This is a genomic window from Thalassolituus marinus, from assembly GCF_020320395.1.
Classification (GTDB): domain Bacteria; phylum Pseudomonadota; class Gammaproteobacteria; order Pseudomonadales; family Oceanobacteraceae; genus Venatoribacter; species Venatoribacter marinus.
The window spans coordinates 1-46,297 of record NZ_JAEDAH010000049.1 but is presented as its reverse complement, the minus strand read 5'-3'; the positions used below and the strand labels follow the sequence as shown (position 1 = coordinate 46,297).

The 46,297-nt window shown below is 53.2% G+C and carries 42 protein-coding genes; 25 read left to right on the top strand and 17 right to left on the bottom strand.

Going from position 1 to position 46,297, the window contains the following annotated elements:
- Positions 1–144 precede the first annotated feature (144 nt).
- Together I9W95_RS10220 and acs are read right to left on the bottom strand one after the other, a co-directional pair.
- Positions 145–819, bottom strand: a complete 675-nt coding sequence (locus I9W95_RS10220; protein ID WP_225674500.1) for a response regulator transcription factor — start codon at positions 817–819, stop codon at positions 145–147.
- A gap of 136 nt (positions 820–955) precedes the next feature.
- Positions 956–2,905 carry an acetate--CoA ligase gene (acs, locus tag I9W95_RS10215; RefSeq protein WP_225674496.1) on the bottom strand — a complete coding sequence of 650 codons (1,950 nt, stop codon included), beginning with the start codon at positions 2,903–2,905 and terminating at the stop codon, positions 956–958.
- A 533-nt stretch (positions 2,906–3,438) separates the two neighbouring features.
- Between acs and I9W95_RS10210 the strand changes: the two genes are divergently transcribed.
- From I9W95_RS10210 to I9W95_RS10170, 9 genes are all read left to right on the top strand, one after another.
- A complete protein-coding gene (locus I9W95_RS10210) occupies positions 3,439–4,542 on the top strand; it encodes a DcaP family trimeric outer membrane transporter (protein WP_225674494.1) in 1,104 nt (367 codons plus the stop codon).
- Between the two features lie 881 nt (positions 4,543–5,423).
- Positions 5,424–6,593 carry a DUF11 domain-containing protein gene (locus I9W95_RS10205; RefSeq protein WP_225674492.1) on the top strand — a complete coding sequence of 390 codons (1,170 nt, stop codon included), beginning with the start codon at positions 5,424–5,426 and terminating at the stop codon, positions 6,591–6,593.
- Positions 6,590–7,603: a hypothetical protein gene (locus tag I9W95_RS10200; RefSeq protein WP_225674490.1), complete on the top strand. Its 1,014-nt coding sequence runs from the start codon at positions 6,590–6,592 to the stop codon at positions 7,601–7,603. The genes I9W95_RS10205 and I9W95_RS10200 overlap by 4 nt, the downstream gene beginning before the upstream one ends.
- 10 nt (positions 7,604–7,613) lie before the next feature.
- Positions 7,614–8,630, top strand: a complete 1,017-nt coding sequence (locus tag I9W95_RS10195) for a COG1361 family protein (protein WP_225674488.1) — start codon at positions 7,614–7,616, stop codon at positions 8,628–8,630.
- A 14-nt stretch (positions 8,631–8,644) separates the two neighbouring features.
- Positions 8,645–9,106, top strand: coding sequence for a DUF11 domain-containing protein (locus tag I9W95_RS10190; protein ID WP_225674486.1), 462 nt, complete (start codon positions 8,645–8,647; stop codon positions 9,104–9,106).
- A gap of 14 nt (positions 9,107–9,120) precedes the next feature.
- Positions 9,121–10,269 (top strand): DUF11 domain-containing protein, encoded by a 1,149-nt coding sequence (locus I9W95_RS10185; protein WP_225674484.1) that lies wholly within the window; start codon positions 9,121–9,123, stop codon positions 10,267–10,269.
- The gene (locus I9W95_RS10180; RefSeq protein ID WP_225674482.1) at positions 10,269–16,136 is read left to right on the top strand and encodes an OmpA family protein; all 5,868 of its coding nucleotides are present in this window, start codon (positions 10,269–10,271) and stop codon (positions 16,134–16,136) included. The genes I9W95_RS10185 and I9W95_RS10180 overlap by 1 nt, the downstream gene beginning before the upstream one ends.
- A 130-nt stretch (positions 16,137–16,266) precedes the next feature.
- Positions 16,267–17,289 carry a DUF2804 domain-containing protein gene (locus tag I9W95_RS10175; protein ID WP_225674480.1) on the top strand — a complete coding sequence of 341 codons (1,023 nt, stop codon included), beginning with the start codon at positions 16,267–16,269 and terminating at the stop codon, positions 17,287–17,289.
- Positions 17,290–17,372: 83 nt separating this feature from the next.
- Entirely contained in the window at positions 17,373–18,398 is a 1,026-nt protein-coding gene (locus I9W95_RS10170; protein ID WP_225674478.1) for a hypothetical protein, read from the top strand.
- A gap of 55 nt (positions 18,399–18,453) precedes the next feature.
- Here the strand turns inward: I9W95_RS10170 and ccmI are convergent, their stop codons facing one another.
- Genes ccmI through ccmA form a run of 9 tightly spaced genes read right to left on the bottom strand, consistent with a single transcriptional unit; the run spans position 18,454 to position 25,320 of the window.
- Complete coding sequence (ccmI, locus tag I9W95_RS10165; RefSeq protein WP_225674476.1) at positions 18,454–19,671, bottom strand: c-type cytochrome biogenesis protein CcmI; 1,218 nt, start codon at positions 19,669–19,671, stop codon at positions 18,454–18,456.
- Entirely contained in the window at positions 19,671–20,126 is a 456-nt protein-coding gene (locus I9W95_RS10160; RefSeq protein WP_225674474.1) for a cytochrome c-type biogenesis protein, read from the bottom strand. Before I9W95_RS10160 ends, ccmI begins: the two co-directional genes overlap by 1 nt.
- Entirely contained in the window at positions 20,123–20,638 is a 516-nt protein-coding gene (locus I9W95_RS10155; protein WP_225674472.1) for a DsbE family thiol:disulfide interchange protein, read from the bottom strand. The genes I9W95_RS10160 and I9W95_RS10155 overlap by 4 nt, the downstream gene beginning before the upstream one ends.
- Complete coding sequence (locus I9W95_RS10150; protein ID WP_225674498.1) at positions 20,635–22,581, bottom strand: heme lyase CcmF/NrfE family subunit; 1,947 nt, start codon at positions 22,579–22,581, stop codon at positions 20,635–20,637. Before I9W95_RS10150 ends, I9W95_RS10155 begins: the two co-directional genes overlap by 4 nt.
- Before the next feature lie 19 nt (positions 22,582–22,600).
- Positions 22,601–23,062, bottom strand: coding sequence for a cytochrome c maturation protein CcmE (ccmE, locus tag I9W95_RS10145; RefSeq protein ID WP_225674471.1), 462 nt, complete (start codon positions 23,060–23,062; stop codon positions 22,601–22,603).
- Complete coding sequence (ccmD, locus tag I9W95_RS10140; protein WP_225674469.1) at positions 23,046–23,234, bottom strand: heme exporter protein CcmD; 189 nt, start codon at positions 23,232–23,234, stop codon at positions 23,046–23,048. The genes ccmE and ccmD overlap by 17 nt, the downstream gene beginning before the upstream one ends.
- Positions 23,234–23,980 (bottom strand): heme ABC transporter permease, encoded by a 747-nt coding sequence (locus I9W95_RS10135; RefSeq protein WP_225674467.1) that lies wholly within the window; start codon positions 23,978–23,980, stop codon positions 23,234–23,236. The genes ccmD and I9W95_RS10135 overlap by 1 nt, the downstream gene beginning before the upstream one ends.
- A 12-nt stretch (positions 23,981–23,992) precedes the next feature.
- Positions 23,993–24,661, bottom strand: coding sequence for a heme exporter protein CcmB (gene ccmB / locus I9W95_RS10130; RefSeq protein WP_225674465.1), 669 nt, complete (start codon positions 24,659–24,661; stop codon positions 23,993–23,995).
- Positions 24,658–25,320: a cytochrome c biogenesis heme-transporting ATPase CcmA gene (gene ccmA, locus I9W95_RS10125; protein ID WP_225674463.1), complete on the bottom strand. Its 663-nt coding sequence runs from the start codon at positions 25,318–25,320 to the stop codon at positions 24,658–24,660. The genes ccmB and ccmA overlap by 4 nt, the downstream gene beginning before the upstream one ends.
- Before the next feature lie 95 nt (positions 25,321–25,415).
- Between ccmA and I9W95_RS10120 the strand changes: the two genes are divergently transcribed.
- The gene (locus I9W95_RS10120; RefSeq protein ID WP_225674461.1) at positions 25,416–27,182 is read left to right on the top strand and encodes a flagellar hook-length control protein FliK; all 1,767 of its coding nucleotides are present in this window, start codon (positions 25,416–25,418) and stop codon (positions 27,180–27,182) included.
- Between the two features lie 13 nt (positions 27,183–27,195).
- Positions 27,196–27,489, top strand: coding sequence for an EscU/YscU/HrcU family type III secretion system export apparatus switch protein (locus I9W95_RS10115; RefSeq protein WP_225674459.1), 294 nt, complete (start codon positions 27,196–27,198; stop codon positions 27,487–27,489).
- A gap of 44 nt (positions 27,490–27,533) precedes the next feature.
- On the opposite strand, the gene I9W95_RS10110 is transcribed toward I9W95_RS10115, so the two are convergent.
- Positions 27,534–28,196: a TetR/AcrR family transcriptional regulator gene (locus I9W95_RS10110; protein WP_225674457.1), complete on the bottom strand. Its 663-nt coding sequence runs from the start codon at positions 28,194–28,196 to the stop codon at positions 27,534–27,536.
- A 284-nt stretch (positions 28,197–28,480) separates the two neighbouring features.
- Here I9W95_RS10110 and hemN point away from each other — a divergent pair, with 284 nt between their 5' ends.
- Positions 28,481–29,860, top strand: coding sequence for an oxygen-independent coproporphyrinogen III oxidase (gene hemN, locus I9W95_RS10105; protein WP_225674455.1), 1,380 nt, complete (start codon positions 28,481–28,483; stop codon positions 29,858–29,860).
- Entirely contained in the window at positions 29,829–30,359 is a 531-nt protein-coding gene (locus I9W95_RS10100; RefSeq protein WP_225674453.1) for a TlpA family protein disulfide reductase, read from the top strand. Before hemN ends, I9W95_RS10100 begins: the two co-directional genes overlap by 32 nt.
- A 5-nt stretch (positions 30,360–30,364) precedes the next feature.
- Here the strand turns inward: I9W95_RS10100 and I9W95_RS10095 are convergent, their stop codons facing one another.
- On the bottom strand, positions 30,365–30,964 hold the full coding sequence (locus tag I9W95_RS10095) for a hypothetical protein (protein ID WP_225674451.1): 600 nt from the start codon (positions 30,962–30,964) through the stop codon (positions 30,365–30,367).
- Between the two features lie 125 nt (positions 30,965–31,089).
- On the opposite strand from I9W95_RS10095, the gene I9W95_RS10090 reads away from it, so the two are divergent.
- The 3 genes from I9W95_RS10090 (at position 31,090) to I9W95_RS10080 (ending at position 32,815) form a co-directional block, all read left to right on the top strand.
- On the top strand, positions 31,090–31,851 hold the full coding sequence (locus I9W95_RS10090) for a GNAT family N-acetyltransferase (protein ID WP_225674449.1): 762 nt from the start codon (positions 31,090–31,092) through the stop codon (positions 31,849–31,851).
- Positions 31,852–31,946: 95 nt separating this feature from the next.
- Positions 31,947–32,426, top strand: coding sequence for a DUF4442 domain-containing protein (locus I9W95_RS10085; protein WP_225674447.1), 480 nt, complete (start codon positions 31,947–31,949; stop codon positions 32,424–32,426).
- Positions 32,427–32,482: 56 nt separating this feature from the next.
- Complete coding sequence (locus tag I9W95_RS10080) at positions 32,483–32,815, top strand: hypothetical protein (RefSeq protein ID WP_225674445.1); 333 nt, start codon at positions 32,483–32,485, stop codon at positions 32,813–32,815.
- Between the two features lie 6 nt (positions 32,816–32,821).
- Here the strand turns inward: I9W95_RS10080 and I9W95_RS10075 are convergent, their stop codons facing one another.
- Positions 32,822–33,763 carry a diguanylate cyclase domain-containing protein gene (locus tag I9W95_RS10075; protein WP_225674444.1) on the bottom strand — a complete coding sequence of 314 codons (942 nt, stop codon included), beginning with the start codon at positions 33,761–33,763 and terminating at the stop codon, positions 32,822–32,824.
- Between the two features lie 261 nt (positions 33,764–34,024).
- On the opposite strand from I9W95_RS10075, the gene I9W95_RS10070 reads away from it, so the two are divergent.
- The 5 genes from I9W95_RS10070 to I9W95_RS10050 are packed head-to-tail and all read left to right on the top strand — an operon-like array spanning position 34,025 to position 39,421.
- Positions 34,025–34,813, top strand: a complete 789-nt coding sequence (locus I9W95_RS10070) for a glucosaminidase domain-containing protein (RefSeq protein ID WP_225674441.1) — start codon at positions 34,025–34,027, stop codon at positions 34,811–34,813.
- Positions 34,814–35,188 (top strand): PilZ domain-containing protein, encoded by a 375-nt coding sequence (locus I9W95_RS10065; RefSeq protein WP_225674440.1) that lies wholly within the window; start codon positions 34,814–34,816, stop codon positions 35,186–35,188.
- A 20-nt stretch (positions 35,189–35,208) separates the two neighbouring features.
- Positions 35,209–36,393 carry an acetate/propionate family kinase gene (locus tag I9W95_RS10060; RefSeq protein WP_225674438.1) on the top strand — a complete coding sequence of 395 codons (1,185 nt, stop codon included), beginning with the start codon at positions 35,209–35,211 and terminating at the stop codon, positions 36,391–36,393.
- 17 nt (positions 36,394–36,410) lie between these two features.
- Entirely contained in the window at positions 36,411–38,537 is a 2,127-nt protein-coding gene (gene pta, locus I9W95_RS10055) for a phosphate acetyltransferase (protein WP_225674436.1), read from the top strand.
- The gene (locus tag I9W95_RS10050) at positions 38,537–39,421 is read left to right on the top strand and encodes an acyltransferase (RefSeq protein WP_225674434.1); all 885 of its coding nucleotides are present in this window, start codon (positions 38,537–38,539) and stop codon (positions 39,419–39,421) included. The genes pta and I9W95_RS10050 overlap by 1 nt, the downstream gene beginning before the upstream one ends.
- A 1-nt stretch (position 39,422) precedes the next feature.
- Here the strand turns inward: I9W95_RS10050 and I9W95_RS18515 are convergent, their stop codons facing one another.
- The gene (locus I9W95_RS18515) at positions 39,423–40,670 is read right to left on the bottom strand and encodes a GGDEF domain-containing protein (RefSeq protein WP_225674432.1); all 1,248 of its coding nucleotides are present in this window, start codon (positions 40,668–40,670) and stop codon (positions 39,423–39,425) included.
- Between the two features lie 136 nt (positions 40,671–40,806).
- Between I9W95_RS18515 and cysK the strand changes: the two genes are divergently transcribed.
- Positions 40,807–41,754 carry a cysteine synthase A gene (gene cysK / locus I9W95_RS10040; RefSeq protein WP_225674430.1) on the top strand — a complete coding sequence of 316 codons (948 nt, stop codon included), beginning with the start codon at positions 40,807–40,809 and terminating at the stop codon, positions 41,752–41,754.
- Positions 41,744–42,355, top strand: a complete 612-nt coding sequence (locus tag I9W95_RS10035; RefSeq protein ID WP_225674428.1) for an alpha-ketoglutarate-dependent dioxygenase AlkB family protein — start codon at positions 41,744–41,746, stop codon at positions 42,353–42,355. Before cysK ends, I9W95_RS10035 begins: the two co-directional genes overlap by 11 nt.
- 4 nt (positions 42,356–42,359) lie before the next feature.
- On the opposite strand, the gene I9W95_RS10030 is transcribed toward I9W95_RS10035, so the two are convergent.
- A complete protein-coding gene (locus I9W95_RS10030) occupies positions 42,360–43,358 on the bottom strand; it encodes a hypothetical protein (protein WP_225674426.1) in 999 nt (332 codons plus the stop codon).
- Positions 43,359–43,361: 3 nt separating this feature from the next.
- On the bottom strand, positions 43,362–44,228 hold the full coding sequence (locus tag I9W95_RS10025) for a cation diffusion facilitator family transporter (RefSeq protein WP_225674424.1): 867 nt from the start codon (positions 44,226–44,228) through the stop codon (positions 43,362–43,364).
- A gap of 168 nt (positions 44,229–44,396) precedes the next feature.
- On the opposite strand from I9W95_RS10025, the gene I9W95_RS10020 reads away from it, so the two are divergent.
- Positions 44,397–45,266, top strand: coding sequence for a response regulator (locus tag I9W95_RS10020; RefSeq protein WP_225674422.1), 870 nt, complete (start codon positions 44,397–44,399; stop codon positions 45,264–45,266).
- Positions 45,267–45,394: 128 nt separating this feature from the next.
- On the top strand, positions 45,395–46,189 hold the full coding sequence (locus tag I9W95_RS10015; RefSeq protein ID WP_225674420.1) for a tetratricopeptide repeat protein: 795 nt from the start codon (positions 45,395–45,397) through the stop codon (positions 46,187–46,189).
- The last annotated feature ends 108 nt before the right edge of the window (positions 46,190–46,297 follow it).

The following is a 46,297-nucleotide window of genomic DNA, read 5'->3' as shown; positions in this document are numbered from 1 at the left end:
GCTGGGGTCGGCCCTGCCGGCCAGGGGATAAGTTCCCCTGGGAGGCAGAAGGCATTGCGGATTTAAAAGTCGTTTATAGAAAACAGATAGTTTTAAAACTGTGGGACAGCAGTGGGCGGTGGCCAGCTTTTTTATGCTCTCAGATTATCCCTGGCCGCTCATAGCCGCTTCGGGTTTTTCAATATCCAGGCTCTGTACAGCAATAACGGCCTGTGTGCGAGTACGTACGCCAAGCTTACGGAAAATGGCCGTAACGTGAGCTTTAATGGTCGCTTCACTGACATCCAGATCGTAGGCAATCTGTTTATTCAGCATACCCTCCGCCATCATGGTCAGAACACGGAATTGCTGCGGCGTAAGACTCGCCAGACGCTCCGCCAGATCCAGTGCATTCTGGTTTGGCTGATGCTGATGACGGCGAGCAACATCCGGTAAATAAATATCGCCCTGAAGCACTTGTTCAATGGCTTTTGCAATATGATCCAGCGGTGAAGATTTCGGAATGTAGCCCGAAGCTTCATGGTCGATGGCCTGACACATAATTGCAGGGTCTTCACAGGCCGAAACAACAATCACAGGAATTTCCGGATAATGCGAACGCAGAAAGACCAGACCGGAATAACCGTGAGCACCCGGCATCTGCAAATCAAGCAATACCAGATCGGCATCCTTATGCTGTTCAACAACCTGCTGTAGTTCAGGCAACGACTCGGCCTGTTCAATTGTGACATCAGGAACCAACTGTTTTACGGCCTGCTGCATAGCAGTACGAAACAATGGATGGTCATCAGCAATGATAATTTTCTGAGCGAGCTGCATCATCCCCTCCGGAGATCTGTCACCGTTCCAATGACATGATTATTGTTATTTCTGAAGTATACCCGGTTTAAAGCAGAAAACTGCCCAGAGAAAAATCCCGGGGCAGTTTTCGTGACAGATACTACATATCCGGCAATCAGCGATTTAGACGTTCGTCTACCAGGGTATCGACAACAGACGGATCCGCCAGCGTTGAGATATCTCCCAGAGAGTCATGTTCGTTCGCTGCAATCTTACGCAGAATACGACGCATGATCTTGCCGGAACGGGTTTTAGGCAGCCCAGGCGTGATCTGAATCAGGTCTGGTGTAGCCACCGGACCAATATCCGTACGTACCCAGTTGCGCAGCTCTTTCACCAGTTCATCACTGGCCTGCTCTCCCGAGTTCAGGGTCACATAGACATAAATGCCCTGACCTTTGATGTCATGCGGATAGCCAACCACTGCAGCCTCCGCCACTTTCGGATGCGCAACCAGTGAGCTTTCTACCTCGGCAGTACCCATGCGGTGACCCGAAACGTTAATAACATCGTCCACACGACCGGTAATCCAGTAGTAACCATCCTCATCACGACGGGCACCGTCGCCAGTGAAGTACATTCCACGGAAGGTAGAGAAGTATGTCTGAACAAAGCGGTCATGATCGCCGTACACCGTACGTGCCTGACCTGGCCAGCTATCCACAATCACCAGATTACCGTCAGTCGCACCATCCAGCATCATGCCGGCGTTATCCACCAGTGCTGGCTGTACACCAAAGAATGGACGGGTCGCAGAACCAGGTTTCATGTCAGTTGCACCCGGCAGCGGAGTAATCATGATGCCGCCGGTTTCGGTTTGCCACCAGGTATCCACAATCGGACAATTCTGTTCGCCGATCACATCGTAATACCACTGCCAGGCTTCCGGGTTAATTGGCTCACCCACTGAGCCCAGCAGGCGCAGTGACTCACGATGGGTTCCTTCAACTGCTTTACGGCCTTCGGCCATCAGAGAACGGATTGCCGTTGGTGCGGTGTACAGAATGTTAACCTGATGCTTATCGACAATTTGCGAGAAACGGTTGATATCCGGATAGTTCGGAACACCTTCACACATCAGTGTGATGCCGCCATTCGCCAGCGGTCCATACAACAGGTAGGTATGACCGGTAATCCAGCCCACGTCTGCTGTACACCAGTAAATATCACCATCGTGGTAATCAAAAACATACTGATGAGTAATCGACGCCCACACCATGTAGCCACCACTGGTGTGAACAACACCCTTCGGCTTACCGGTTGAACCCGAGGTATAAAGAATAAACAGCGGGTCCTCCGCATTCATCTCTTCAGGTGGGCAGTGCGGGGACGCAATTGATACCAGGTCGTGGTACCAGACATCCCGCGCAGGGTGCCAGGCAACGTCAGAACCGGTGCGCTTAACCACAATAACCTTTTCCAGAGTACGAATGGTCGGATGTGTCAGAGCCTCATCGACGTTAGCTTTCAGCGGCACGTGCTTACCGCCACGAACGCCTTCATCAGAAGTGATAACCACTTTAGCGTTACTGTCTTCGATACGACCGGCCAGCGCGTCCGGTGAGAAACCACCAAATACAACAGAGTGAATGGCACCGATACGTGTACAGGCCAGCATAGCCACGGCCGCTTCCGGGATCATTGGCATGTAAATGCACACCACGTCACCTTTGCGCACACCCTGACCACGCAGAGCGTTGGCGAAGCGGGAGACCTCTTCATGCAACTCTTTATAGGTAATATGACGATCCTGATCCGGCTCATCACCTTCCCAGATAATCGCCGTCTGATCGCCACGGGTTTCCAGATGACGATCCAGACAGTTGGCAGACACGTTCAGCGTACCGTCTTCAAACCAGCGAATGCTAACGTTGTGATCGTCGAACGATACGTTACGTACTTTGGTAAATGGCTTAATCCAGTCGATGCGCTGCTCAGCCTGTTCACGCCAGAAACCTTCTGGGTTAATAACAGACTGCTGGTACATCTGCAGATATTTCTCGTTGTTAATCCAGCTGGAATCCGCAAATTCCTGTTTAACCGGATAAACCTTCTGATCGCTCATAGCGTTCTCCCGAATGATTATTTTTAGCTCGCTAAATGCGTCTGCGCACTTGTCTATATCCTGTCATCCATATTGGTTGCAGGCTGACTGTGTCAAAATTAGACAATGGTCTATTCATGCCGGAATGCACTGTAATCGGGCATTCCAGCGATTACTCCGTCCTGATATTCAACAACCACAGTTTGCTGAGAAAAGGGCTACCCAGCCGTACTAACAGCAAACACCGTTCTCATGTTGCCAGGCAAAATCATATCCCCTTGAAATATATGGAAAAAGCGATCATTCGTGTATACCACGAACACAACAGAGTGTGATTTTTTCCTCTGAGGACACAGACTAAATCGACGTGATTGCCCCCTCCCTGAACACGTATCAATAGCTGGCCTCAGCCCCGAAACCACCGCGTATAAGCACTTGGAAGTTAGTAGGTACTATTACTTAGTCGGCACAGGCTTCGACCTTTGGCTAATTTCTAAGCACTGAAAGCGTGCACCATAGTGAGCAGGCACAACTACGATAATAAGGAGAGCGACATGCGCAAAACCTCATTAGTCCTGCTGGCGAGCGCACTGCCACTGGCGGTACAGGCAGCAAACACCGAATTCACATTTGGTGGCTACGTTAAACTTGACGCCATGATGAGTACGTACTCGGACGGCCCGCTGACTGTCGGTCTTGGTGAAGACTTTTACGTCCCTGCTGCCATCCCGACTGGCGGCGACGAAACCACCAGCTTTGATATGAATGCTAAATCCTCGCGATTCAACCTCAAATCAGTTTCAACACTGGACAATGGTGAGAAAGTTACAGCATTTTTCGAAATGGATTTTCTGGCTTCCGGCCAAGGTACTGAGCGTATCACCAACGCCTACGCCCCACGTCTACGCCATGCTTTCTTCAACTATGGTAACCTGACCTTTGGTCAGACTTGGACAACCTTCATGAACACTGGCGCCTTGCCAGAAACAGTTGACTTTCTTGGTGTCAGTGACGGCACTGTGTTTGCCCGTCAACCACAGATTCGTTACACCATGGGGGACTTCCAGTTCGCATTGGAAAATGCCAATACGACACTGGACGGATCAGGTGATACAGCGTTAACTGATGACAACACCCTTCCAGATATCGTTGCCCGCTATAACATGAAAATGGGAGACCATGCATTTACTGTTTCCGCCATTGCACGCCAGTTCGCTACCCAGGATGGTGCAGGTGTTGATGAATCCGCTAACGGCTTCGGTATTAACGTGTCCGGCAAGATTATGGTCGGCGGCGATGATCTGAAATTCAGCTATACCACAGGTAACGTTTCACGCTACGTTGGCTTATCTCAACTTCCTGATGCCATCACATCCGGAAGCTCCATAGAGCCAACGGATGTAACTGGTGCTTTCGTAGCTTATCGTCACCATTGGAACAGCCAGATGCGAAGTACCCTGGCTTACTCCATGTATGATGCAGAACAAGATGATGGCGTTGAACGTTCCTCAAATAGCACTCGTCTTAACCTGATGTATTCTCCAACCAAGGCAGTAACCTATGGCGTGGGCGTGGAATACACAATGGCCAACATCGACAAAGATGGCGTTGAGGGAGACATGAGTCGCATCCACTTCACTGCCAAATACTCTTTCTGATCTCAGAAAGTGGGAAAAACCGGCTTCGGCCGGTTTTTTTGTGCCTGACGAACGAGCGGTGCCTGTACCTACACCCATCCACCCTTTCAGCCCATCTTCTATCGCTTTAGCAGGCAGACAGAATACGCCATCGTCATTATCTGCAATGTACGCACCGGTAGCCGCTCTTAATAGCTTTTGATAATAAGAATGAGTCCGATACAGGACTAATGAATTACCACTATTTCTGCCATTTATTTGTCGTACGAACGTACCTTGTTACAAAAATACACAAATATTTTACACATCACACGGTGTGACACTTTTTGTCACTATGTCCCCTAGAACGCCGATTTGCTGGCGTCAAAAATGACGAAAGGCAGAAAAAAAGGACCTAAATGGCTGAAATAACTAGCGATTAGCAGCTGAATGGAAATTATTACTAAAAAACAGCAACTTACCTCACTCAAGCCCAGTATCTACGCGGGCTGTCGGCAAATTGACTAGCCTTCCCCCTCTCCCCTAAAAACCCCCTTGTTGCGCAAAATGACCAAAATCTTAGTACTAAAGTGCCAATACCTAATCTGGTATTCCGACGTTTGCTGTGGAATACGTCTGTCAGATCGTCTCTTACCGCCCTGCTTCAGGGGTGTGTGCCTCTTATTGCCTTCATTCTGGTCACAAGCAATTCCTACGCAAAAGACATAACCCTGACAGAAAGTTTTGCTGGCAACCTGTCCTTTGAGCTAACCGGGGGTGGTATTCGCAGAGGCTCCGACGGCTGCTCACAACCTTTCGCCAGTTCAACAGCTCAGTTATCAACTCCAGTATCCTCACGTATCGAGGCAGCGTTTCTTTACTGGTCTGGCTCGGGGTCATCGACGTCCTACAACAGCATCAGTATGAACGGATCGACCATCTACGCCAGTGAGTTTTACACGGTTGCTGATTCAGATGGGCTGCAGTTCTACAGCGCTAAAGCCGATGTAACCTCGCGAATCAGCAGTGGTAGCTCAAACGTCACCATCACTAACCTTAAATTTGATCGCAGTGGCGAGCACTGTAGTTTTTCTACCGCCTACGGTGGCTGGGCTCTGGTGGTTATCTATGAAGAAGCCAGCGAACCTCTGCGCGTTATTAACGTGTTCGATGGTTTACAGGTGTTCTGGGGAAGTGAGATCCAGCTGACACCAAGCAACTTCGTTGTTGCCGATAATCCGGGCTCGCTGGGTGGTAAACATGCGCACATTACCTGGGAGGGTGACTCAGGTAACTCGCAATCTAAAAACAACGTAAACGAAACGCTGCGTTTTAAGAACAATTCGCTTTACGATGCAAGCAATCCGATCAACAACCAGTTTAACTCCTATTCAAACAGTCGTAGCGCCACAACAAATGGTGCTGATATCGATGTCTACGACATTGGCAACTATCTGACAGCAGGCGAAACGTCCGTTACCACCCGTTATTCCAGTGGGCAGGATCAGGTTCTCTTGTCAGCCGAAGTAATCAGTGTTCCAAACCGTGCAGTCAGCGATCTCTCACTGCAGGTTGCAGGGCCCGCCGATATCTACCGCGGACAAACCGTCGCCTATACGTTTACTGTTGCTAACAATGGTCCCGGCCAGGAACCTTCCGGAGCCACCGTTAGTTTTCCTTTGCAAGACATGGGTTTCCTGGGCGCCAGCGGCACTAACTGGAATTGTGCTGTCGTATCAGCATCCGTGGAATGTGCTTATACCAGCGCTATAACAGAAAATACCAGTGCTGCAACACTGACAATTACCCTTAGCAGCCATAACTCGACCACTTCCAGCTACACATTAGCGGCGGAAGTCATTGCAGATAACTTCGACCACCGCAGTGCGAACAACAAATCATCTGTAGTTACCCAGATTAATGCGCCCGTGTATGACTTAACCAAAACAGGTGTCGGTCTCAATAGCAGCGTAATACGAGCCGGCGATACACTGCGCTATACCTTCAACATAACCAACAATTCAGGTTCAGCAATATTTCATTACACCGTGTGCGGGCAGGAAATAGCATTGTGCTGGCGAGCACGAATGTGAGCGTTAATGTAAGTGGCCGTGAACCAACTCTGATTGAAGCTTCCCTGACAACGACTGAAGGTGACTTTAATGCAGGTGACGAACTAAGACTCGACATACGACAAAGCCACCAGAACAATCGTGATCGCACTATCACGCTGTATACCCTGTATAACAGTCTGCCAGCGCAATTAGCATTAACCTCAAAAACCGTCATCGACGTAAATTCTGTCTACATAGCGGATGCGGCTTATCCGACGGGAAATACACAAGCTTCCATTGAGAGAGGAAAAACCGCCTATATTCGTGCCCAGGTCTCTGATCCTTTCGGTGCCTATGACATTTCCTCAGCAACGATCAGCATTAAAGATTCCGAGAATTCAATCATTGCAGCGGATGCAGGTATGACTGAAGTTGCTGCCGATGCAGCAGTTAAAACCTACGAATACAGTGTTGCGGTACCTAGTAATGCTCCGGCAGGCAACTGGTTAGCCTCAGTCACAGCGACCGAAGGCAGCGAAGGTATCGTTAGCAGCGAACGTAGCCTGATATTCCCGCTGGTACTCTATCCTGATCTGACCATCGAGCGGTCAACCAGCATTGTTTTTGATCCCATAAATAATACTGTTCAGCCTAAAGCTATTCCTGGTGCTGTTGTCGCAATGGCTTTAATTGCGCGAAATTACGGCGAAGGCGTTAACGATAGCGACACACTGGTTATTCAGGAATCAATTGCAGCAGGTACATCATTATTTGTCGGCGATTTAAGTAATGGCAGCCCGGTTGAATTTGTCGACGGCACAATCAATAGCGGACTGACATTCAGTTTTACCGATCTGGCAAGCAGCAGCGATGACCTTGCCTTTTCAGATGACGGCGGCGCCACCTTTGACTACATCCCGACAGCGGATGCAGAAGGCTACGACCATGCCGTCACTCATATTCAGTTTTCGCCGAAAGGCACCGTTCGTCCCGGTTCAGGCAGCAGCCAGCCGGAATTCCGTTTTCACTATCAAGTAAAGGTCCAATAAGGAGATTCCTATGAAGACCATCAAGCAAGCCGCCCTGCTTTTCGCAGGCGTACTGGCATCGACGGCTACTCTGGCAGCAACGCCAGTAGGTACCCCGATCCAGAACACCGCAACAGCGACGTATTACTCGCCGTCTGATGCGGCTACACAACTGTCTGTAAGCGATTCCACATCGTTTATCGTTCAGGAAAAAATTGATGTCAGCGTAACCAACAATGACTCAACTTCTATCGACGTTCAGGCAGGTTCGACTCAGGTAATCGAGTACACCATTACCAACACTGGTAACGGTAACGAAACCTTTGACCTGACAGTTACTAACCAGGCCGGTGACGTCTTCGACGTAACCAATGTCAAAATTTACCTGGATGACGGCGTTGACGGCTTCCAGGGCACTGAGACTGAAGTTGATCTGATCAACCTGGATCCTGACGAATTTGAAACCATTTTCGTTGTGGTAAACATTCCGGTTGGCCAGAACATTGGTGACGACTCCGTTATCAATTCCAACGTTACCTCTGCCACTACTGGCGCCGCCAGCGGCAGCGTAGGTGACATCCTCAGTGGTCAGGGCGATGGTGGCACTGATGCCGTACTGGCAGCCAATGCCGGTGGCTCAATTGACGCCGTGACCTTCGACGTTACTGCAACTGCTGGTCTGGTCGTTGTTACCAAAACCGTACTGTCTACCGTCCACCCAACCCTGGGTGCGGTTAAAGTGCCGGGTTCTGTTGTGACCTACCAGATTCTGGTTGAAGTAACAGACGCAGTTAATGGTCTGAACATCGTCGATAACCTGCCAGCCAACCTGACCTACGTAGACGGCTCTCTGCTGATTGCCAACAGTGATCTGGCCGGTGTCGAACTGACCACCAGCAACGCAGTCGCTAACACTGACTCTGCAGCAGATTCTGATGCAGGTCGTTACGACCCGAATGCAGGTACAAACGGTCGCGTGACCTTCGTAATGGGTGATCAGGCTGCGGCTGGCGATTTCACCATTCAGTTCCAGGCAACCATCGACTGATAACGGGGTAAGTTATGCGCACTCTTCTGTTCACGCTTGCACTTCTTCCTTCACTGGTTTTTGCGGAGGTATCGCTGACCACTGAGGCCTTCAAAATCGTGCCTGTTCCACAGGCTGATGGCACCGTGATGGAAGAGTGGCAGGCACCCGAAAAAGTCGTTCCGGGCGACAAAGTAGGTTATCGGATTACCTACTCGAATAACGGTAAGGACGCTGCGGAGTCGATTGTGATCAACAATCCGGTTCCTGATGCAACAAGCTATATCGCTAACAGTGCCACTGGTGCTGGCAGCGTTATTACCTATTCCGTGAATGGCGGTCAGAGCTTTGCGAAAGCATCTGAACTGACCGTAACCGAGCAGGGTAAAACCCGCGCGGCAAAAGCGGAAGAGTACAGCCACATCCGCTGGCAGCTGACGAATCCGGTTGAGGCCGGTGCCAGCGGCAAAGTGGAATTTAAAGTTCGTGTGAACTAATTGGGAGAATGTTTATGAAAACATTTCAGAAAGTAGTACTTCCTGCAGCCCTGTCCCTGGCCGGCCTCGTTTCTCAGCAAGCGATGGCTGCAGGTACGGATGCAGGTAAAAGCATCGAGAATACCGCGACAATGAGCTATGCAGTTAATGGTTCAACCTCCAACAGCGTTGAAGCTAAGACTGCATTTCTCGTCGATGTAAAAATCGACTTCGGTTGGACTGCGCAAACTGCACTGAACACCACCACAGCTGAAACCCTGGACGCTGTGTCTTACTACAAATCAGGTCCTGTTCAGTTAAGCAACTCATCCAACACCAAAGCATTCTACAGCATTGGTGTAACCATGATTGCGAAGGATGGCAAGTTCACTGTCAACTCAACTGAATACACTGCAACTGCTTCTTCGAACTCCACCGAAATTAAGTATGTTGTCGACACTGATGGCGATGGTGATTTAACCGATGAAACTGTTAAATCAACCGGTTCAACGGGCGGACTGCTCGACCTCACCGCAGATACTACGTCTCAGAACCTGTATGTTCTGATTCCGTCAGCAAGCGTTACGGGTGCAGATAACAATATCCTCGGGATGTCTGTCACGGCAGTCGCCGAAGAAGTGTTGATTACTGGTGAAACCGTTAATCGCAGCGTTTCCGATGATTCAGGGAATGCAGATGCACAGCAAACGATTCAGTTTGTATATGCAGATGCTGGCAACGATAACTCAGAGCTGACCTACGTGGGTTCTACACTGAGCGGCATCCCTGATTTCTCAGTGATCCCCGATAGCGATCCTAACAACGATGGTTTTGTGAAAACCAGTGTAGTTCTGTCTGATCCGATTTCATTGGTTGCAGGCACACGGCCGAAAGCCATTCCGGGAGCCATTGTGCGTTACACCATCACCCTTAAAAACAAAGGTACTGGCAACGCTCTGGACGTGAATATCAGTGATCCTCTCGATACAATCACAGAGATTGAGTTCTGTGATAACACAGCCGATACCAACTGCGAAAACATCACTGTAACAACGGACGATGGTTCCAGCGGTACCTTCACTTACGACACGAGCTCATCCACCGCAACTCAGGTGTACGTGCATTACGACACCTTCCCTGCCGGTGGTTCCAGCACCATCACTTTCACCGCCAAAGTGAAATAATGATGCTGAACATCGCAAATCACATTCGCCAGGTTCTGCAGCACGGGCTTTCCGCCCGGGTTGCTGCCTGCCTGTGTGTTTTTGCGATGGCTTCGCCGTGGGCGGCTGCTGCAGTCACCCCGGCGAATACCAGCATTACCAATACCGTCTCAGCCAGTTGGACGCTTCCACTGAGCAACAGCTCAGAGCAAACGTCTGCGGATGTGACCTTTGTAACTGAAGAAATCAGTGCAGCCGGCACGGCTCCAACGCCTTCTGAACTGACCCTGGCGCACTTCCTGCCTGGCAGCAGTGATCGCCCTACTCTCGTAGAACCAACAGAATCTGCTGACAACAGCGGCAACTTCTCTGTGGTTAATCAGATTTCCGACCTCGGCAACAACGCCTACGCCACACCGGGCAGTTATGTGCTGAGCTCTAATGAATACGGCTACAAGATTGGTGAGCCGTTGATGATCCAGCTGACGGATCTGGATAAAAACCTCAACTCTGTTCGTCCCGATCAGATTGAAGTCGTTGTATCCAACAGTCAGAACAGCGATACCGAAAAACTGCGCCTCACCGAAAGTGGCGATAACACAGGTATCTTCATTGGCTTTATCGCTACCGCTGCGGTGGATAGCAGCAGCGCGCCGTACGACTGTACCCTGTCTCTGAAGCAAAGCCAGAGCATTACCGTTTCCTATGAAGACAGTATCGACAGCACCGACGTTTCCTCGGCATCGACACGCTTCGATCCGTACAGCCGTATTTTTGATGCACAGACCGGCGAGCCTATTAACGGCGTTAAAGTCACCTTAATCGATGTTGCTACTGACGAAGCTGCCACCGTTTATGACGATGACGGTGTCACGCCGTGGCCATCCACTGTTACCACCGGTCCGGTGAGCAGTGCAGAGAAAAGTATTCAGGCTACCGATCTGGGATATTTCCCGGATGGCAGCTTCCGCTTCCCGTACGTTCCTGCCGGTGAATACCGCCTGCAGTTCGAAGCCCCCGATAATTATCGTGTACCGTCAGATAGCAGTGATGACGACTTATCGGCAGTACCGAACGGTCCTTATGAAATATCGGGTATTTCCAAAGGTGAGAGTTTTACTTTGTCATCTGGCCGGGTGTTCTATGCAGACATCGCTGCCGACCGTCTGGATGGCAACCTGTTGCTGAGCAAAGTAGCCGGCAAGCAGGAAGCCGGTATCGGTGACTTCATCGAATTTACCCTGTACATCAACAATGGCGACGTGAATCTGACCGATGCCATTCTGCATGATCAGCTGCCAGCGGGTATGCGCTACCGTTCAGGCTCGGCACATGTTAACGATGAAAAAGTCGCTGATCCTGCCATCGATAACACTGGCCGCAAACTCGAATTCGCACTGCCGGATATTGCCGCCGATGCGCGGGCGAAGCTGACCTACGTGGTGCAGATCACCAACAACGCTCACGACACCCTGACCAACACCGCATGGATCAGCGACGACCTGATCAGCAGTAACACCGCTCAGGCCAGCGTTAAAATCATCGATGAATTTATGAAAGACTCGGCCCGCCTGTTTGGTCGCGTTTACCTGGACGACTGTAACGGCAACCTGGAAGCCGATGCGGTATCCAATATTCGTCTGTATATGGAAGACGGCACCTATGTCGTTACCGATGCTAACGGCGAATGGCATATCGAAAACGTACGTCCTGGTACCCACGTAGTTCAGCTGGATACCGCCACTGTTCCGCCATACATGGAAGTGATGACCTGTGACCAGCGTGGTTTCCATGCTGGCCGCTCATTCAGCCAGTTTGTTGATGTTCAGCCTGGTAGTTTCTGGCGTGTCGATTTCGCCCTGAAGATGAAGCAACCGGAAAACGGCGAAGTGACACAAAAGCTGAGTCACGAGCTGATTCCGCTGAATGAACTGGATAACGGCCGTCTGCCATACGGTTCGCCGGTACCGCAAAAGCTGCGTTACACGTTGCAACTGTCCGGTAAAGGCGTGGAAATCAATAACTTCATGCAGATGATTTCTCTGCCGGAAGGTGTTGTCTATGAAGCAGGCAGCACCGTACTGGACGGTGAGCCATGGCCTGACCCTCAGATTTCATACAGCACGCTGATTTATAAACTGGGCGACAAGCCGAAAGTATGGGAACACGAGCTGGTATTTACTGCCGTTGTGTCCAATAAAGCACGCAGTGGTGAGCTGGTCGCTCGTGCCGTTGCCCGATTCCAGGCCGACAATCAGGCAGCGCAGAGCATGAAGCCGGTGGCTACATCTGCGGTACTGCAACTGCCTCCGGAAGATGGTCTGGTTAAGCCGATCAATCCACCGAAGTTCGCTAACTTTGCTGATCAGCTGACCGAAGAAGACAAGATTAACCTGAAGAACGTAATCGACAGTCTGACGGGGCTGCGCAATCTGAAAGTTGAAGTGGTCGGTCATACTGACAGCACGCCGATTGCCCGCCGTAACAAACATATTTACGCCGATAACCAGGCGCTGTCTGAAGCCCGCGCCAATTCCGTTGCGCAATACATCGCCGAACAACTGGGTGTGGATCGCAGTCAGATTCTGTCTGCCGGTAAAGGTGCCAGCCAACCGGTTGCATCCAACGGCAGTGCACTGGGTCGGGCGAAAAACCGTCGCGTGGAAGTCAAAGTTCTGAATGGTGAACCGGATATCCGCCTGGCCACAATTGCCAGTGATATTCAGATCGCCAGCATTCAGTCTGCCCTGCCAGGCTTTATTAATACCTTACCAGCTACCGCAGCGGGTGGTGACACCGGTCTGGTCGAAGAAGAACCGATGCCTGAGTTCAATGCGCGCTGGTTCACCACGGCGGCAGATGAAGCTCAGTGGCTGTGGCCACCGGTTGATCGCAGTCCGGCAATTTCGTCGGTGAAAATTGCCATTTCTCACGCCCGCAATGAGCGCGTGCGTCTGCTGCTGGGAGATAAACCGGTCAGCCCGCTGAACTACGACGGCCTGATTGATAACAGCCAGCGCGATCTGGTGGTCAGTGTCTGGCGCGGTATCGACCTGCAACCAGGCCCTAACCGCTTCACCGTGATGGTGATTGATGATCAGGGCAACATCAGCGAAGAATTTGAGCGCAACGTCCAGTTTGCGCAGATACCAGCCAAAGCCGAAATCATAGCTGAGAAAAGCCAGCTGATTGCTGATGGTATTACCGCTCCGGTCATTGCCGTGCGCCTGACCGATAAAGACGGTTTCCCGATTCGTCCGAATGCGCAGGGTGAAGTCGACATTGCCGACCCTTACATGCTGCTGTCGGATGCCGTACAAATCGAAGGCAACCCATTAGGTGAAGTGAGCAACCCGGGCTACCGAGTCGGTAAAGACGGCATCGCTCTGATCCGTCTGGCACCGACCAATCAGGCCGGTGAAGCACTGCTGAAATTCCGCTATGCCAACGGCCAGAAAGATGAACTGCGCGTATGGCTGAAGCCGGCGCCACGCGACTGGATTCTGGTTGGTCTCGGTGATCTGACTGTCGGTTATAACGCCTCGTCCGGTAACAGCAGCAGTCGCTCAGCTGCTGGTGTTGACGATAACCTGTACCACGATGGCCGCCTCGCCTTCTTCGCTCAGGGTCAGGTACTGGGTGAATGGTTGCTGACTGCAGCCTACGATTCCGGCAAGCCCGCCGGTGATGCATTCGCCCAGATTATTGAACCGGATCGCTACTACACCCTGTATGGTGATGCCAGTCAGCAACAGCTGGACGCCAGCTCCGCACGTAAACTGTATGTGCGTCTTGAGCGCGAGCGCTTCTACGCCATGTTCGGTGACATCAACACCGACCTGAATGTCACCACCCTTGGTCGCTACAACCGCAAACTGACCGGTGCACAGGCGGTATACCAGGGTGACATGATTGAGTTCTCTGGCTTTATCAGTCAGGCAGACACCGGCTTTGTGCGTGATGAAATTCAGGGCGACGGCACTTCGGGTCTGTACCGTCTGAGCAATGCCGGGATTGTTACCGGTTCAGAAAGCATCAGTATTGAAGTACGTGACCGCTACCGTAATGAAATCATTGTCGAGTCGAAAGAACTGGTACGTGATACCGACTACGTTATCGACTACGAAGATGGCACCATTTACTTCAAAGGTCCGGTAAGCAGCACTGATAGCAGTTTTAACCCACGTTACATCGTTGCCGAGTACGAAGTGGATGGTAACGGTGAAATGGGTTACATCAGCGGTGGCCGTGCGGGTATCAAACTGCTGGATGACCGTATCAAAGCCGGCATCACCAATATCAACCAGAACCAGAGTGGCAATGATCGTCGTCTGACCGCTGCCGATACTTCCATTTCCCTTGGTGACACTGAAATTCGTGCTGAACTGGCGCAGTCGCAGGAAGTGGTATCCGGTACCGTCGATCCGGCGTCTGCCCAGCTGGTCGAAGTTACCCACCGCTCAGAAAGCCTGGAAGCCAAAGCCTATGTTCGTCGTCAGGAAGATGGTTTTGGTCTTGATCAGACCTCCTCTGCCGACAATGACTACCGCAAGGAAGGTATCGAAGGCAGCCTGTATCTGGGTGCCCGCGACAAGCTGGATGTGGAAACCTTCCACCACCAGCAACTGTCCAGTGGTGACGACAGCTATCAGGCCGAAGTGGAATGGACCCGCCAGCTGAACAACTCTCAGCAGGTTAGTCTGGGTGTACTGGGTGCTCAGGAAGAAGACGATGAAAGCACCCTGTATACAGAACAGGCAACGGCTGGTTTCTCGACCCGTGTACTCAATGATCGTCTGACCCTGACCAGCAAGATTCTGGCAAACCTCAGCGAACGCAGTGACGCTGAAGACCAGTTACGCCTCGGCGCCGACTACCGCCTGACACAGGACGTCAGCCTGTACGCAGAACACGAACGCGGTTTCAGTAACGACGCACCGGAACGCACAGTCTTCGGTGTGCGCGCCACACCGTGGCAGGGTGCCAGTGCGGAGCAAAGCATTGAGCAGGTGGAAGAAGACGATGCTTACCGCCTGTTCGCAGTGTCCGGCCTGAACCAGGACATCATTCTCAGCGACAGCTGGAGTGCCAGCCTGGGCTTTGATCAGGCACGTAATCTGGAAGCCAATGCGCCGGGTGAGACATCCGACAGCACGGAAGACTTCTATGCCCTGTACACCGGCATGGCCTACCGTACCAGCCTGTGGCAGTGGAACGGACGTGTGGAATACCGCGAAGGTTCACAAACCGATAAGTGGGTAGCGCGCACTTCCATCTACCACCCATTGACCGATGCGCTGGCCATTGGTGGCAGCCTGGATTACTTCACTGAAAATGCCAACGATGGCTTCAGCAATCAGCTGGACAGCACGTTCGACCTGGCGCTGCGCCCGCGTAAAACACCGGTTGCCCTGCTGTGGCAGACCCGCTGGGTGCAGCAAAATGAAGGCATCGATGGTGAGACTCCGTCCCGCAGCCGTAAGCTGATCAATAACCTGCACGCCAACTGGCTGATCACGCCATCCGACCAGCTGGCTGGCCAATATGGCGTTAAGCGTGTTCTCGATCAGTACAACAGCGACAACTACGCCTCTACCACCGACTTTATGGCCGCAGAGTGGCGTCATCATCTTAATGAGCGCTGGGATGTCGGTGCTCATGGTCGTCGACTGCACAGCTACGAAGCTGGCCAGAGCCAGCATGGCACAGGTGTTTCTGTTGGCTGGATTCCAAAGACTAACGTCTGGCTGGGTCTGGGTTACAACTTCAGTGGCTTTATCGACACCGACTTCTCAGCGGCCAACTACACCGCCAAAGGCGTGTTCCTGAAAATGCGCTTCAAGGCCGATCAGGAGACCCTCGCCAGCCTGCGCGCTGCCTTCCGCTAAACAAAATATGGCCTGATCGTCACTGGACTCAGGCCATATCAGCCCCGACAATAGCTGCGCCTGGGCACATTTGCTTATTCCGTGCCCCATTTTCACCCGGAAGTACGGCTTCCAATAATAAGGACAAACTATGCCGGCCCGCGATCAGCTGATTAATTCACAGGGACAACCCGCCTACGGCCTTTTTCCCGAAGGCGTCAGAGAAATCAACTATCTCGACTATGACCTGCGCTCAGTTATGGACAGAAAACGCTCCAGCCTGGCGAAAAAACTCGGTTTTAATCAGTTTGAATTCGTCAGCTTTCTCAGCAAAGAGCTGATAGTCGGGCTGGCGGTGGTTGACCTGAAACTGGTCAGTAATGCATTTCTCTATCTGTATGAGCCGGAAACCGGCAAGTTCGAGGAATTCAGCTTCCTGCAGCCGCTGGGCATGGGTACACAGATTGAGCCACGTCCGAACGACGGATCGGCCAGCTTCATTAAAGGTGGCAACCGCTTCCTGATCCACGCAAGCACCACTCCTGGGGTGCGTCGTGTACAGGTGAGTCTGGCACGCGGTGTTGAAATCGATGCCACCATTGATGAGAGCACAGCCTACGACCCTCTGTTGATCTGCACCCGTGCTGGCTATCAGGGCTGGGTGTTCACACAGAAAAGCGCCGCGCGCATCTGCAACGGCAGTATTCGCTGGCACGAGCGCGAGTTTGACCTGCAATCCATCGGCGCACTGGCAGCCGTGGACTGGACCGGTGGCTACATGCGCCGTGAGACATTCTGGAACTGGGGCAGCCTTTCCTGCCGTCTGCGTGACGGTCGTCGTCTGGGTTTTAACCTGGCTGCCGGGGTGAATGAAACCGGTCACAGCGAAAACGCTCTGTGGCTCGACGATAAACTGATCAAAATTGATATGGTCGACTTTATGTTCGACCGCTATCACCCGACGCACTCCTGGGCGATGCGTTCTTCGGATGGCATTATCGACCTGCATTTCGAGCCCAGCGGCCGTCGTCAGGATAAAACCAACGCGTTGTTTATCGCCTCAAACTTCAGCCAGTACTTCGGTCGCTATCATGGTGAAATCCGCCTGCCGGATGAAACCATCACCCTGGAAGGCGAATGGGGCCTGTCAGAGGATCATTTCGCCCGCTGGTAATGATCTGAGTGGCGGCATTGCACGGTGTTCATCTGCTAACCTGTTTTATATAGTCATGCTAACGAATGAACAGGATGATCAAGATGAAACTGAGCCGCCTCCCCCTCGCACTGATTCTGGCCTCGCCTCTGGCGCAGGCCGAATTCTCCAATACGTCCTACAGCTTTTTCTCTGCCGGTGCTGAATCCGTTCACTACTCGGAGAAAATCGACAATTTTGGCGGCATTGATGTTGAGTCAGATTTTTCTGCTCTTAACATTGTCCAGCGTTCCGGTGGCTATACCGCCATTGATGACAGGTTTGGCTTCTTTATTAAAACCGCCTCAACCCTGATTGCCAGCGAAGAAAGCGAAGACTGGGATGCCGACGGCTTTTCCGGCTCGGTGCAGCAGGATACCGCTGCTATGAACTTTCAGATGCTCGACATCAACCTGGCTTACCATTTGGGCAACGGTGGTTACTGGTTAGCCGGCGTTCACTACCAGAAAGTGTCCTTTTCTCGTTTTGGCTGGGAGAACACCGACAGCACTGATGCATTCGCTGATGCAGTTGAAACCAATATGCGTGCAGACACCGTCCTGGTCAGCTCAGTGCAAAGTATCCTTGATGGAGAGGTGCTTGATAGCAATGGCGCTCCGCTTCAGTTAATCGATAGTGCTGGTAACCCGATTACAACGCTGGATGAATACTTTGAAGCTGTCCGTTATAACCCGGAAGATACCCTCGACGTAGTATTCGAAGACGCCAGTGTATTCAGCATCAGTGGTGGCTTTGAATACGACAGCTACTTTGCCAACCAGGGACAGGGACTGCGTTTTATAGCGGGTTCAAAAGTCAGCGTTAATATTTATGAAAACCTGCTGAACTCAACGACCGGGCGCTCGTTAACCCGCAGTTTTGGTGGAGGCATGAACCTGAACCTGACAGCCGGTGCAGGATACCAGTTCACGCCGGAAATCGGTGTAATGGCTATGTTTGAAGCCAATGCCAGCTGGCGTAAAAAGATTCGGGAAGATCTGAATTCCCTCGAAGACAACCGCACAGTTGAACTCCCCGACAACACCTTCTACGCCTACGCACTAACTGGCACTGTGTTCTGGAACTTCTGAAGCGACATCATTTGCACATAAAAAAACCGGCCTGCTGGCCGGTTTTTTTTATGCCTTACTCAACCTGCTCACTGATAAGCAGCTGAATCATCTTTTCTTCACGATTACTGACCGGTGATTTCTGAATCTGCCAGTCACCGCTCTGCGCCACCGGCTGACCGGAACGGGATACCCGGGCAATAACCGTCACCTGCTCATGGTTGCTGAGGTTCAGACCCGGTGCCATCGCCTGTGCATCACTAAGCACTACCTGCGCCGGCAACTGCGCCACACTCAGGCGCTGCACCGCCAGCGGCATAGGCGGTCCGGATACTGCGCGGGCCAGCACGAATACGGTGTCCGTATCCTGTACTGCGGCACGAGCCTCAGCTGAGATATCCACATTCACCATCAGCTGCGCCCGCTTCAGCCAACCCAGGTCCATGTCCTCACCCTGGTCCTGCAAGCGCTCCGCAGCACGGCGAATACCCTGTGCCAGCATTTGCGTTTCAGGAGAGTCAGGCAGGCTCAGCCATACTGTTTTCCAGTGCTCCACCGCTGCGCGGTAGTCCTCCAGTTCGAATGCCAGCATGCCCGCCAGCCCCTGAGTCTGGCGATTATCAGGCACCAGCTCTAAAGATTCTTTCAGTAATGCGTAAATTTCAGGATCGGCTTTCTGATCGGCAGCAAAGAAACGTGCCTGTGCCAGCAGCGTCAGTGTAGCGGCGCGATCTTCGGTTGCTTCCTGTGGCAGTTGCACCAGAATATCGGCAAACACGTCAGCGGCTTTGGCAAAGTCACCGCTCATAGTCAGCATACGACCGTAAAGATAAATCCACTCCGTATTATCCGGATCATGCGCTGCAGCCTGTGCCAGACGTTCAGTCAGCTCCGCTTGCTCAGCTTTGGTCAACTCAACCTGAGAAGATTTTTCCAACAGCTCAGTCGTGCGCAATTCGTTTGACGCACCCCAGAACTGATACAGGGCCAGCGTACCAGAAATAACCACCACCAACAGTGCCAGCGCCAGTGGCCAGCGACGGGCCGGGCCGGTGTTACGGCTTCGTTCGCTGGCATCCGCTGACGCCAGAAATTCACGGTCCAGCTCCAGCTGCAGTGCCGCCTTTTCGTCGTCGCTGAGATCCGTTGTGGCCGCCAGCTCTTCGCAGCGCTCACTGTACAAGCGCAGGTTTTCTTCCGACTGGCCAATGCTTTCGTCAGTCATTTTGCGCGTCGCCGGAACCAGCAGAAACGCAAACAGGATCAGACTCAGTAAAATTAATACCCACAACATCAGGAGCCTGCCTTTTTCTTCAGTTCATCAAGCTTTGCTTTTTCCGCTGCAGACAACGGCTGCACCACGGGTTTCTGTGACCGCTTCAGCCACATCAGTACAAGCAGGCCCAGTACAAATACAATCAGTGGACCAAACCAGAGTAAAAATGTCTGACTGCGCATCGGCGGAATGTAATGCACAAAGTCGCCGTAGCGATCGACCATGTAATCAACAATTTCCTGATCCGATTTGCCATCAACCATCAGATCATACATTTTGGCGCGCATATCGCTGGCCACCGGCGCGTTGGAATCGGCCAGATTCTGGTTCTGACATTTAGGGCAGCGCAGTTCTTCCGCAAGATGGGTAAAACGTTCCTGATCGCGCTGATTATCAAACTGGTATTTATGCCCTTCGACCACGGCCAGTGCCGGCAGGCAAACCAGCGCCAGAACCCAGATAATATGCTTCATTTCAGCGCCTCAAATTGTGGCTGCAGTTTTTCCCAGACGCGTGCGTTCAGGTCACCCACATGCTTGCCCCGGATAATTCCCTGACTGTCGACCAGAAAGGTTTCCGGTGCTCCGTACACACCCAATTCCAGCCCCAGCTGACCATCAGGATCGGCAATATTAAAGAGGTAAGGATTGCCGTAGGCTTTCAGCCACTGACGCGCTTTGAAGTCGTCATCCTTGTAGTTGATGCCAACAATTTTTACGCCCTGCTGTGCCAGCGCATTGAGGAATTCATGCTCAGCTTTACAGGTCGGACACCAGGTCGCCCAGACATTCACCAGTACCGCTTCCTGCGGCAGATGGTTCAGACTTTCACCGGATTCCACGGTATTCAGAATAAACTGTGGGAACGGCTTGCCGATTAATGGTGATGGCAGAACGCTTTTATCTTCCTGTCCCAGACCAACCCAGAACAGCACACCCATACCAAAAAATACCACCAGTGGAATAAACAGCATCAAACGTTTCATGCATTTGCCTCCTGCAGCGTTTTACGGCGGCGGTAACGCTTATCGGCCATCGCCAGAGCACCACCAAGCGACATGAAAATAGCGCCCAGCCATACCCAGCGCATAAATGGTTTCACCTGCAGGCGCATACCCCAGGCACCGTTATCCAGCGGCTCACCCATGGAGATATACACATCACGGAACAGGGATACGTCGATAGCGGCCTCAGTCATGATCTGACCGCGGGCGTTATAGCGACGTTTTTCCGGGGTCAGCAGGGAAATTTCCTTGCCATCTTTAGTAACGCGGAAACGCGCAGCATCGGATACGAAGTTCGGCCCTTCAATATGACCCGCCTGTACAAACTCGAACTGATAAGCACCCAGCGTTTCAATATCGCCCGGTGCCATACGTGCGGCTTTTTCTTCACTGTAATTGGCCACCATCGCCACACCGATAATGGTAATAGCCACACCAATATGTGCCAGCACCATGCCCTGGAAACTCAGGCCCAGCGAGGGAATACGCGACAACTGGCCACGACATTTTTTCCACACGTCGGTCAGAGTTACCGTGATAAGCCACAGCGCAACGGCTATGCCGAGGAATACCTGCCAGTTCATATCACCGCCGTGCAGCAATGGCACGGCAAAGGCCAGCAGCAGCGAAATAATGGCTGCGGCTACAGTTTGTCCGCCAATGCGTTTCAGCTCGTCAGCTTTCCAGCGCGACAAGGCCCCAGGGCCAATAATTAATGCCAGCAGCACGCTCAACGGCACAAACATGGTGTTAAACCAGGAAGCGCCGACTGAAATCTTGCCCATGCCAAAGAAGTCGATAACCAGCGGATACAGGGTACCCAGCAGAATGGCAAACGCAGCCACCACCAACAGCAGGTTATTGAGCAGCATAAAGCTTTCACGGGATACCCACTCATAACGGCCAACTGAGGCCACCGTCGGTGCTTTCAGTGCGTACAGCAGTAACGAGCCGCCTACACAGATACCGAGCAATGCCAGAATAAAGATGCCGCGTTCAGGGTCAGAGGCAAACGCATGTACCGAGGTCAGCACACCGGAGCGCACCAGGAAGGTACCCAGCAAGCTCAGCGAGAAGGCAAAAATGGCCAGCAGTACCGTCCAGCTTTTAAACAGTCCTCGTTTTTCCGTTACTGCCAGCGAGTGCAGCAGCGCGGTAGCCACCAACCATGGCATCAGTGATGCGTTTTCCACCGGGTCCCAGAACCACCAGCCACCCCAGCCGAGTTCGTAGTATGCCCACCAGCTTCCCAGCGCAATACCGACGGTCAGGAAAATCCATGCAGCAGTTGTCCACGGACGTGACCAGCGCGCCCAGGCGGCATCCAGACGGCCTCCCATTAATGCCGCCAGTGCAAACGCAAAGGCAACGGACAAGCCCACGTAGCCCATATATAAGGTTGGTGGATGCACAATCAGACCGAAATCCTGCAGCAGTGGATTCAGGTCCGCACCTTCAGATGGTACAGAAGGCAGACTACGTTCAAACGGGTTAGAGGTTTCCAGCGTGAACAGAATAAAGCCAACGCTGACCATGCCCATGATCGACAGCACGCGCGCCACCATATCCAGCGGCAGGCTACGACTGAACAGGCTGACGGCCAGTCCCCAGCAACCCAGCAGAGTCACCCACAGCAGTAATGACCCCTCGTGAGCCCCCCAAACGGCACTGACTTTAAACGGCGTTGGTAATGCTGTGTTGGAGTTTTTCGCCACATAGGCGACAGAAAAATCGTCCACGACAAAGCAGTAGGTCAGAATCGCCAGACTGATTAACAGAAACACCGCCTGAGCGCTGGCCAACGGGCGTGCATAAGCCATCAGCCAGTCCTGACTGTTGCGCACACCCAGCAGCGGAATCACCACCTGCAGAACAGAAACCAGCAAGGCAAAAATCAGCGCCAGCTGACCAAACTCCGGCACCATGCCGTACCACTCAGTCATGTCAGTACCTCGCCGACTCTAGCGCCTGTTTACCCTCGGTATGCGCTTTTTCCAGCGCATCTTTTACTTCCGGCGGCATGTAATTTTCATCGTGTTTGGCCAGCACTTCAGAGGCGATGAACACGCCGTCGGCGCTCATTTGTCCCAGCGCTACAATGCCCTGCCCCTCGCGGAACAGATCCGGCAGGATACCGTCATAGCTGATGGTTACTTCGGCGGCACCATCGGTTACGCGGAAGGTTGCACCCAACCCCTGATCAGAGCGCTCGACACTGCCCGCCACCACAAGACCACCAGCTCGTACGGTACGACCAACCGGTACTTCACCATTGGCCATCTGGGTTGGCGTCATAAACAGGTTAATGTTCTGACTGAGCGAGTACATCATCAGACCAACAGCGGTACCGACACCGGCCACCAGAAACAGAATCAGAATCAGGCGCTTCTTACGCTTGGGATGCATGCTTTTTCTCCCGACGCAGACGCTGGGCCTGCTCTTTAATTAAACGACGACGACGCAGAACAGGCTGCACAACGTTCCAGGCAATCACCACGGCACTGAGCCCGTATGACAGCCAGACATAAAAGCCGTGATTACCCATGGCGAGGAATTCGGCGAAGCTGTTAAATTCCATCAGTTCTCCAGAATTTCTTTAACCCACTGGCGCTTGCGTTCGTGCCAGAGAATTTCGTTTCGGGTACGCAGAATGACCAGCAGAGCAAAAAACAGGTAAGTGGTCACTATCATAATCAGCAGCGGAATCAGCATATCCGGATGCATGCTGGGTTTTTCTGTCAGTTTCAGCGTGGCTGGCTGGTGCAGGGTGTTCCACCACTCCACCGAGTACTTGATGATCGGAATGTTCACCAGCCCAACCAGCGCCAGAATGGCACCAGCCTTATAACCGCTTTCTTCCGAGTCCATCGCCTGCTGCAGCGCAATCACGCCAAAATACAGAAACAGCAACAGCAACATGGAGGTCAACCGGGCATCCCACACCCACCAGGTGCCCCAGGTTGGTTTGCCCCAGATAGCGCCGGTAAACAGCGCAATGAGGCAGAAACTGGCGCCAATCGGAGCTACCACTTTGGCCACCCAGGCGGCCATTTTCATTTTCCAGATCAGATACACAGCGCCGGCAACCGCCATCATCATAAAGGCGCTCTGGGCCAGGATTGCCGCCGGCACATGAATATAAATAATGCGAAAGCTGTTGCCCTGCAGATAGTCGGCCGGCGCATAGGCTAAGCCAAGTACCAGACCCGCCACACAACCCAGGGCTGATAAAACCGCCAGCCACGGAATCCACTTTTCCGTAATCTCATAAAACCACTTGGGCGAACCGAGTCGATGATAGAGCTGTTTCAGCCACTGCCACATAAAAGATACCAATTACCGTGAGAGGTTCAGTTTTAACGCCGCAGCCGACGCAAATGGCGTCAGGCAGGCAGCCAGTGCCAGCAAGGCACCCAGAAAGCCGATCTGGCCGTTGTAGTCCATACCAATGCCGGCGTGATACACAGCACTGGCTGCAAAAATCAGTACCGGAATATACAGCGGCAGAATCAGCAGGCTCAGCAACAGTCCACCGCTGCGTACACCGGCAGTCAGCGCAGCCCCTACCGCACCCAGCAGACTGAGTACCGGAGTACCGACCAGCAGAGACAGCAGTAAGGCAGCGTAGGCATCCTGCGGCAAGGACAACATAAGCCCAAGTACAGGTGCCATAATGGTTAATGGCAGACCACTGATACACCAGTGCACCAGTGCCTTACCCAATGACATGGCATACAGGGATTCACCAGAGGCTAGCCACTGTTCCAGCGAGCCGTCTTCAACGTCGGCTTTATACAGAGCATCCAGTGACAGCAAGGTCGACAGCAGAGCCGCCACCCAGATCACACCACCGGCAATTTTACTGAGAAATTTAGGATCAGGATCGACCGCCAACGGGAACAGTGCAGCGACCATCAGGAAAAACATTAACGGGTTCAGCCACTCGCCCGGATTACGCGCTGCCAGCAGCAGATCGCGCTTAACCGTTGCCGTTACCAGACTCATGCCTGCCCCCTGTTCATCGCAAGTTGCCCCAGATCCAACTGTTTCAGACTGGCGATATTTTCCAGCGCGTGGTGACTGGTGATGATCACCGCGCCACCGGCTTCGACATGCTTCTGGATACGCTTCTCCAGCCAGGCAACACCGGATTTATCCAGTGCGGTGAAGGGTTCATCGAGAATCCACAGAGCAGCAGGGGCAATGCACAAACGCGCCAACGCCACGCGCCGCTGCTGACCGGCTGACAACTGCTGACATGGAGTCTCTTCGTATCCCGCCAGTTCAACCTCGTCCAGCGCCTGCCACAGCCGGGCGTCATCAACCGACCACTGACTGACCAGCCAGCGCAGATTCTCAATCGGCGTCAGTGCCTTTTTAACCGCCGCCAGATGCCCCTGATACAGGCGCTGAGCCGCGTAGGAAGAAAAATCGTCGTACAGAGGCTGGCCGTGCCACAGCAGCTCGCCGTCGTAATCACGATTGAGCCCGGCGAGCAGACGTAACAACGTCGTCTTACCTGCGCCATTAGGCCCGGCCAACTGCAACAGATCACCATTTTCCACGCGCAGATCGAGCTGATCAAACAGGATACGGTCATCCCGCTCGCAGCAAAGCTGACGCGCTTCCAGGTCGATCTTTATCTGATCCGGTGCAAAGGACATGGCAAACCTTTATACGAAAAACCGCGGCATTATATACAAAAACGGCCTACCAGCACTGACGCCCGGGAACTAAGATGGGTAAAGATGAGTAAACCTTGGCCGATATCAAATTTATGCTGCCTGATTCACTTCCCCTTATTCCCGCACAGTTAGTGCGTACTTCGGCGCCACAAAGCACCGCAGGGGGATCTTCTGCGCCCGCAGCCGCAACATTTCAGGCCCAGGTGATCAGTCAGAGCCAGACACCAGCAGGCTACGTCACCGAGGTCCGGGCTGAACAACAAATGCTGAAACTGATCAGCCAGTTACCATTGCCACAAGGTACTCAGCTGACCCTGCAGAGCAGCAACGGCACGCCGCCAGTACTCAACGTTACCGCTGTGCAACTCCCGGGCAGTGCACCGGCCTCACAGCCACTGCCCGCCAGTGTGGCGCAGTTGCTGGCAGCCCGCATCCCTCTGCTGGCTGAGCAGGCACTGGCACCACGTCCGGCGACAACCGAGCAGCCGCTGTACAACGCCACTGCGCAGTCCATGAAAGCACCTGCTGCTGCCGCAACAGTTTCTCAGCCTGCACTCAGCGCCAATGCCCGCAGCCTGATCGCCGCCAGTCTGAATACGCTACTGAGCGGCCAGATGTCAGCCTCCGTAACAATGCCCCAGGCGCCATCTCAATCGCCACCATCGCAATCGCCGCCGATTAATACATCAGCAGGCAACAGCAGCCTGCCTGCCAGCGCTGACATCGGGATGGCGATTAAGATGCAGAGCCCGGCGCCTGCCTCTGCACCCGGCATAGCTACTGCACTGCCAACAACAACGACCAGCAGTGCCACCATCCCCACAGCCGTCGTCCGGATACTTCAGCAATGGCTTGAGCAACTACCCGATCAAACTCAGCTCAGCACAGCCAGTGGTGTACGCCAGAGCCTTGCCAACAGCGGCCTGAACTACGAACAACGTCTGTTCGCACTGGCCGAGCAAATCCGTGCCGGCACACCTCAGCCCAGCGCCAGGCCAGAGCCACGCCCTGCTGATTCACAACCGGCAAAGCCGTTGATAAACGCCACTGACGGAACGGACACGCGCCAGCAAAGAAGTCCGTCCGAGACGCTGAGTAACCTGTTTACCTCGCTGTGGCAACAGGCAACCACAACCTTACCCGCCAAAGAACAGGGCACGGCACCACACAGTCTGAAAGAAGCTCTGCAACAGGCCGCCGCACGCCTGAATTCGGCAGTAGCCAGTACAGAGCAGCCACACCAGGCCCTGCTCAGTGGTTTGCTGGGTAAAGACAACAAAGCTGTACTGGCAAAAGCGATTATGCAATGGCACACCCTGCTGCAACCGCCGGAAGCCGCAGCAGTAAAAGAAATTCCACTGAATCTGCGCCTTAGTGAAATGCCGGAAGCACTGCGCCAGCTGCACAGTGCGCTGGCACGCGTTGAAAACGAGCAGATCCAGCGGCTGCAACAGGGGCCAGACCAACCCGTAACCTTGCCGTTGTTGTTTCGCGACCAGAATCAGTTACGCGAAGTGCCTCTGACACTGCAACAGGACAACGAAACTGCCACCGACAAACAGAAAAAGAAGCGCATCAGCTGGCAACTGCGTCTGCACTTTGACCTGCAGCGACTGGGACCATTGGATATCGAACTGGATATTGCCCTGCCCCGGTTATCGGCAACATTCTGGTCGGAGCAGAGCCATACTCTGAGCGAATTGACCAGTGCCTTGCAGCCGTTAAAAAGCAGCTTGCAATCGCTGGGCGTTGAGGTGGGAGAGCTGAAAACACGTCGTGGTGAACTGCCACTGGCGCAACGCAATCAGATCAGTCAGCGACTGATTGATACACACAGCTAAGGGCAGTATGACGATGAGCATTCCCGAGTCCATTCTCAACGCCAGTGAAGCCATTGCCTTGTCTTACGATGGGCTCAATGCCCCGAAAGTTTCAGCCTCAGGTGAGGATGAACTGGCCCAGGCCATCATTCGTCTGGCGCTGGAACATCAGGTACCGGTGTATGAGAACGCCTCACTGACCCGCTGGCTGTCACAGCTGGAAGTGGGTGACGAAATTCCTGAGCAACTGTATCAGGTCATTGCGGAAATTCTGGCGTTTGTTTATCAGCTCGAAGGCCGCACGCCAGGCCAGAATGGCCAGCCGTAAAAAAAGCGCCTGATAAGGCGCTTTTTGTATGACTGTCGGGATCTTCAGGTCACTTTCTCTGCCTGACGTTCGAGCGTCGACAGCAACCAGCCCAGATGTTCCTGCACAACGTCATCCGGAATCAGATCAACACCCGCCAACAGCAACGGCAGGGCGCGATAGCGATAAGAGTCGATCAGACCATGAATGGACGCAACAAAAAACAGAGCCAGTTGTTTCTGTACCGCTTCAGGTCGATCCGCGAGCATTGGCACCGCGTCTGACAGTAACGACAACAGGTGTTTCTGCCATTCTTCAACCAGGCGATCAACCTGAATCTGAACATCCTGATCCACCGCTTCGGTTTCATCCAGGGTCAGCAATGGCGGCTGAAACATCAGCTGGTAGTAGCCCGGATAGGTCTGCGCGAAAGCAATCAGTTGGCGAGCGAAGGTATAAAGCGCACCGGTCGGGCTGCTGGCAGACGTCATTTGCTCGTTGATATCGGCAAACGCCAGATCAAAACCACGACGACGAGTGTTGATAAACAAACACTCTTTGTTGGGGAAGTAATTGTAGATGTTACTGGCTGTCATACCCAGCTGTGACGCCAGCTTGCGCATCGACAAATGGTGAAAGCCAACCTCAGCCATCACCCGGGAGGCGCTGTCCATAATACGTTCGCGTTGCGCTGTAATTTCTTCCGCCGTAAAAGGTTTTTTCGGCATGGCTCACCCCATAATTTAGCCATTCCACAGCATTCATTCCCATGAGCACTGCTGTTTTTAAAGTTATACAAACCCTATAAAACGTCCGTTTTTCGTCAAAATCAAGTCTGTTAACGACCTTTCAGTAAAAAACTTAAGCAAATGACGGTTTCCCGTCAGTCGATAAACCCCTTTAAAGTCCATGGTTTATCGCCGCTTCTGCATCCATTCTGGTTGATATGGCGCAATAGTGGGCGTCAATCAGACGGTTACAATGGCCGCCATTGCTGAAAGTGAAGAGCCTTATGTCTGAACATCTCATCTGGGATCCCCTGCTGATCCAACGTTACAACCGCCCAGGCCCACGCTACACCTCCTACCCGACGGCGGTGGAATTTCAGGCCGTCTGTGACGACACAGCGGAACGTCAGGCATTTGCTGCGCGGGATGCTTCGCGCCCGCTTTCACTGTACGTACATATCCCGTTCTGCCGTCATGTTTGTTACTACTGCGGCTGCAACAAGATTGTGACCAAGAATACCGACCGTGCGGCACCTTATATCGCCGAACTGAAGCGCGAGATCGCCATGAAACGCGCCCTGCTAAGCGACGATGCCGTGGTTGAACAGATGCACTTCGGTGGTGGCACCCCCACCTTCCTCAGCGATGACGAACTGCGCGATCTGGTGACCTTCATGAAGTCGCAGTTCAATTTCAGTGAGCGTGACAGTGCCGACTACTCGATCGAAATTGATCCGCGTGAACTGCGCCCGGGCACACTGAAACTGCTGCGCGAGCTGGGCTTCAATCGCATCAGCTTTGGCGTACAGGATCTGGAACTGAAAGTGCAGGAAGCTGTAAACCGTATTCAGTCGGAAGAGATGATCCGCCAGGTAATGAGTGACGCCCGCACTCTGGGCTTCCGTTCTATCAACATGGATCTGATTTACGGTCTGCCACACCAGACGCTGGAAAGCTTCGACCGCACGCTGGATACCATTATTGAAATCTGTCCCGATCGCTTATCGGTTTTCAATTACGCGCACCTGCCGGAGCGCTTCAAGCCACAGCGTCGTATCTGCGCTGATGATCTGCCCGGTGCAGACGAAAAACTGGCCATTCTTGGCCACTGCATCACCAAGCTGTCGGCGGCTGATTACCACTACGTGGGCATGGACCACTTCGCCCGCCCGGATGATGAACTGGCAAGGGAGCAGGCTGCAGGGCGTCTGCACCGTAACTTTCAGGGCTACACCACCCATGGAGACTGCGATCTGATTGGCTTTGGTGTGTCCTCTATCAGCCAGATTGGCGATTACTACCTGCAAAACCAGATAACCGTCGAATCCTGGCAGGACTGCCTGGACAAAGAACAGATGCCAACAATGAAATCATTGCAGGTAAACACCGATGACGTACTGCGCCGGGATGTGATTACCGGTTTGCTCTGCCACCTGCAGGTCGATTTTGCCATCCTGAATGAACGCTATGCTGTCGACAGCCGCGAATATCTGGCAGACAGCCTGGCAGAATTGCAGCCAATGATTGCCGATGGTCTGGTTGATGTGGATGATCAGCGTATTCTGATCACCGAAAAAGGCAGATTGCTGGTACGTAATGCCTGCATGGCATTTGATACCTATCTGAAAAAGCATGAACAACAGCGATTCTCAAAAGCCATCTGAACCGCGACCGCGCTGGCAGCGCTGGGTGTTTGAAGGCGCCGTTGCGCTGCTGATCCTTACTGCGACAACCTTCTGGCTGACGCGCGATATGCTCGCGCGCCAGTCCGCCTCTCCAGCTCTCAATCTGGCCACCCTGCAAGGCAATGACTACCAATTACAGTGGCCAACTCAGCAACACCGGACTCTGGTGTACTTCTTTGCCCCCTGGTGTTCCGTATGCCGGATAAGCATGCCCGGCCTGAACCTGCTACAGGCAGATAATGACGCATTAACCGTCATAGCCGTAGCGCTCGACTGGGAATCCATTGAAGAAGTGGAAGCATTTATTACAGACAGTGGCTTTACTGGCCCGGTGCTGCTCGGAACCGCCCAAACGGCCCGGGATTATCAGATCAGCGGTTATCCCAGCTACTACATCATCAGCCAGGACGGCTATATCGAACACGCCGACCGCGGCCTGAGTACACCACCGGGACTGTGGCTGCGCAGTCGGCTGTGAACCGGCTAAAGCATACCCGGCTCGCCCTGCCACAGCGCCCATTGCTGGCCGTCGTATTGCAGATATACCCGTTTTTCAAACGGCTTGCGTTCTGACTCCAGCGTGCGGCGCAGAGTACGTGCTGAACCGAATGCAGGATCTTCAATCCAGGGCTGAATATCTTCCACGTACCACTGAATGTAGGCCTCAGCGTAGTAGTAATCACCAATAAGGTACGGTGGCGATAACTCCATAATGTTCTTCAGGCGGCCACGACCATAATAAAAGCCCTCTGGCGTATTCTGCTCACGGCGCGACATCGGGTAGTTATAACTCCATAACAGCAGGACTTTTTTCCGGGTCTGCCCCTGTTCAGAAACCGTCCCCATCTTCATCACCTTTTCCCGCGCGATCAGCTCATTGCGGAACAAAGCGTCCAGTAGTAAGGCATCCTTTGAACGGCTCCCCTGCTCAACCTCATAGGGTAAAGGAAACGGTAACCAGATCAGCGGTTGTGCCTGTAACCCTTTATCAATCAGGGCTGCAGCCAGATTCTCGCCCAGCACCGGCTGCGCCATCGCCCACGGCACCCACAGCCAGCAGACAATGGTTATCAGGTATTTCATAACGTCTCCCGTATCTGACAATTCTATAAGGATAGACGAGTAGCTGAGACACGCTGTAGCTGTCACGGAACTGTCACAGCCACTGGTTAGAGTCGCGCTGTTCATAAGAGATAACGGACCTCACCATGTTACAAGCTACTGCCCGTCAACAGACTGAGACTCTTGAGTCCCCCCTGATTGCACGTATTACGGATGATCCAGTGGAAATCCGTCAGGCAATGGAACTGCGCTACCGTGTATTTGCCGAGGGGATGGGCGCCAGCCTGCCAACCGCCAGCGAAGGCATTGACCGCGACCACTTCGACGATGTCTGCCTGCATCTGATCGTCAAAGACATCCTCAATAATCGCGTTGTCGGTTACAGCCGGATTCTGACCAATGAACTTGCAGCGCGCACCGGCGGTTTTTACTCTGCCACCGAGTTCGACCTGAGTAGTATCCTGCAACCAGGCAAACGCTATATGGAAATCGGTCGAACCTGTGTTGACCCTGATTTCCGCAGCGGTGCTGTCATTGGTCTGTTGTGGTCAGGCATTGCGCAGTTTATGGCGGCGCACAACATGGACTACCTGATGGGCTGTGCCAGCATTTCGCTGAATGACGGCTACAGCCGTGCCGTAGCGATTGTGAATCACCTGCGTGAAAAGCATTACACCAGCGAAGATATGCGTGCCGAGCCGAAGGTTCATATGCCACGTATCGACGTAGATCTGGATGGCAAATCTCTGGTGCCACCATTGCTTAAAGCCTATCTGCGCATCGGCGTGAAAGTCTGTGGCGAACCCTGTCTGGACAAGGAATTCAACGTAGCCGACGCTCTGATTCTGCTGAAAAGCGACGAAATCAACCAGCGCTATCTGCGTCACTTCGCCCGCGCAGAAGCCTGATCTTAAAAGCACCGCTACCGCAGCGGTGCAATCCCCCCGCTTTTCCGTGACCGCCACAGCCGTTAGACTGCGCGCCTTTTACCACGGAGAGCACTATGATCCGCAAGCTGACAAACTGGCTGACCTCTGCCAATGGTATGCGCCGCATCATGAACGTATACGGCCCATATCTGGGCGCTGGCGTAAAAGTTAACTACGTGGCGAAAGATTTTCGCGAGGCGGAAGTCACCATGAAGTTGCGCTGGTACAACCGCAACTATGTCGGCACCCACTTCGGTGGCAGCCTGTTTTCTATGATTGACCCCTTCTACATGCTACTGCTGATGAACACCCTGGGACGTGATTATGTAGTCTGGGATGCCAGTGCCAGCATTGACTTTATCCGCCCCGGCCGCGGTGTCGTCAAAGCCCGCTTTGTCCTGACCGACGCCATGCTGAATGACATTTACGAAGCGACGGCAAACGGTGAAAAGTACCTGCCAAGCTATGAAGTGAATATTACCGACGAGGACGGCGAACTGGTTGCCAGAGCCATCAAAACGCTCTACATCCGACGTAAGCCACCACGTAAGTAAAGCATCAGAACTCTGCTAGGCTTAGGTACAGAAGGACAGTTAAATGTGGATGACTCATGAGTACCTTAACCATTGCCGAAGCCAGCGAGCTGATCTGGGAATTACTGCAATCACTGGAAGACAGCTACTGGGAAGCCAGTCACTGTGACGATAAAGACCGGGTTTTCAATCTGATGCAGATTCTGAATGCCGAGTACATGGAACTACTGAAAGTCAGCGTGCAGGATCATCATTACGAATACGAGGTGATTTCAACCAGCCAGGCAACGCTGATGCAGCTGGTGAGTGAATTTCAGCGCAATGAGGCGAGTCGGCCAAGACGCCAGAAAACCTCGGCCCGCCTGTCAGGACTGATGAATCGCCTGACAGCCAACCTCACCAATAACTGATGACGTTCAGTGCGTCAGTAACTGACGCACAACGGCCAGGTCGACCGTATCGCTGATGCAGTTTCTCCCGGCACCTTTGGCGCTGTACAGCGCCTCATCTGCCGCTTCAATCAACAGCGATGGCTGCTCCCCCGCCTGAGGTTCACACCAGGCCAGCCCCATACTCAGCGTGACTACCGGCTGTACCGGAGATGCCGTATGCGGAATCGCCAGAGACTCCAGAACATCGCGAATACGCTCAGCCACCACCTTAACGCCTGACAGCTGCACCGACGGCAACACAACCGCAAACTCCTCACCACCGTAGCGAGCCACCAGATCACGCGGCCGTTGCACGGCAGCACGCAGTCCTTGCGCCACCTGATACAGACAGCGATCGCCCTGCGGGTGACCGTAGTGATCGTTATAGGCTTTAAAGTGATCGATATCGACCATAATCAGACCAACGTTACCCTGCACCCTCTGCGCCTGACGCCGCTCGGCCTCAATAAACTCATCGAGATAACGACGATTGGCCAGCCCGGTCAGACTGTCGGTCATAGAGAGGGATTCAAGCGCTTTACGCTGTGCACGCTGACGCAGCTGGGCTTTAACCCGGGCAAGATAGAGTAAAGGCTTCACCGGTTTACGCAAATAGTCCACCGCACCGGCCATCAGAGCTTCAACCTCGATGGCATCGTCGGCCGCACCCATAACGATGATATCCGCACCGCGAGTCATCGGGTGATTGCGCCAGGCATTGCAGAAAGCAGACAGCCCTTGTTCAGGAAGAGACGCGTCCAGCAGTAAAAGATCCGGAGCCTGATGAGCAGCATCGTCAAGCCAAGCGTTCAGCTGGGCGGGATTCAGCGCACTGACAACACACAGATCACCAGCCAGAAAGTCACCTAACTGGGCCTGAACCGCCAGAGTGGCGTCAGCGATAATGACCAAGGGTTGAGCTGCCATACTCTCTTGTCTCCGGGCTTGCGAGGTCAATCAGGACATACCTGACTGAACTATCGGCGAGAATACACCAATCATTAATAAAGGAAATAAAAAACAACAATTGCGGTAACGTTCAGGAACAATATGCCAAAACTACGACACAAACCTTAGAAATAATCGTCAAATAAATGTATTCCATCAGGCGCAACAAGCAAATGTGGGTGTTTGTCCCCAGATTCGCTAAACTGAGGATTAACTTTTTAAGCGAAATCAGACTGTTAGATGCGTAAGTACCTGCTGTTTCTGCTGTTAGCCGGCCTTGCCGGTTGCGAGCAAAAAGAAAAACCTGCCGAACGGGAGTCTCTGAAGGACATTCCGCCATTGCCCGACTTCAGCAGTTATACCGATGTAAAGGCGAAGAAGCAGGCCTTCTTCGACTATTTGCTGCCGTTGGTGCGTGAAGCCAACGCCAGAGTCATGGAGGAGCGGCAGCTGGCACAGAAGTGGGTTCTGGGCGAAGAAAGCCTTTCCACAGAAGAGCAGACTGCGCTGACAGCATTGCTGAAAAAGTACCGTATCAATACCAGTGAAGAGGATGAGCAGAAAGACCTGCTGCTGCGCCGGGTAAACCGGATTCCCGCGTCACTGGTTATTGCACAGGCTGCTAACGAATCCGGCTGGGGAACGTCACGCTTTGCCATTGAAGGTAATAATCTGTTTGGTCAGTGGTGCTTCACCAAGGGCTGTGGGCTGATTCCTGAAGGGCGTGGAGATGGCCAGCGACACGAAGTACGCCGCTTCCGTACGCCTCTCGCTTCCGTTGAAAGCTATATTCGCAACCTGAACAGCCATCCACAGTACCTCGAACTGCGTAACCTGCGGGTTAAGTCGCTGGAGGAAGACGGCCGTGTCTCTGGCCTTGAGCTGGTTCCGGGTCTGGAGAGTTATTCAGAACGCGGACAGGAGTATATTGACGAGATCAGTAATATGATCCGTTTTAATAAGATGGGGCGGTTCGATCAACCGCTGCAATCACAAAGTGCGGCAGAAGCATCCGCCAGCGGAGGTTAAATGCAGGCCAATGAACGTCGTTTCCGTCAGCGTTACAACGCGTCACCGCTGACCATTGAGGTACGCAGTCTTAACTGGCTGGGGCGACCGTCACGACCTTTCGCAGCACAGGCCAGAAACTTCGCTATCGGTGGTATGGGCATACTGACAGCCAACAAGCTGAAGCCGGGCAAGCGTCTGCTGATTAATCTCGCCAATTCCGATCATCGCCTGCAGGCTATTCCAGCCGTGGTATTACGCTGCGATCAGGCTGGCGATGATTTTATCTGCGCTCTGAAATTTGCTCTCGGGGAATTACCCGAACCGGCAAGTCGCGCTGTTTACACCGTATTGCAACGTCTGGAGGGCACCCTTAAGCAACCTGAGGCTGCCTGATACAACACAAGGAAAAGACTGTGAGTAAATCTCTGCTGGTGATCAATTGCGGAAGTTCGTCCATCAAATTCGCGCTGTATGACGCCAATGATCTGACTACCCCGAAACTCACGGCTCTGGCCGAGCGCCTGGGAGAAGAATCTCCCGTCCTCATCGTCAAAGGCGTGGGAGCTGGCGACCTGTCTCTGGACAACGGTGCCGATCATCAACATGCTCTGTCTGCATTTATTGAATACACCCGCGAACACATCAGCGACCTCGCAGGCATCGGTCACCGGGTGGTTCACGGTGGCGAACTGTTTCACCAGAGTACCATTATCGACGACAGTAATTTCGCACAGCTGGAAACACTGAACCCACTGGCACCTCTGCACAACCCGATCAACCTGCTCGGCATCCGTCTGTGCGCAGATATGTTTCCCGGCGTCCCTCAGGTCGCAGTATTCGATACGGCCTTCCATCAAAGCCTGGCGGAATCAACCTATCTGTATGGTGTGCCTTACGCCTGGTACGAAGAAAACGGCGTACGCCGCTACGGCTTCCACGGCACCAGCTACCGCTACATAAGCACTGAAGTCAGCCGTCGGCTGCAACAACCGGCCGAGGATCTTAACCTGCTGATCGCGCATCTTGGCAACGGCTGCAGCGCCTGTGCGGTACGCGCAGGACAGTCCGTCGACACCACCATGGGCCTTACGCCACTGGAAGGTCTGGTGATGGGCTCCCGTTGTGGCGACATAGACCCGGGTCTGGTTGAACATATTGAACAGGCGCGGGGGATGGACACCCACGAAGTGCTGCGCGATCTGAACCGCCGCAGCGGGCTACTGGGCCTGTCCGGCCTGAGCAATGACATGCGCACTCTGCTGGCTGCGGAAGCTGAGGGGCACGAAGGCGCTCGCCGCGCCATTGATGTTTTCTGCTTCCGTGTGGCGCGTCACTTTGCCGCCTTGTCAGTGTCCCTGCGCAATATTGATGCCGTGGTATTTACCGGCGGTATCGGTGAGCATGCCGCCGCCGTTCGTCAGCGTATTCTTGCCCACTGGCGCAATATGGACTTCCGCCTCGACGACGACCTGAACAACAGCAACGGTGACGATCAGGGACGTATCAGTCAGTCCGGATCACCACTGGTGCTGGTCGTTCCTACGGACGAGGAAGGCATGATTGCTCAGGATACCCTCACTCTGATCAACCACTCTTGAGATGGCAGCCAGAACCGATGATTAACATTCTGATAGCACCCACCGGGCTGGAAAGCGGCCTGACAACCATCAGTCTGGGCCTGATCCGCGCCCTTGATGCCCAGGGCCTGAAAGTTGGCTTCGTAAAGCCGGTAGCGCCCGACTACGCCGCATCCGAACGCTCCTCCCATCTGGTGCGTAGTGTGCTGCACCTGAAAACACCGGATCCGATGCATCTGCACCTGGTACAGCAGCGCATCAGTGACGGCATGCTCGACCGTGTGCTGGAAGATGTGGTGGCATTGCACGATGAAGTCGCCAGGGATTGTGACGTGGTACTGATCGAAGGTCTGGTACCTGATCGCAGCGAGCCCTATACCGCAAAACTGAATGCCGAAATCGCCAAGGCGCTGAACGCCGATGTATTGCTGGTCGCCAACGGTCTGAACCGCAGTCCGGCTCAGGTCAAAGCCGAAGTGAAACTGCAAACCGGTATCTTCGGTGGGGAGCAGGCCAGTCTGCTCGGCTGCATCATCAACAAAGCCGGCCATGCGGTCGAAGATCAGCATATTCCCTCTGGCGAACAGGCTCAGGTCGTGGAACAGAATACCACTGAACACTGCGAGCCTTTCTGGAAGCTGTCGCTGCCACGCTGCCCGATACTGGGAGTTATTCCATGGAAGTCGGAACTGGTCAGCCCACGCATGCTGGATGTCTGCCGGGCGCTGAACGCCAGGGTGCTGCATCCGGGAGAAATGGAAAGCCGACGCGTCTTGCGCGTCGCACTGTGCGCCCGCTCACTGGGCAATATGGTTGATGTCCTGCGCCCCGGTACCTTACTGGTTACTCCGGGAGATCGCGATGACGTCATGGTCGCCGCGGCAATTGCCGCCACCAACGGTACTCGTCTGGCCGGCATGCTGCTGACCAGTGGCATGATGCCGGGTGAGAACATTATTAATTTATGTCGCGCCGCACTGCAGACCGGTGTTCCGGTGCTGATGACCGACCACGACACCTTTACCACCGCACAACAGCTGACCCGTATGGATACTCAGGTATCGGTGGATGATGTCGACCGCGTACACAACATCATGGAGTGTGTGTCTGAGCATCTGAATATGAATATTCTGATGGAACAACTCGGCCAGCCCCATGCTACCCGCCTGAGTCCGGCAGCCTTCCGCTATCAGATCGTTGCCAAAGCCCGCGCAGCACAGAAACGCATAGTCCTGCCTGAAGGTGAAGAGCCGCGCACCATTGAAGCTGCCGCTATTTGTCAGCAGCGCGGTATAGCCCAGTGTGTTCTGCTGGGCGACCCTGAACGTATTCAGCAAATCGCTCAGGCACAGGAAGTTGAGTTACCGGAAGGTCTGCAGATCATCAACCCGCCGACCGTGCGTGAGCAATACGTTGAAGGCATGGTTGAGCTGCGCAAACACAAAAACCTCACCGAGCCTATGGCGCTGGCCCAGCTGGAAGACAATGTTGTGCTGGGTACTATGATGCTGGCACAGGATGAGGTCGACGGTCTGGTGTCCGGCGCGATTCATACCACCGCGAATACCATTCGCCCTGCCCTGCAACTGATTAAAACGGCGCCAGGTGCAAAGCTGGTTTCGTCGGTCTTTTTTATGGGACTGCCGGATCAGGTACTGGTCTATGGCGATTGCGCGGTTAACCCGGACCCCAACGCCGAAGAGCTGGCTGACATTGCCATTCAGAGTGCCGAGTCAGCACTGGCAATGGGCATTCCGGCACGCATTGCCTTGCTTAGTTACAGCACGGGTACCTCTGGCGCTGGTGCCGATGTTGAGAAGGTCCGACAGGCAACACAACTGGTCAGAGAGGCACGTCCGGACCTGACCATTGATGGCCCGCTGCAGTACGATGCAGCCACCACGGCCAGCGTCGCTCGCAGTAAAGCACCGGACAGCCCGGTCGCAGGACAGGCGACCGTTCTGATCTTCCCGGATCTGAACACAGGTAACACAACCTATAAAGCTGTTCAGCGTAGTGCGCACGTGATCAGTATCGGACCGATGCTGCAGGGCTTAGCCAAGCCGGTTAACGACCTGTCCCGGGGCGCTCTTGTAGAGGATATCGTTTACACTATCGCGCTGACCGCTATTCAATCAGATCAGAAAAAGGTTAATAAAAACTGATGCTTCCTTTAATTCGCGGCAGCGTAGCTGCAGTTCTGCTGGTGACTAATGTCCTGTTCTGGTGCCTGTTGCTGTTCGCTTTCACACTGCTGAAAATCATCATTCCGGTACCGGCTGTGCGCAGCGGAATTACACGAATTCTGAATGCCATCGCCAACAGCTGGATCAGCTGCAACTCCGGCTGGATGCATCTGACCCAGAAAATGGACTGGGATATTCAGCTACCGCCGAACCTGGATTCCAAAGGCTGGTATTTCGTTATCAGTAATCATCAGAGCTGGGTCGATATTCTGGTGCTGCAACACAGCCTGAATCGTCGCATTCCACTGCTGAAATTTTTCCTGAAGCAGGAACTGATCAAGGTACCTGTGATGGGGGCTGCCTGGTGGGCACTGGATTTTCCGTTTATGAAACGTTATTCAAAAGCGTATCTGGAAAAGTACCCGGAAAAGAAAGGCCAGGACCTGGAAACCACGCGCAAAGCCTGTGAAAAATTCCGTACGCTGCCAACCAGCGTGATGAACTTTCTTGAAGGAACACGCTTTGAGCAGGCCAAGCACGATAAGCAACAGTCACCATACAAGCATCTGCTGAAACCCAAAGCGGGCGGTATGGCATTTGCCATGAGCGCGATGGGCGAGCAGTTCAGTTCTGTGCTGGATGTAACCATTCACTACCCGGATTTCGTACCAACATTCTGGGAGTTTATGCAGGGCAAGATGCCACGCTGTACCGTTCTGGTTGAAGAGCTGCCAATTCCACAGGATCTGCGCAACGGGGATTACGAAAACGATGCAGACTACCGCAGTCGTTTTCAGCAGTGGGTGCATGAGCTATGGGAAAAGAAGGACGCCCAGCTGGACGCCCTTATTCAGAAGGGCTGATTCAACCGCAAACCCGGTTACGTCCCTGCGCTTTTGCTTCGTACAATAACCGGTCAGCCTGGCTCAGCAACTGATCAGACGTGCAACTGTCGTCAGGAATAACACTGGCGACACCAGCGCTTATAGTCACCAGCCCTGAGTCAGCGGCCTCATGAGTGATGGCCATCCCCTCGATGGCCGAACGCATCTTTTCAACAATCCAGACAGCGTCGGCACGACTGGTCTCCGGTAGCAACATTACAAACTCTTCACCCCCATAACGGGCACACAGATCTGCAGGGCGGTTACAGTACTGCGCCATTTTATTTGCCAGCGTACGCAGACATTCATCACCCTTCTGGTGACCATAAAGGTCGTTATAATCCTTGAACTTGTCGATATCGACCATGACCAGCGACAGTGGCATGGAGGATCGCTTGGCCCGACGCCATTCAGTATCCAGGCTCTCTTCGAGGAAACGACGATTGGCGATGCCAGTCAGGCTGTCAGTGGTCGACAATACATGCAGACGGCCACTGAGATACTGCAGACGTTCGGCCTCCAGAGCCAGCAGACGGTTCTTCATGAAGTCACTGCGCGCGGAAGACTCCATCATAAAGGCCATATAACTGCCCATGACGATCAGTAGCGCCCAGAACATAATAAACATTGGAATAAAAATGCTGATCAGTCGCTGCAGCTCCGGATCAGAGACTGTCTGATGGCTGAGTAACAACGACACGATATAGCAGGCAAGAATAGCTACCGACACGACCAGAACCGAGCGATAGCTGAGCCTTAATACCACCATGGTGAATATCTGTATGGGGATAAGGCCCAGGTGGTAGGCGTACTTCATCTCGCCGGGAATCAGCCAGATAAAACCAATCACAGAAAAGCCGATGGCAAAAATTCCCAGTGCGGCGATGGTGACCATATGGCGTGAATACTGACTGCGTGGAATCCAGAACACGAACAGAAAGGCCAGAGCAGTGATAACAACCCGCAGTGAAAAAATCAGCGGGCCATTTTCCGCCCCGAGATAAAAATCGGTCCAGGAAAAACCAAGATAAAATACCAACCCGGCAATGAGCATTTTATGATCAATTTCCATAAAACGCTGATTACGCTGGTCAATGTATTTGCTTTCCAGGCGGCCGGGAAATCTCAGCTGCTTTCTGCCCTGCTCAAGAATTCCAGATAGTATATTGATCTGGTCTTCTACTCGCTTTAAGGTGTCGTGATCCTGCAGACTACTGATATGCGACACTGGATCTCCCTTTGATCATCCGGTGGATCAAACCAACTGCTTACAAACACGTTACGTCTGTCGCAACTCAGTTTCAATAGAACATCAAAGCCAATTGCAGACAATATCCGCAGGCGTCGGATTTTAAGAGGTACGAATGAAAGTCTACGAAGATATCAGCCAGTCCATTGGTAATACCCCGCTGGTGCGTATTCGCCACATCACCGACCATCCGGCCATCTATGCCAAGCTGGAAAACCGTAACCCGGCGCACTCGGTAAAATGCCGCATCGGCGCCAACATGATCTGGCAGGCAGAACAGGACGGTCTGCTCAAGCCCGGCATGGAAATCGTTGAGCCAACCAGTGGTAATACCGGGATCGCTCTTTCCTTCGTAGCGGCGGCCCGTGGTTACAAGGTCACTCTGACCATGCCAGAAACCATGAGCGTTGAGCGTCGTAAGGTCATGAAGGCGCTGGGCGCAAATCTGGTACTGACTGAAGGGCCGAAAGGCATGAAAGGCGCAGTCGATGCAGCTGAAGCACTGGTCGCCGAAGCTCCGCAGCAGCGAATCATGCTGCAACAGTTCAATAACCCGGCCAACCCGGCGATTCACGAAAAAACCACCGGGCCGGAAATCTGGCGCGATACCGATGGTGAAGTGGATGTGATCGTCGCAGGTGTCGGTACCGGCGGTACCATCAGTGGCGTTGCACGCTACCTGAAATCACAGAAAGCCATTACCGCTGTCGCAGTTGAGCCGTCCGCCTCTCCGATTATCAGCCAGAAACTGGCGGGTGAAGACCTGACTCCGGGGCCGCACAAAATTCAGGGCATTGGCGCTAACTTTATTCCGGGCAACCTGGATCTGAGTGTGCTTGACCGCGTAGAACAGGTCAGTAACGAAGAAGCCATGGCCATGGCTCATGAACTGATGTCGAAAGAAGGTATTCTGGCCGGTATCTCCTGTGGTGCCGCCATTACCGCAGCACTGCGTCTGGCGAAAGAGCCGGAATACGCAGATAAGAAAATCGTCGTCGTGCTGCCAGACTCCGGTGAGCGTTACCTGACCTCGCCGCTGTTCGAAGGCTTCTTTGAACAGTAAGTCACTGCTCAGGCCGGATGCTTTAAGCACCGGCCAGCCTTTGCTGGATGGCGACCTGATGCTGTATTCAGCCTGTGTCGCCGACAGCCCTGCCTTATTTCATCAGCTTCTCAATTCCATTCTCTGGCAACAGGGCTATGTCACCCTGTACGGTAAACGGCACCTAATTCCCCGTCTTCAGGCCTGGTACGGTGACCCGGATGCAGGCTATCGCTATTCCGGAGAAACTCTGACACCCCTGCCCTGGACTGCGGAACTAAAACAACTGAAGGACGAATTGCAGACAATGACAGGTCTGCCACTGAACTCCGTACTGGCTAACCTTTATCGCAATGGACAGGACAAAATGGGCTGGCACGCCGACGATGAAACCGAGCTGGGTGAGCAGCCACAGATTCTGTCGCTGTCGTTAGGCGCCTGCCGGGACTTTGCCCTGCGTCCTAAGGGAGCATCAAGGCAACATAGCCAGGTCGCCCTGACCGACGGTTCGCTGTTATGGATGAAAGCCGGAATGCAATCGCGCTGGCAACATGCACTACCTGCACGGGCCCGTGTTACCACACCGCGAATAAATCTCACCTTCCGCCTGGTCAACCAGTGACGCTTCAGTCGTGAGCGATGACGGACTCAAGCCGGAACATCAGCACCGGCGTTGTCTCGTAATCTTTTTCCCGATCCCAGAGAAACTCGGGAGCAATTTCTGCATAAACCCAGTCGCTGTAGACCAGCTGGCGATAGCGTACGCCGGCAGAATATGAATAAAATGAGGCATCATTCTGTGTATCACCCTGCGCTCCGGCCACAAAAGCCAACGCTCGCGTTCTGCTTAACTCGTGATACAACCCGGCATCGTAAGACAAAGTAAAATAGCCATCATTTTTCTGATAACCCGCTTTCATATTGACGCGAAAGAGCTTCTCAATATTAAACGGAAAGTCGACTCGCAATCGCGTATCTTCACCCCAGCCAGCCTGGGTAAAGTAATAGATGCTCTGCGTTGCGCGCAGTTCCCATTCCGACAGATAAACGTAGCGACGTGCGCGAAAACGAATAAACGGATCAGGTGGTACTCCCCAGCGCACACCGGCGTCCAGGTTAGTCTTCCAGGCATCAGACTCGTCAATGATGTACTGCAGGGCTGTGACGTAATCAACGTTCTCGATACTTTCTACCGGATCAGATTCACGCACTTCCTCATCTTCTGAATCAAGCAGGAGGTTCAGGCGTTCATTCGTATTCGGTAGAACCACTTTAACGCTGATACCGAACTTATAGTCTACCGGATCCCCCAGTACGCGACGGGTGTAGAGTGATATTTTCGCCCGACTGCCATCGACATCATCGTCGGTAATCTCTTCACTGAAAAACGTATCGACAAAAAACGAATCAATGTTGCCAGACAAGCGGTTGAGATACTGGGCCAGCCAGCTGCGCGATCGTTCAATCATCGCCGGCGAGACGGTTGTCTGTTGTGGCGCCGGTTCAGCGTAATATTCAGGGAAACGGTATTCAGGAATATCATTGCTGCGCAGGCGAGGTTCAGCCTCCATCGCCAGCGCGGAAGGTACCAGTATCAGTAACAGCCATCCCAGGCCTGGGCGCATGACTTATACCGGATCCTGATGAATAAGAATTTCTGCCCGCGGAAAACGTTTCAGCACCGTTTTCTCAACCGTATCGGCAATATCATGGGCGGACTTCAGTGACTGACTGCCATCCAGCTCCAGATGCATCTGAATAAACTGCATGGCACCAGCCTGGCGGGTACGCAGATCGTGTACTCCCCTTACCCCGGGACAGGTCTGAATCAGACTAAGCAGCTCTTTTTCATCCTCTTCCGGCAGCGCTTTATCCATCAGCACCTCAAGTGCATCTTTAATAATGCCGTACACGCTGTACAGCAGGACACCGGCAATCCCCAGCGCAACCACCGGGTCGAGCCAGTACTGCTCCCAGTAAGCGGCTATCAATGCCACCACAACAGCGAAGCTGGTGAGGATATCGCCAAAATAATGAGCAGAGTCTGCTTTAATTGCCAGCGAGTGTGTTCTGGCGTAGACCCAACGCTGATACATCACCAGTGCCAGTGTGGCTGCCGCAGAAAACAGCATGACGGCAATGCTTTCTTCGAGCGCCATAAGCGCCTGTGGATGAATCAGGCGATCAACCACGTGCAAAAGTAAAACACTGGCCGAACCCAGAATAAACGCAGATTGAATAAGGGCAGCCAGCCCCTCAGCCTTGGTGTGACCAAACGGATGATCGTCATCCGCAGGCATCAGCGCATATCGCACGGCAAAGAAGTTCACGACCGATGCCGCAATATCCATCAGTGAATCGAGCAAAGACGACAGTACGCTGGAGGAGTCACTGACACTCCAGGCAAATACTTTGGCCAGTAATAACGTCACGGCGGTAAAAATTGACGCCGTGGCGGCACGTTTGATCAACACTGCATTTGGGGTAGCTGTCATCGGTATACCTGAAGTCTGAAGCCGGGACACCATTGTGCTGTATCCCTCAGTTTTCCATCGCGATCCGATATTCTGCCACACAATGAAGGTGTTGGCCGCCTATAACTATTGACCTGATACCCCTTCCTGCCCATATTGGACTCCGTAAAGGTTCAGGAAGTACCGATCATGACGATCCGAAATGCTCTGGTAGTGGATGACTCCAAGTCCGCTCGTATGATGCTGCAGCGCCTGCTGAGCAAAATGAATGTTCAGGCTGAAACTGTAGACAGCGCCGAAGAAGCGCTGAGTTTTCTCGAAAGCCGCCAGCCGGATGTGATCTTTATGGATCATATGATGCCGGGTATGGACGGGCTGGCAGCGACACAGCTGATTAAATCCAATCCTCGTACTGCTGGCATTCCAACTATTATGTACACCTCAAAAGAAGGTGACGAATATCAGGATATGGCCCGTTCTCATGGTGCCGAAGGCGTACTGGCCAAACCGGCCAGCCATGAAGCCGTGATGGCCGTTATCGAAGCACTGGATGAACCCGCTGCAAATGACGACAGCAGTGCAACACCGGCAGCCATTCCACTGGTTGAAATTGATCGCCTGGTACAGAAACATCTGAAGGCTGCTATCGCCGAAGCCAAAGCAGAAATCAGTGCCGGTCTGGACACCACGACACAACAGCTGCAAGCAATGCAGGCGCAGCAGATTGATATTGCCCAGGCCCGTATTTATCAGCAGTTTGATCGCTGGAAGAACGAGTTTGAGAAAAGTCAGAGCGATGAAGCTCTGTTCCAGAAAACCCGTACCCTTAACCAGCGCCTGGCCATTACCGTTGCTGACCGCATGGTTAAGAAAAACGCGGATGATCTGGTAACGGTTATGAAAACCAACCGCACGACGCTGGAGTCCAGTATCGCCAGTGTTAAATCAGACCTGCAGAAGCAGCAGGCTATCGCGCTTAAGCAGGCAGTCATCGGTGCTGCTGCTATTGGCACCGTGCTCGGCGGTGCTATTGGTGTTCTTGCAGCGTTCATGCTCTGACATGACCTGCATCAGCCAGAACAGGCCTTAAAAGCCTGCTTCTGGCCTGAGTTCCCCTAGGCAAGGACTGACCTCACCATTAAACTAGCCGCTCTCACCAGAATTCTAAAATGATCAGGGATACGATAATGATCAAAGCGCTTATTACAGCCGTTGCCGTCATTGCACTTGGCGGATGCGCTGCTGCAACACCGTTATTGGTAGCAGAAGCCGGCGGACACCAACTCGCTCGCTACGACGAAAATATTAAAGTTCGCGCCGCTGCAGCTCTGCAGGATGAGCCGGATATGCTGACTTACTCCGTACAGGCTATCAGCCGTGGTAAAGCTGCTGACGCCATCAATACCTATCTTAAAGGGTACAACGCGTCGGACTACAGCAATAACATGAAATCCCTGGCGCTGTATCAGATAGCGCTGGTGTATATGAACCGTTTCAATGATGACCGTGATGATCAGAAAGCCCGTGAATTCCTGGAGTTACACCGCAAGGAGTTTCCGCAGTCTCGTCTGAAACCACGTATTGACCAGCACATCGCTATCCTCGATAAGCGTGCGCAAGAGCCGGTACAGCTGACGGCAGATCAGTTACTGAAACAGGTCGACCGCAGCAAGCTGCTGAAAAAAGACACCACGCCATTTGACGCAGAACTGACGCCGATGAGCGAACGTGCCATTACTGAAGGCCGCGTTGCCGATGCCGAAACGGTTTACCTGATTCTGTACGATAACAAAGCGTCGTCCGCTGAAATGCGTGCCAAAGCACTGTATCAGCTTGGCCTCATTTACATGAGCCCATATAACGAACTGGGCAATAACAAGAAAGCGATGGCATACTTCCGTAAGATCATTAACGAATTTCCGGGAACCAGTGTTTCGAAACGCAGCGAAGAGCGAATTTCAGACCTGATCAACCGTCAGTAAAAATAAAAAAAGGCCTTATAAAAGGCACTAGTGTCCCACAGTTTTAAAGATATCGGTTTTCTATAAACGACTTTTAAATCCGCAATGCCTGCTGCCTCCCAGGGGAAC

Coding starts and splice junctions, on each gene's coding strand:
- I9W95_RS10220 (WP_225674500.1), bottom strand. CDS start 819: ATGCAGCTCGCTCAGAAAATTATCATTGCTGATGACCATCCATTGTTT.
- acs (WP_225674496.1), bottom strand. CDS start 2,905: ATGAGCGATCAGAAGGTTTATCCGGTTAAACAGGAATTTGCGGATTCC.
- I9W95_RS10210 (WP_225674494.1), top strand. CDS start 3,439: ATGCGCAAAACCTCATTAGTCCTGCTGGCGAGCGCACTGCCACTGGCG.
- I9W95_RS10205 (WP_225674492.1), top strand. CDS start 5,424: ATGAACGGATCGACCATCTACGCCAGTGAGTTTTACACGGTTGCTGAT.
- I9W95_RS10195 (WP_225674488.1), top strand. CDS start 7,614: ATGAAGACCATCAAGCAAGCCGCCCTGCTTTTCGCAGGCGTACTGGCA.
- I9W95_RS10190 (WP_225674486.1), top strand. CDS start 8,645: ATGCGCACTCTTCTGTTCACGCTTGCACTTCTTCCTTCACTGGTTTTT.
- I9W95_RS10185 (WP_225674484.1), top strand. CDS start 9,121: ATGAAAACATTTCAGAAAGTAGTACTTCCTGCAGCCCTGTCCCTGGCC.
- I9W95_RS10180 (WP_225674482.1), top strand. CDS start 10,269: ATGATGCTGAACATCGCAAATCACATTCGCCAGGTTCTGCAGCACGGG.
- I9W95_RS10175 (WP_225674480.1), top strand. CDS start 16,267: ATGCCGGCCCGCGATCAGCTGATTAATTCACAGGGACAACCCGCCTAC.
- I9W95_RS10170 (WP_225674478.1), top strand. CDS start 17,373: ATGAAACTGAGCCGCCTCCCCCTCGCACTGATTCTGGCCTCGCCTCTG.
- ccmI (WP_225674476.1), bottom strand. CDS start 19,671: ATGTTGTGGGTATTAATTTTACTGAGTCTGATCCTGTTTGCGTTTCTG.
- I9W95_RS10160 (WP_225674474.1), bottom strand. CDS start 20,126: ATGAAGCATATTATCTGGGTTCTGGCGCTGGTTTGCCTGCCGGCACTG.
- I9W95_RS10155 (WP_225674472.1), bottom strand. CDS start 20,638: ATGAAACGTTTGATGCTGTTTATTCCACTGGTGGTATTTTTTGGTATG.
- I9W95_RS10150 (WP_225674498.1), bottom strand. CDS start 22,581: ATGGTGCCGGAGTTTGGTCAGCTGGCGCTGATTTTTGCCTTGCTGGTT.
- ccmE (WP_225674471.1), bottom strand. CDS start 23,062: ATGCATCCCAAGCGTAAGAAGCGCCTGATTCTGATTCTGTTTCTGGTG.
- ccmD (WP_225674469.1), bottom strand. CDS start 23,234: ATGGAATTTAACAGCTTCGCCGAATTCCTCGCCATGGGTAATCACGGC.
- I9W95_RS10135 (WP_225674467.1), bottom strand. CDS start 23,980: ATGTGGCAGTGGCTGAAACAGCTCTATCATCGACTCGGTTCGCCCAAG.
- ccmB (WP_225674465.1), bottom strand. CDS start 24,661: ATGAGTCTGGTAACGGCAACGGTTAAGCGCGATCTGCTGCTGGCAGCG.
- ccmA (WP_225674463.1), bottom strand. CDS start 25,320: ATGTCCTTTGCACCGGATCAGATAAAGATCGACCTGGAAGCGCGTCAG.
- I9W95_RS10115 (WP_225674459.1), top strand. CDS start 27,196: ATGAGCATTCCCGAGTCCATTCTCAACGCCAGTGAAGCCATTGCCTTG.
- I9W95_RS10110 (WP_225674457.1), bottom strand. CDS start 28,196: ATGCCGAAAAAACCTTTTACGGCGGAAGAAATTACAGCGCAACGCGAA.
- hemN (WP_225674455.1), top strand. CDS start 28,481: ATGTCTGAACATCTCATCTGGGATCCCCTGCTGATCCAACGTTACAAC.
- I9W95_RS10100 (WP_225674453.1), top strand. CDS start 29,829: ATGAACAACAGCGATTCTCAAAAGCCATCTGAACCGCGACCGCGCTGG.
- I9W95_RS10095 (WP_225674451.1), bottom strand. CDS start 30,964: ATGAAATACCTGATAACCATTGTCTGCTGGCTGTGGGTGCCGTGGGCG.
- I9W95_RS10090 (WP_225674449.1), top strand. CDS start 31,090: ATGTTACAAGCTACTGCCCGTCAACAGACTGAGACTCTTGAGTCCCCC.
- I9W95_RS10085 (WP_225674447.1), top strand. CDS start 31,947: ATGATCCGCAAGCTGACAAACTGGCTGACCTCTGCCAATGGTATGCGC.
- I9W95_RS10080 (WP_225674445.1), top strand. CDS start 32,483: ATGAGTACCTTAACCATTGCCGAAGCCAGCGAGCTGATCTGGGAATTA.
- I9W95_RS10075 (WP_225674444.1), bottom strand. CDS start 33,763: ATGGCAGCTCAACCCTTGGTCATTATCGCTGACGCCACTCTGGCGGTT.
- I9W95_RS10070 (WP_225674441.1), top strand. CDS start 34,025: ATGCGTAAGTACCTGCTGTTTCTGCTGTTAGCCGGCCTTGCCGGTTGC.
- I9W95_RS10065 (WP_225674440.1), top strand. CDS start 34,814: ATGCAGGCCAATGAACGTCGTTTCCGTCAGCGTTACAACGCGTCACCG.
- pta (WP_225674436.1), top strand. CDS start 36,411: ATGATTAACATTCTGATAGCACCCACCGGGCTGGAAAGCGGCCTGACA.
- I9W95_RS10050 (WP_225674434.1), top strand. CDS start 38,537: ATGCTTCCTTTAATTCGCGGCAGCGTAGCTGCAGTTCTGCTGGTGACT.
- cysK (WP_225674430.1), top strand. CDS start 40,807: ATGAAAGTCTACGAAGATATCAGCCAGTCCATTGGTAATACCCCGCTG.
- I9W95_RS10030 (WP_225674426.1), bottom strand. CDS start 43,358: ATGCGCCCAGGCCTGGGATGGCTGTTACTGATACTGGTACCTTCCGCG.
- I9W95_RS10025 (WP_225674424.1), bottom strand. CDS start 44,228: ATGACAGCTACCCCAAATGCAGTGTTGATCAAACGTGCCGCCACGGCG.
- I9W95_RS10020 (WP_225674422.1), top strand. CDS start 44,397: ATGACGATCCGAAATGCTCTGGTAGTGGATGACTCCAAGTCCGCTCGT.
- I9W95_RS10015 (WP_225674420.1), top strand. CDS start 45,395: ATGATCAAAGCGCTTATTACAGCCGTTGCCGTCATTGCACTTGGCGGA.